Annotated in this window: 53 protein-coding genes (1 of these 53 cut by a window edge); 36 read left to right on the top strand and 17 right to left on the bottom strand. The window is 65.7% G+C overall.

Going from position 1 to position 56,350, the window contains the following annotated elements; genetic code table 11:
- Positions 1–5: 5 nt before the first annotated feature.
- The 5 genes from NG900_RS05640 to NG900_RS05660 all read left to right on the top strand — a co-directional run bounded on the left by NG900_RS05640 (position 6) and on the right by NG900_RS05660 (position 4,946).
- The gene (locus tag NG900_RS05640; protein WP_252677704.1) at positions 6–530 is read left to right on the top strand and encodes a 3-hydroxyanthranilate 3,4-dioxygenase; all 525 of its coding nucleotides are present in this window, start codon (positions 6–8) and stop codon (positions 528–530) included.
- A 37-nt stretch (positions 531–567) separates the two neighbouring features.
- Positions 568–1,578, top strand: coding sequence for an amidohydrolase family protein (locus tag NG900_RS05645; protein ID WP_252677706.1), 1,011 nt, complete (start codon positions 568–570; stop codon positions 1,576–1,578).
- A 41-nt stretch (positions 1,579–1,619) separates the two neighbouring features.
- Positions 1,620–2,858: a kynureninase gene (gene kynU / locus NG900_RS05650; protein ID WP_252677708.1), complete on the top strand. Its 1,239-nt coding sequence runs from the start codon at positions 1,620–1,622 to the stop codon at positions 2,856–2,858.
- Between the two features lie 90 nt (positions 2,859–2,948).
- Positions 2,949–4,346, top strand: coding sequence for an amino acid permease (locus NG900_RS05655; RefSeq protein ID WP_252677710.1), 1,398 nt, complete (start codon positions 2,949–2,951; stop codon positions 4,344–4,346).
- Between the two features lie 54 nt (positions 4,347–4,400).
- A complete protein-coding gene (locus NG900_RS05660; protein ID WP_252677712.1) occupies positions 4,401–4,946 on the top strand; it encodes an NADPH-dependent FMN reductase in 546 nt (181 codons plus the stop codon).
- Positions 4,947–4,964: 18 nt separating this feature from the next.
- Here NG900_RS05660 and NG900_RS05665 read toward each other — a convergent pair whose 3' ends face one another.
- Together NG900_RS05665 and NG900_RS05670 are read right to left on the bottom strand one after the other, a co-directional pair.
- Positions 4,965–6,194, bottom strand: coding sequence for a CynX/NimT family MFS transporter (locus NG900_RS05665; protein ID WP_252677714.1), 1,230 nt, complete (start codon positions 6,192–6,194; stop codon positions 4,965–4,967).
- A gap of 90 nt (positions 6,195–6,284) precedes the next feature.
- On the bottom strand, positions 6,285–7,166 hold the full coding sequence (locus NG900_RS05670; RefSeq protein WP_252677716.1) for a Rossmann-like and DUF2520 domain-containing protein: 882 nt from the start codon (positions 7,164–7,166) through the stop codon (positions 6,285–6,287).
- A gap of 171 nt (positions 7,167–7,337) precedes the next feature.
- Between NG900_RS05670 and yddG the strand changes: the two genes are divergently transcribed.
- From yddG to NG900_RS05700, 6 genes are all read left to right on the top strand, one after another.
- The gene (gene yddG, locus NG900_RS05675) at positions 7,338–8,270 is read left to right on the top strand and encodes an aromatic amino acid DMT transporter YddG (protein ID WP_252677723.1); all 933 of its coding nucleotides are present in this window, start codon (positions 7,338–7,340) and stop codon (positions 8,268–8,270) included.
- 163 nt (positions 8,271–8,433) lie between these two features.
- A complete protein-coding gene (locus NG900_RS05680; RefSeq protein WP_252677725.1) occupies positions 8,434–8,589 on the top strand; it encodes a DUF3309 family protein in 156 nt (51 codons plus the stop codon).
- A gap of 127 nt (positions 8,590–8,716) precedes the next feature.
- Positions 8,717–10,309 carry an efflux transporter outer membrane subunit gene (locus NG900_RS05685; protein ID WP_252677727.1) on the top strand — a complete coding sequence of 531 codons (1,593 nt, stop codon included), beginning with the start codon at positions 8,717–8,719 and terminating at the stop codon, positions 10,307–10,309.
- Positions 10,306–11,445 carry an efflux RND transporter periplasmic adaptor subunit gene (locus tag NG900_RS05690; RefSeq protein WP_252677729.1) on the top strand — a complete coding sequence of 380 codons (1,140 nt, stop codon included), beginning with the start codon at positions 10,306–10,308 and terminating at the stop codon, positions 11,443–11,445. Before NG900_RS05685 ends, NG900_RS05690 begins: the two co-directional genes overlap by 4 nt.
- The gene (locus NG900_RS05695) at positions 11,442–14,537 is read left to right on the top strand and encodes an efflux RND transporter permease subunit (RefSeq protein WP_252677731.1); all 3,096 of its coding nucleotides are present in this window, start codon (positions 11,442–11,444) and stop codon (positions 14,535–14,537) included. The genes NG900_RS05690 and NG900_RS05695 overlap by 4 nt, the downstream gene beginning before the upstream one ends.
- A gap of 63 nt (positions 14,538–14,600) precedes the next feature.
- Positions 14,601–15,386: a crotonase/enoyl-CoA hydratase family protein gene (locus NG900_RS05700; RefSeq protein WP_252677733.1), complete on the top strand. Its 786-nt coding sequence runs from the start codon at positions 14,601–14,603 to the stop codon at positions 15,384–15,386.
- Between the two features lie 66 nt (positions 15,387–15,452).
- Here the strand turns inward: NG900_RS05700 and metE are convergent, their stop codons facing one another.
- Positions 15,453–17,774 (bottom strand): 5-methyltetrahydropteroyltriglutamate--homocysteine S-methyltransferase, encoded by a 2,322-nt coding sequence (gene metE / locus NG900_RS05705; RefSeq protein ID WP_252677735.1) that lies wholly within the window; start codon positions 17,772–17,774, stop codon positions 15,453–15,455.
- 123 nt (positions 17,775–17,897) lie between these two features.
- Between metE and NG900_RS05710 the strand changes: the two genes are divergently transcribed.
- Positions 17,898–18,815 carry a LysR family transcriptional regulator gene (locus tag NG900_RS05710; RefSeq protein ID WP_252677737.1) on the top strand — a complete coding sequence of 306 codons (918 nt, stop codon included), beginning with the start codon at positions 17,898–17,900 and terminating at the stop codon, positions 18,813–18,815.
- On the opposite strand, the gene NG900_RS05715 is transcribed toward NG900_RS05710, so the two are convergent.
- On the bottom strand, positions 18,816–19,736 hold the full coding sequence (locus tag NG900_RS05715; protein ID WP_252677740.1) for a LysR family transcriptional regulator: 921 nt from the start codon (positions 19,734–19,736) through the stop codon (positions 18,816–18,818). It abuts the gene before it with no gap.
- A gap of 113 nt (positions 19,737–19,849) precedes the next feature.
- On the opposite strand from NG900_RS05715, the gene NG900_RS05720 reads away from it, so the two are divergent.
- Both NG900_RS05720 and NG900_RS05725 read left to right on the top strand, forming a co-directional pair.
- Positions 19,850–21,007 (top strand): acyl-CoA dehydrogenase family protein, encoded by a 1,158-nt coding sequence (locus tag NG900_RS05720; protein WP_252677741.1) that lies wholly within the window; start codon positions 19,850–19,852, stop codon positions 21,005–21,007.
- A 105-nt stretch (positions 21,008–21,112) separates the two neighbouring features.
- Positions 21,113–21,751: an FMN-binding negative transcriptional regulator gene (locus NG900_RS05725; protein WP_252677743.1), complete on the top strand. Its 639-nt coding sequence runs from the start codon at positions 21,113–21,115 to the stop codon at positions 21,749–21,751.
- A gap of 40 nt (positions 21,752–21,791) precedes the next feature.
- Here the strand turns inward: NG900_RS05725 and fahA are convergent, their stop codons facing one another.
- The 3 genes from fahA to NG900_RS05740 form a co-directional block, all read right to left on the bottom strand.
- The gene (gene fahA, locus NG900_RS05730; protein WP_252677745.1) at positions 21,792–23,063 is read right to left on the bottom strand and encodes a fumarylacetoacetase; all 1,272 of its coding nucleotides are present in this window, start codon (positions 23,061–23,063) and stop codon (positions 21,792–21,794) included.
- Positions 23,064–23,366: 303 nt separating this feature from the next.
- A complete protein-coding gene (gene hmgA, locus NG900_RS05735) occupies positions 23,367–24,713 on the bottom strand; it encodes a homogentisate 1,2-dioxygenase (protein ID WP_252677747.1) in 1,347 nt (448 codons plus the stop codon).
- A 63-nt stretch (positions 24,714–24,776) separates the two neighbouring features.
- Positions 24,777–26,156: an MFS transporter gene (locus NG900_RS05740; protein ID WP_252677749.1), complete on the bottom strand. Its 1,380-nt coding sequence runs from the start codon at positions 26,154–26,156 to the stop codon at positions 24,777–24,779.
- A gap of 147 nt (positions 26,157–26,303) precedes the next feature.
- Here NG900_RS05740 and NG900_RS05745 point away from each other — a divergent pair, with 147 nt between their 5' ends.
- A complete protein-coding gene (locus tag NG900_RS05745) occupies positions 26,304–27,221 on the top strand; it encodes a LysR family transcriptional regulator (RefSeq protein ID WP_252677751.1) in 918 nt (305 codons plus the stop codon).
- A 59-nt stretch (positions 27,222–27,280) separates the two neighbouring features.
- Here the strand turns inward: NG900_RS05745 and NG900_RS05750 are convergent, their stop codons facing one another.
- From NG900_RS05750 to NG900_RS05765, 4 genes are all read right to left on the bottom strand, one after another.
- On the bottom strand, positions 27,281–28,531 hold the full coding sequence (locus NG900_RS05750; RefSeq protein WP_252677753.1) for a glutamate carboxypeptidase: 1,251 nt from the start codon (positions 28,529–28,531) through the stop codon (positions 27,281–27,283).
- A 149-nt stretch (positions 28,532–28,680) separates the two neighbouring features.
- On the bottom strand, positions 28,681–28,887 hold the full coding sequence (locus NG900_RS05755; RefSeq protein WP_252677755.1) for a DUF2783 domain-containing protein: 207 nt from the start codon (positions 28,885–28,887) through the stop codon (positions 28,681–28,683).
- A gap of 5 nt (positions 28,888–28,892) precedes the next feature.
- Positions 28,893–30,572, bottom strand: coding sequence for an FAD-dependent oxidoreductase (locus NG900_RS05760; protein WP_252677757.1), 1,680 nt, complete (start codon positions 30,570–30,572; stop codon positions 28,893–28,895).
- 69 nt (positions 30,573–30,641) lie between these two features.
- Positions 30,642–31,601 carry an MBL fold metallo-hydrolase gene (locus tag NG900_RS05765; protein WP_252677759.1) on the bottom strand — a complete coding sequence of 320 codons (960 nt, stop codon included), beginning with the start codon at positions 31,599–31,601 and terminating at the stop codon, positions 30,642–30,644.
- A gap of 294 nt (positions 31,602–31,895) precedes the next feature.
- Between NG900_RS05765 and NG900_RS05770 the strand changes: the two genes are divergently transcribed.
- From NG900_RS05770 to NG900_RS05785, 4 genes are all read left to right on the top strand, one after another.
- Positions 31,896–32,780: an IclR family transcriptional regulator gene (locus NG900_RS05770; RefSeq protein WP_252677761.1), complete on the top strand. Its 885-nt coding sequence runs from the start codon at positions 31,896–31,898 to the stop codon at positions 32,778–32,780.
- Between the two features lie 105 nt (positions 32,781–32,885).
- Positions 32,886–33,938: a branched-chain amino acid ABC transporter permease gene (locus NG900_RS05775; RefSeq protein WP_252677763.1), complete on the top strand. Its 1,053-nt coding sequence runs from the start codon at positions 32,886–32,888 to the stop codon at positions 33,936–33,938.
- 4 nt (positions 33,939–33,942) lie between these two features.
- Positions 33,943–35,769, top strand: coding sequence for a branched-chain amino acid ABC transporter ATP-binding protein/permease (locus NG900_RS05780; protein WP_252677765.1), 1,827 nt, complete (start codon positions 33,943–33,945; stop codon positions 35,767–35,769).
- 11 nt (positions 35,770–35,780) lie between these two features.
- Entirely contained in the window at positions 35,781–36,524 is a 744-nt protein-coding gene (locus NG900_RS05785; protein ID WP_252677767.1) for an ABC transporter ATP-binding protein, read from the top strand.
- A 15-nt stretch (positions 36,525–36,539) separates the two neighbouring features.
- Here NG900_RS05785 and NG900_RS05790 read toward each other — a convergent pair whose 3' ends face one another.
- Together NG900_RS05790 and NG900_RS05795 are read right to left on the bottom strand one after the other, a co-directional pair.
- Entirely contained in the window at positions 36,540–36,887 is a 348-nt protein-coding gene (locus NG900_RS05790) for a hypothetical protein (RefSeq protein ID WP_252677769.1), read from the bottom strand.
- A 106-nt stretch (positions 36,888–36,993) separates the two neighbouring features.
- Complete coding sequence (locus tag NG900_RS05795) at positions 36,994–37,503, bottom strand: GNAT family N-acetyltransferase (protein ID WP_252677771.1); 510 nt, start codon at positions 37,501–37,503, stop codon at positions 36,994–36,996.
- A 166-nt stretch (positions 37,504–37,669) separates the two neighbouring features.
- Between NG900_RS05795 and NG900_RS05800 the strand changes: the two genes are divergently transcribed.
- Positions 37,670–38,542 (top strand): D-amino-acid transaminase, encoded by an 873-nt coding sequence (locus NG900_RS05800; RefSeq protein WP_252677773.1) that lies wholly within the window; start codon positions 37,670–37,672, stop codon positions 38,540–38,542.
- Between the two features lie 66 nt (positions 38,543–38,608).
- Entirely contained in the window at positions 38,609–39,136 is a 528-nt protein-coding gene (locus tag NG900_RS05805; protein WP_252677776.1) for a surface-adhesin E family protein, read from the top strand.
- Between the two features lie 42 nt (positions 39,137–39,178).
- Here NG900_RS05805 and NG900_RS05810 read toward each other — a convergent pair whose 3' ends face one another.
- Positions 39,179–39,391, bottom strand: a complete 213-nt coding sequence (locus NG900_RS05810; RefSeq protein ID WP_252677778.1) for a hypothetical protein — start codon at positions 39,389–39,391, stop codon at positions 39,179–39,181.
- A gap of 171 nt (positions 39,392–39,562) precedes the next feature.
- Positions 39,563–40,534: an alpha/beta fold hydrolase gene (locus NG900_RS05815; protein WP_252677780.1), complete on the bottom strand. Its 972-nt coding sequence runs from the start codon at positions 40,532–40,534 to the stop codon at positions 39,563–39,565.
- Positions 40,535–40,909: 375 nt separating this feature from the next.
- Between NG900_RS05815 and NG900_RS05820 the strand changes: the two genes are divergently transcribed.
- Genes NG900_RS05820 through NG900_RS05840 form a run of 5 tightly spaced genes read left to right on the top strand, consistent with a single transcriptional unit; the run spans position 40,910 to position 45,480 of the window.
- Positions 40,910–42,160, top strand: a complete 1,251-nt coding sequence (locus NG900_RS05820) for a cytochrome-c peroxidase (RefSeq protein ID WP_420804126.1) — start codon at positions 40,910–40,912, stop codon at positions 42,158–42,160.
- A gap of 37 nt (positions 42,161–42,197) precedes the next feature.
- Positions 42,198–43,574 (top strand): porin, encoded by a 1,377-nt coding sequence (locus NG900_RS05825; RefSeq protein WP_252677784.1) that lies wholly within the window; start codon positions 42,198–42,200, stop codon positions 43,572–43,574.
- Positions 43,575–43,615: 41 nt separating this feature from the next.
- Positions 43,616–44,176, top strand: coding sequence for an FMN-binding protein (locus NG900_RS05830; protein ID WP_252677786.1), 561 nt, complete (start codon positions 43,616–43,618; stop codon positions 44,174–44,176).
- A gap of 8 nt (positions 44,177–44,184) precedes the next feature.
- Positions 44,185–44,970 (top strand): FAD:protein FMN transferase, encoded by a 786-nt coding sequence (locus NG900_RS05835; RefSeq protein ID WP_252677788.1) that lies wholly within the window; start codon positions 44,185–44,187, stop codon positions 44,968–44,970.
- A gap of 30 nt (positions 44,971–45,000) precedes the next feature.
- On the top strand, positions 45,001–45,480 hold the full coding sequence (locus NG900_RS05840; protein ID WP_252677790.1) for a hypothetical protein: 480 nt from the start codon (positions 45,001–45,003) through the stop codon (positions 45,478–45,480).
- A 3-nt stretch (positions 45,481–45,483) separates the two neighbouring features.
- Here the strand turns inward: NG900_RS05840 and NG900_RS05845 are convergent, their stop codons facing one another.
- Positions 45,484–46,392, bottom strand: coding sequence for a LysR family transcriptional regulator (locus tag NG900_RS05845; protein WP_252677792.1), 909 nt, complete (start codon positions 46,390–46,392; stop codon positions 45,484–45,486).
- Positions 46,393–46,498: 106 nt separating this feature from the next.
- Here NG900_RS05845 and NG900_RS05850 point away from each other — a divergent pair, with 106 nt between their 5' ends.
- Together NG900_RS05850 and NG900_RS05855 are read left to right on the top strand one after the other, a co-directional pair.
- A complete protein-coding gene (locus NG900_RS05850; protein WP_252677794.1) occupies positions 46,499–46,750 on the top strand; it encodes a DUF2798 domain-containing protein in 252 nt (83 codons plus the stop codon).
- Between the two features lie 440 nt (positions 46,751–47,190).
- Positions 47,191–47,658 (top strand): GNAT family N-acetyltransferase, encoded by a 468-nt coding sequence (locus NG900_RS05855; protein WP_252677801.1) that lies wholly within the window; start codon positions 47,191–47,193, stop codon positions 47,656–47,658.
- Positions 47,659–47,673: 15 nt separating this feature from the next.
- Here the strand turns inward: NG900_RS05855 and NG900_RS05860 are convergent, their stop codons facing one another.
- Positions 47,674–49,212: a methyl-accepting chemotaxis protein gene (locus NG900_RS05860; RefSeq protein WP_252677803.1), complete on the bottom strand. Its 1,539-nt coding sequence runs from the start codon at positions 49,210–49,212 to the stop codon at positions 47,674–47,676.
- Positions 49,213–49,586: 374 nt separating this feature from the next.
- Between NG900_RS05860 and NG900_RS05865 the strand changes: the two genes are divergently transcribed.
- The 8 genes from NG900_RS05865 to NG900_RS05900 form a co-directional block, all read left to right on the top strand.
- On the top strand, positions 49,587–51,125 hold the full coding sequence (locus tag NG900_RS05865; RefSeq protein WP_252677805.1) for a methyl-accepting chemotaxis protein: 1,539 nt from the start codon (positions 49,587–49,589) through the stop codon (positions 51,123–51,125).
- Positions 51,126–51,323: 198 nt separating this feature from the next.
- Entirely contained in the window at positions 51,324–51,626 is a 303-nt protein-coding gene (locus NG900_RS05870) for a recombinase-like helix-turn-helix domain-containing protein (RefSeq protein ID WP_252677807.1), read from the top strand.
- A gap of 68 nt (positions 51,627–51,694) precedes the next feature.
- A complete protein-coding gene (locus NG900_RS05875; RefSeq protein ID WP_252677809.1) occupies positions 51,695–52,762 on the top strand; it encodes an aromatic ring-hydroxylating oxygenase subunit alpha in 1,068 nt (355 codons plus the stop codon).
- On the top strand, positions 52,755–53,528 hold the full coding sequence (locus NG900_RS05880; RefSeq protein ID WP_252677818.1) for an SDR family oxidoreductase: 774 nt from the start codon (positions 52,755–52,757) through the stop codon (positions 53,526–53,528). The genes NG900_RS05875 and NG900_RS05880 overlap by 8 nt, the downstream gene beginning before the upstream one ends.
- Positions 53,529–53,560: 32 nt before the next feature.
- On the top strand, positions 53,561–54,097 hold the full coding sequence (locus NG900_RS05885; protein WP_252677820.1) for a cupin domain-containing protein: 537 nt from the start codon (positions 53,561–53,563) through the stop codon (positions 54,095–54,097).
- 4 nt (positions 54,098–54,101) lie between these two features.
- On the top strand, positions 54,102–55,004 hold the full coding sequence (locus NG900_RS05890) for an alpha/beta fold hydrolase (protein ID WP_252677822.1): 903 nt from the start codon (positions 54,102–54,104) through the stop codon (positions 55,002–55,004).
- A gap of 12 nt (positions 55,005–55,016) precedes the next feature.
- On the top strand, positions 55,017–55,844 hold the full coding sequence (locus NG900_RS05895; RefSeq protein ID WP_252677825.1) for an IclR family transcriptional regulator: 828 nt from the start codon (positions 55,017–55,019) through the stop codon (positions 55,842–55,844).
- Between the two features lie 2 nt (positions 55,845–55,846).
- A protein-coding gene (locus tag NG900_RS05900) for an SDR family oxidoreductase (protein WP_252677827.1) crosses the window boundary here: on the top strand, positions 55,847–56,350 show its 5' portion. 300 nt of this gene lie beyond the right edge of the window; only the first 504 of its 804 coding nucleotides appear in the window; it begins with the start codon at positions 55,847–55,849; the stop codon falls past the right edge of the window.

A 56,350-nucleotide genomic window follows, 5' to 3' on the forward strand; every position in this document is an offset into this window, starting at 1 on the left:
GAGACATGTTGACCTACGGAAAACCGTTCAACTTCCAGAAGTGGATCGATGAGCACGCGCACCTGCTCAAGCCGCCGGTCGGCAATCAGCAGGTATGGCAGGACAGCGATTTCATCGTGACCGTGGTGGGTGGGCCGAACCACCGCACCGATTATCACGACGATCCGTTGGAAGAGTTTTTCTACCAGCTGCGCGGCAATGCGTATCTGAACCTGTGGATCGACGGCAAGCCGGATCGCGTGGACCTGAAGGAGGGCGACGTCTTTCTGCTGCCGCCGCACGTGCGGCACTCGCCGCAGCGGCCGGAGGCGGGCAGCGTCTGCCTGGTGATCGAGCGCCAGCGCCCGGCAGGGCTGCTCGACGGCTTCGAGTGGTACTGCGATGCGTGCGGCCATCTCGTGCACCGCGTCGAGGTTCAGCTCAAGAGCATCGTGCGTGACCTGCCGCCGCTGTTCGAGGCGTTCTACGCATCGGAAGACCAGCGCCGCTGCCCACAGTGTGGCCGCATCCACCCAGGCAAGGCAGCCTGACGGTCTGGCGTTCCCCCACAAGCAATTGCAATTGACGATGACACTTCGAATCGACATGCATTCGCACTTCTTCCCGCCCATCACGCGGGAGGAGGCGGCAAGCCTCGATGCAGAACAGGCCCCGTGGCTGCGCATCGACGCCGACGGCGAGCGCGGCATGATCATGGCCGGTGAGCGTGCGTTCCGCCCGGTCTACCGCGCGCTGTGGGATCCGGCAAAGCGCATTGAAGAGATGGATGCGCTCGGCGTGGATGTGCAGCTCGTCTGCGCCACACCCGTGATGTTTGGCTACGGTTACGACGGCGCCGCCGCGCATGATTGGGCAGCTCGCATGAACGATCGCGCGCTGGAGCTCTGTGCCCATGCGCCCAAGCGCCTGAAGGCGCTGGCGCAGGTGCCGCTGCAGGACATCGACCTGGCGTGCCGCGAGGCCACGCGTGCCCATCGCGCAGGCCACCACGGCGTGCAGATCGGCAACCACCTCGGGCCGCGCGATCTGGACGACGCGCACCTCGTCTCCTTCCTCACGCACTGCGCCAACGACGGCATTCCCGTGCTCGTGCACCCGTGGGACATGATGACCGACGGTCGCATGAAGAAATGGATGCTGCCGTGGCTGGTGGCCATGCCGGCGGAGACGCAGTTGAGCATGGTCTCGCTCATCCTGTCCGGCGCGTTCGAGCGGATTCCAAAGTCGCTCAAGCTTTGCTTTGCGCACGGCGGCGGCAGCTTCGCGTTCTTGCTCGGGCGCGTGCAGAACGCCTGGGAGCAGCGCGACATCGTGCGTGAAGACTGCCCGAACCCGCCCGTCTCGTACCTCGATCGTTTCTACGTGGACAGCGCCGTGTTCGACCCGCGCGCGCTGAGCCTGCTGGTCGACACCATGGGTGAAGACCGCGTGCTGCTCGGCTCGGATTATCCGTTTCCGCTGGGCGAGCAGAAGATCGGCGATCTGGTTGCCAGCCATGCGCAGCTGAGCGACACCGCCAAGGCCAAGATCCTGGGCGGCAACGCGGCGCGCTTCTTCGATCTTCCCGATGCGGCCTGAATGGCCCCGCCACGAACCTTTAAAACACACAGCAAGACACCATGACTTCGAAGATGACTCGGGACGACTGCGCCGCACTGGACGCGGCCGACACCCTGGCCCATTGCCGCTCGCGTTTCGACCTGCCCGCCGACACGATCTACCTCGACGGCAACTCGTTGGGCGCCATGCCCGCCAACGTGCCCGCACGCATGAAGCAGGCGCTGGAGCAGGAGTGGGCGCACGGCCTGATCCGCTCGTGGAACGATGCCGACTGGTATCCCGCACCGCAGCGCACCGGCGACAAGATCGCCAGGCTGATCGGCGCCGGGCCGGGCGAGGTGATCGTGGCCGATTCCACCTCGGTGAACCTGTTCAAGGTGCTGGTGGCTGCCACGCGCATGCAGCCCGGCCGCCGCGTGATCCTGGCCGAGCGCACGAACTTCCCGACCGACGTGTACATTGCCAGCAGCGCGGCTGAAATGACCGGCTGCGAACTGCGTTGCGTCGATCCAGGCGAGGTGTTGGCCGCGATTGACGAGTCCGTTGCCATCGTGTCGCTCACGCACGTGAATTACAAGACCGGCAAGCGTTACGACATGGAAGCCCTGACGCGCCGCGCGCACGAAGTCGGCGCACTGATCGTCTGGGACTTGTGCCACACGGCCGGCGCCATGCCGGTGCATCTCAATGCGTGCGAAGCCGATTTCGCCGTGGGCTGCGGCTATAAGTACCTGAACGGTGGCCCGGGTGCGCCGGCCTTTGTGTTCGTGGCGTCGCGCCACTTGGCTGCGGTGCGTCAACCGCTGACGGGTTGGCACGGTCACGCCAAGCCGTTCGAGTTCACGCACGACTACGCGCCGCATCCCGCCATCGACCGCATGCTGACGGGCACCGCGCCGCAGCTCGGCGTGATCGCGCTGGAGAGCGCGCTCGATGCGTTTGATGGCGTGGACCTCGACACGCTGCGCGAGAAGAGCGTCGCGCTGGGCAATCTGTTCATTGCGTTGGCCGATCAGGAGCTCGCAGGGCTTGGCTGCGGGCTGGCTTCGCCGCGCGATGCGGACCAGCGCGGCAGCCAGGTCTCGCTTACGCATGAAGAGGGCTACGCGATCATGCAGGCGCTGATCGACCGCAACGTGATCGGCGATTTCCGTGCGCCGGACATCCTGCGCTTCGGCTTCGCGCCGCTCTATGTCCGCTACGTCGACATCTGGGACACCATCGCCGCGCTCAAGGACATCATCGCGACCGGCGCGTGGAACACCCCGGAATTCCGTACGCGCAAATCCGTGACCTGACCGCCGGGTCCTGGATCTGGACTGTCGGCAATCCCATTACGAACAAGCGGCCGCACCCTCGCGGCGCCGGCCGCAGCAAGGAGACACACCGTGAGGCAACAACACGGATTTGACTCGATTGTCGAGCGGGAAAAGGGGCTGCAGCGTGGCCTGTCTACCGCGCAGCTTTCGATGATTGCCATTGGCGGTGCGATTGGCACGGGCCTGTTCCTGGGCAGCGGTTTCGCCATCGGCTTTGCCGGGCCCAGCGTGCTGGTGAGCTACGCGATCGGCGCGCTGATCGCCTTGCTGCTGATGGGCTGCCTGGCCGAGATGACGGTTGCCCACCCCACGTCCGGTTCGTTCGGCGCGTATGCCGAGCACTACATCGGACCGTGGGCCGGGTTTCTGGTGCGCTATGCGTATTGGTCGTCGATCGTGCTGGCGGTGGGCGCGGAGGTCACGGCCATCGCCGTCTACATGAAGTACTGGTTTCCGGCGGTGCCGGGGTGGTACTGGATCGTCGGCTTCTCAGCAGCGCTCGTTGGTGTGAACGTCGTGAGCGTGAAGGTGTTCGGCGCGGTGGAGTACGTGTTCTCGATGCTGAAGATCGCGGCCATCGTCGGCTTCATCCTGCTGGGTGCGTATGTGGTGTTCCGCGCGCCGGCCGGCTCGGGCATCGGCCTGGCGAACTACCAGGTGCAGGGCGGCTTCTTCCCGAAGGGCGCGTGGGGCACGTGGGTGGCGGTGATCGTGTCGATCTTCAGCTACCTGAGCATCGAGATGATTGCCGTGGCTGCCGGCGAGGCGCGTGACCCGCACAAGGCCATCACGCGCGCCTTTCGCGCCACGATGATCCGGCTGGTGGTCTTCTACCTGCTGACGCTCGCGCTGATGCTGGCCATCGTGCCGTGGACGTCCGCCGGTGCCAACGAGAGCCCGTTCGTCAAGGTGATGGCCGCCACGTCGCTGCCAGGCGCTGCCGGGGTGTTCAACTTCGTGATCCTGGTTGCCGCGCTCTCGGCCATGAACAGCCAGCTCTACATCACCACGCGCATGATGTTCAGCCTGTCGCGCGCCGGTTACGCACCCAAGGCGCTGGGTCGCCTGAATGCGAGCGGTGTGCCGACCGGGGCGCTGCTGCTCTCCGCGGTGGGCATTGCCGTGGCGACGGTGCTCAACGCGCTGTATCCGGAGAGCGCCTTCCTGCTGATGATGTCGGTGTCGATGTTCGGCGCGATGTTTACGTGGCTGATGATCTTCATTACGCATCTGTTCTTCCGCCGGCAGCACCGCGGTCAGGTGCTGGCATTCCGCATGTGGGGGTTCCCGGTGACGTCGCTGCTGGGCGCGGCACTGATGGCGGCGGCGCTGGCCACCACCTACTTCACGGCGGAGTTCCGCATGACGCTGCTGTGCGGCGTGCCGTTCATGATTGCGCTGTCGGCGGTGTACGGCCTGTGGTATCGCAACCAGACGCACACTGCCCGGGCTGTCACCTCTTCTTGATCGGCCAAATGTCCGTTATTCTCGCCAGTCCCAACATTGACGGAGTCGTTCTTCATGTCGCTGAATTTTCTCGGCATTGCCGGTAGCCTGCGCCGTAAATCCACCAACCAGGGCCTGCTGCGTGCGGCATCCACGCGCCTGCCGGCGGGCGTTGAAATGGACTTGGCCGATCTGACGGACATTCCGTTCTACAACGCTGACGTCACGGAAAAGCCGGCCTCGGTGCTGCGCGTGTTGCAGCAGATCGAGCGCGCCGACGCGCTGGTGCTGGCCTGCCCCGAGTACAACTACTCGCTGGCGCCAGCGCTGAAGAACATCCTCGACTGGGCTTCGCGTGAACCGAACAACGCGTTGCTGGCCGGCAAGCCGGTCGCGATCCTGGGGGCGGGCGGTGGCATGGGCACGTCGCGCGCGCAGTACCACCTGCGTCAGGTGTGCGTATATCTGGATCTGCATCCGCTGAACAAGCCGGAGGTGTTTGCGAATGCGTTTGCCGGCGGCTTCACCGCCGAGGGCGATCTGACGGACGAGCGCATCTCCGGTCTGGTCACCGAGCAGATGCAGGCGCTGGCCAACTGGACGAAGAAGCTCAAGGGCTGACAGACGCCCCTGTGTGATTCACTCGCCGGCGTGCAATGTGCGATTGCGCCCGGCGAGCATGCCCGCCACGATGGACGCCAGCGCAATCGCGCTGAACAGCCACCCCATCACCGCCCAACTGCCGGTCAGGTCGTGCAGCACGCCCATGAGATACGGCCCCGCAGCGGCCATCGTGTAACCGATGCCCTGCGTCATGGCGGACAGGCTGGCCGCCACACGCGCATCGGCCGAGCGCAGCACGATCAACGACAGCGCCACGCTGAAGTTGCCGCCCTGGCCCAGCCCCAGCAGCACCGCCCACCACCACAGCGTTGAGAGCGGCGCGTACAGGCAGCCAATCAGGCCGGCCCAGCACATCAGCATCATCAGCAGCACGGCGGGGCGTTGATCCCGGCCGAGGCGCGCCACGAACGGCCCGCCCAGCGCGGTGATGAGCTGAACCAGAATTGACACCGCCACCACCACGCCCGATTGCACGGCAGACAGCCCACGGTCTTGCAGGATCACGGGCAGCCAGCCGAACACGCAGTACGCCAGCGACGATTGCAGCCCCATGTAGAGCGTCACCTGCCAGGCGATCGGCTTGTTCCACAGCGACACGCGTTCCAGCCGCATCGCCGCGCCCTTGCCGTGTGCATGCCGCATGTGCGGCCACCAGCCGATGAAGGCCAGCAATGCGGGCAGGGCCCAGAACGCCAGTGCCGGCTGCCAGCCGCCCAGCCACGCCGAGAGCGGTGCGCTCGCGCCAGCCGCCACCGCCGCGCCAAAGCACAGCGCCATGGTGTAGACGCCGGTCATCAGGTCGGCCTGCCGGCCAAAGTCACGCTTGACGATGCCCGGTAGCAGGATGCCCGTCACGCCAATACAGGCGCCCGCCGCCAGCGTGCCGATGAAGAGCGGCGCGACGCCACCCGCGCTGCGCAGGGCAATGCCTGCTGCCAGCGCAATCAGCAAACCGCCCACTGCGCGCTCCGCGCCAAAGCGCCGGGCCAGCACCGCCGCCGCCGGGGCAAAGAGGCCCAGGCACAGCACCGGCAATGTCGTCAGCAGCCCCGCCGTGGCGCCCGACAACCCCGTGCCCGCCGCCACCTGCTTGAGTACGGGCGACAGGCTTGACAGTGCGGGCCGCAGGTTCACGCCCACCAGCACCAGCCCGACCACGAGCATGATCAGCGCGCCGGCCGAGCGGTTTCTGTCGGAGTGATGCGTAGGGGAAGGGGATTGCGGCGACAGCGGTGATTGGGACATGGCGGGGCACTTTGCGGGCAAGGCGCCGATTGTAGGGCGTGCGCCGGATTGGTGCATGCTCGCCGCCCAATCCCAATGATGGCGACGTCGTTATTGCGTCCGGTCGATTCGCGTCGCGAGGTCGGCCAGCACGTCGGCTGGCGGCGCGCCGCGTTCGGCGGCCAGGGCCAGTGCGCGCCGCGTGAGTGCGGTGTACAGCGCGGCGTGATCTGCACCGAGCGTATCGAGCGCGTGCAGATGCTTGTCGATCACGCCGCCGTCTCCGCGCGAGACCGGGCCTGCCAGCGCACCAGCCAGGCCCCGTGCTCGGGCGGCGGCCAGCGTGCCGTCGACCAGCGGCCACATGGCGGCGACAGCGGCATCACGATCGATGCCGGCGGCTTGCCACAGCGTGGCGGCCTCATGCAGCGCGCACAGCAGGAAGCTGGCGGCATAGTTGGCTCCGGCGTGGTACAGCGCGCGTTGTCCGGCACGCACCTTCAACGGCGTGCAGCCGAGGCGTTGCGCAAAGCTGGCAAGCGCTGCGTCGTGCGGCGCGTCGGCATCGATGGCGATGGATGCGCCGCCCAGCCGTTCGGCCTCGTCCGGCAAGCCGGCAAAGAGAAACAGCGGGTGGAAGCTGGCCGTGTCAGCACCGGCCTGGCGGGCAGCGTTCAGCAGGTCGCGTTCACTCGCGCCGCTGCAGTGGAGCACGAGCTGCCCCGGGCGCCAGCGCACGCGCTCGACCACGCTGGGGATGGCGTCATCCGGCACAGTCACGAATACCCAATCAGCGGCATCCGCCACGCCTTGCGCGTCGAGCGCGCGGGCGCCGGTGGCCCGCGCGAGCCACGCCGCGGGTTGCGGTGAACGGCTGGCCACAGCCACGGTGCGGATGCCCGCGTCATGTGCGCGCATGGCTACCGCTCGCGCAAGCCGCCCCGCACCAATCCAGCCTACCGACACCGGCGCTTCGATCGCAAAAGACGTCATACCGAACCCCTGTTCTGAATCGTCCGCATCTTATAGCGAAGCGTCGTTCGGAGAACGAGGTGCGAGGCCGTGGTGGCATGACCGGTACACTGCTCGCCTTCGCCCGGCAGCGTTGGAGCGGTCGCGGGCGAGTGGTTTCCTTAGGCAGACAGGTCAGTGCAGACAAGCGTTATGCAAAGCAAAAGCAGGGCAACACTCATCGGGCTCATCGCGGTGTTGTTGTGGAGTTCGATCGTGGGCCTCATCCGCGGCGTGAGCCAGAGCCTGGGCGCCGTGGGTGGTGCTGCCATGATCTATAGCGTTGCGTCGGTGCTGCTGCTGTTCTCGGTGGGTTTCGTCAATGTGAAGACGTTTCCGCGGCGCTACCTGGTATGGGGCAGCTTCCTGTTCGTGTCGTACGAGCTGTGCCTGTCTCTGTCGATCGGCTATGCCAACAGCGGCCGGCAGGCCATCGAGGTCGGCATGGTCAACTACCTGTGGCCGACGTTCACGATGCTCTCAGCTATCGCGTTCAACAAGCAGCGGGCGAATGCGCTGATCGTTCCGGGTGCGCTGATCTCCATCCTCGGGATCTGCCTGGTGCTCGGCGGTGACCAGGGGCTGGATCTCGCCGGCATGGCCGGCAACGTCAAGGACAACCCGCTCAGCTACGGACTTGCCTTCACGGGCGCGGTGATCTGGGCGGCGTATTGCACCGTCACCAACCGCATTGCCGAGGGTAAGAATGGCGTCACGCTGTTCTTCATGCTGACGGCGCTGACGTTGTGGATCAAGTTCCTCGCCACGGGCGGCGGCGCGATGCACTTCAGCTTCTCGGCGGTCATCTACCTGGTGCTGGCCGCTTCCGCGATGGGGTTTGGCTATGCGGCGTGGAACGTCGGCATTCTGCACGGCAACGTCACGGTGCTGGCCGGTGCGTCCTACTTCATCCCGGTGTTGTCTGCCGCCCTGGCGGCTGCGCTGCTGGATGCGCCGCTGTCCTTCGCGTTCTGGAAGGGCGCCTCGATGGTGGTTGCGGGGTCGATCCTGTGCTGGCTTGCCACGCGCGGGCAGCGGGCACGCGCCTCGTCGTTGCCCCAGCGTTCCAGGGTGCCGACCGACTAAAAGGCTTGGTGGCTACGGAGTGCGGATGCTATTTCGCAATTAACCGCCAAGTTTTCCGTGAAACCGTAGACCTAGCCAGCACGGGAACGGGGCGTGCTAGATGCCGGGTAAGCCGCTGCCCAGCCACGGGCAGCGGCATACCAACACGGAACCAGGAGGCATCATGTTGAGCACCATTCTCATCGTCGTTCTCATCCTGCTGCTGATCGGCGCGCTGCCGTCGTGGCCGTACAGCCGCAGTTGGGGCTATGGACCAACGGGCGGGCTCGGGTTGATCGTGGTGATCGTCGTCATTCTTGTGCTGCTGGGCTACATCTGATGCCGGTCCATGTCTCTGAGCATTGCCTGACCGGTGATCGCGCGGTGGCTTAGCACGCGAAGATGGCGGGTGTCTTGCGGACGCTTGACTGGGCATAATTCCAGCTGCGTTTTACAGGACACTTTCCATGAAGACAGGTCGACGCCCTGGCTGCGGTCGGGCGGGAGGCGGTCCTGCCCGATTTGCCCCGTTGGCGCTGGCGATGCTGCTGGCTGGCTGCGCGGTCGGGCCCGATTACCGCACGCCCCAGCTGACCGGCACCGAAGCACCGCAGGGCTGGCACGCCACGCTGCCTCACCATGGCAGCCGCATGGCGCTGGCTCGCTGGTGGGAGCAGTTTCAGGACCCCGTGCTGACAGAACTGGTGGAGCAGGCCGATGCCGGTAGCCCCACCATCGCGCAAGCCGTGGGTCGCCTGCGTGAGGCACGCGCCAGCGTTTCCAGCAGCCAGGCGGCACTGTTCCCGCAACTGAAGGGTTCCGGCTCGGCCACGCGGCAAGGCGGGTTTGGCAGCAGCGAATTGACCGGCGGCGGCCCGGGCCTGAGTGGCTTGCCTGCTGGCGGGCTCAGCCCGACGCTTGGGCTGGGCACCATCACCACCCTGGCCGCCCAGGCCGATGCCTCATGGGAGATCGACCTCTTCGGCGGCAAGCGCCGCAGCCTGGAGGGCGCCGACGCACGACTCGTCGCCAGCGAGGCCGATTGGCACGACGCCCGTGTCTCGCTCGCCGCCGAGGTCGCCAATACCTATCTGCAGCAGCGCGAATGCGAAGCGCTGGTCGACATCGGTGCGGCCACGCTGTCGTCCCGGCAAGAGACGCTGCAACTGACTGAACGCAAATTCCGCGCAGGCTTTGTCGCCCCGGCGGATTACGCGCAGGCACAGGCCACCGTTGGCGACGCCGTCAACGCGTTGGAAGCGCAGCGGGCGCAGTGCGCGCAGGGGATGGACAAGCTCGTCACGCTCACCGGCTTCGACCACGACGCGCTACAGGGTCTGCTGGTCAAGGCCACCGCCCAGATACCCGCGCCGCCCGATGCCGGCGTGCCCGATGTGCCGGCGCAGGTGCTGTCGCAGCGGCCCGACGTGTCATCCGCCGAGCGTGCGGTGGCCGCAGCCAGCGCCGACATTGGCGTGGCTGTGGCGAGCCGATTGCCGTCGATCACGCTGGCTGGGTCCATCGGCATCAACGTGTTCCGGCTTAGCGGGCAATCGTTTACGAGCAAGTCGTGGTCGTTCGGGCCATCGGTGTCGTTGCCGATCTTTGATGGCGGGGCGGGGGCGGCGCGCGTGGAAACGGCACGTGCGCGCTACGACCAGGCGCTGGCCAGCTACCGCGGCAAGGTCCGGCAGGCCGTGCAGGAAGTGGAAGACGCTCTGGTGCGCCTGGATGCGTCCGACCGCCGGCTCGATGCGGCCACGATGGCTGACGCGCAATACGCGAAGGTGTTGGAAGCGTCCAACGCGCGCTATCGCCTGGGTGCCGGCAGCCTGCTGCAGCTCGAAGACGTGCGGCGCACGGCGTTGCAGGCGTCGCAGTCGCTGGCGGCCGTCAAGCTCGAACGTGCGCAGGCGTGGGTGGCGCTGTACAAGGCCGTTGGCGGTGGCTGGCGCGATGACAGCGCCCATGCGCAATCCGACGCCTCCCTTCTGCATACCTACCCCAATACCAATGCCCCGGCCGAACAAGGCCGCGCGCGCACCGGAAACGCTTCATGACTGAACAACGTGTTTGGAAGACCGCGCTGGCGGTGATGCTGGCCGGCGCGCTCGCGGCGTGCGGCAAATCTGGGCCCGAGAACAAGAGCAAGGAACGGCCGCCCGCCAAGCCGGCGCTGGCTGTCAACGTTGCACATCTGGGGCAGCACGTCTGGCCGCGCATCGCCACGGCCAGCGGTGCCGTGCAGCCTTGGCAGGAGGCCAGCATTGGCGCCGAGGTGGGTGGGTTGAAGCTGGCGGAGGTGCTCGTCAACGTGGGCGATGTGGTCAAGCAGGGCCAATTGCTGGCGCGCATGTCGGATGAGACCGTGCGTGCCGATGTGGCCGCGCAGCGCGCCAGCCTGGCCGAAGCCGAAGCCTCCGCCGCACAGGCCTCCGGCGAAGCCCGCCGCGCGCATGAACTCGACAAGAGCGGTGCCATCAGCCAGCAGGATCTGATCCAGTACGACACGCAGGCCAAGACCGCCACCGCCAAGCTGGCCGCCGCACGCGCGCAGTTCGACAGCCAGCAGCTACGCCTGCGCTACACGCGCGTGGTGGCACCGGATGACGGTGTGATCAGCGCACGCACGGCAACCGTGGGCGCTGTGGTGTCGTCGGGCACCGAGCTGTTCAAGCTCATCCGCAAGAACCGCCTGGAATGGCGCGCGGAAATGCACGGCGACGTGCTGCCGCGCATCCTGCCCGGCCAGGCCGCACGCGTGCGCCGCATGGACGGCGGCGTGGTGAACGGCCGCGTGCGGCAGGTCGCGCCCACGGTCGATGCCAACACGCGCAACGGCCTCGTCTATGTCGACCTGCCGCCGGAAGCTGCCACGTCCGGCGTGAAGGCCGGCATGTATCTCTCCGGCGATGTGCTGCTGGGCGACACACCGGCCACAACGCTGCCCGAGACCGCCGTGTTCTCGCGCGATGGTTATGACTACGTGATGGTGCTCGACCAGCAAGGCCGCGTGCATCAGACCAAAGTCACGCTCGGACGCCGCCAGGATGGGCAGGTGGAAATCGTGCAGGGCATCGGCGCGAACGACGGGGTGGTTGCTGCTGGCGCCGCTTTCCTGAGCGATGGCGATGTGGTGCGCCTGGCGGCTGCCGGCGCAGCGTCGGCACCGGTTGCGGCGGGGGCCAAGCCATGAACTTTTCCGCGTGGGCGATCCGCAAGCCGATTCCGTCGATCCTGTTGTTCATCCTGATCACGGTGGCGGGGCTGGTGTCGTTCAAGATGCTGTCGATCCAGAACTTTCCGGACATCGACTTTCCTGCCGTCTCCGTGACCGCCAGCCTGCCGGGCGCGACGCCCACGCAGATGGAAACCGAGGTCACGCGCAAGATCGAAGACAGCATCGCCAGCATCGGTGCGATCAAGCACATCACTTCCACCATCAACGACGGCAGCTCGACCACGATGGTCGAATTCCAGCTCGAGAAGGATGTGCAGGAAGCCGTGAACGACGTGCGCGATTCAGTCAGCCGCATCCGCGCGCAGTTGCCGTCTGACGTGCAGGAGCCCGTCATCTCGCGCGTGACGTTCGCCAGCATGCCGGTGTTGACCTACGCCATCGAGGCGACCGACATGGACGCGGAGGACCTCTCCTGGTTCGTCGACAACACTGTCAACAAGCGGTTGCTGTCGGTGCACGGCGTGGCCAAGGTCACGCGCCAGGGAGGGGTGGACCGCGAGGTGCGCGTGCAGCTCGACCCCGTGCGCCTGCAGGCGCTGAACGTCACTGCCGCCGACATCAGCGCGCAGGTGCGCGGCATGCAGCAGGAGGCACCGGGCGGACGCGGCAACATCGGCGGGCAGGAGCAGGCGGTGCGCACGCTCGGCACGGTGAAGAGCGCGCGCGAGCTGGCACAGATGGACATCCCGCTCTCGGACGGACGCCGCATCCGCCTGTCGGACGTGGCTGACGTGCGCGACACCGCCGCCGAGCCGCGCCAGATGGCCTTGCTCGACGGCAAGCAGGTGGTGAGCTTCCAGGTGTTCCGCTCGCGCGGCGCGAGTGAAATCACCGTTGCCAAGGGCGTGCGCGAGGCGATTGCCAAGCTGCAGGCCGAGCGCCCGAACGTGCATGTGACCGAGGTCTACAACATGGTCAAGCCGGTGTCGGACGCGTACACCGCATCGATGCATGCGCTGTACGAGGGCGCCATCCTGGCCGTGCTGGTGGTGTGGCTGTTCCTGCGCGACTGGCGCGCGACGTTCGTGTCGGCGGTGGCGCTGCCGCTGTCGATCATCCCGACGTTCGCGGCCATGCAGCTGCTGGATTTCACGCTCAACGGCATCACGCTGCTGGCGCTCACGCTGGTGGTGGGGATTCTCGTTGACGATGCCATCGTCGAGGTGGAGAACATCGTGCGCCACCTGCGCAACGGCAAGAGGCCGCTGGAGGCCGCCATGGAGGCCGCACAGGAGATCGGCCTAGCGGTGGTGGCCACTTCGCTCACGCTGGTGGCGGTGTTCCTGCCGACGGCCTTCATGGGCGGCATCTCGGGCAAGTTCTTCAAGCAGTTCGGGTGGACGGCGTCGCTGGCGGTGCTGGCCTCGCTGCTGGTGGCGCGGCTGCTCACACCCATGATGGCGGCGTACATGCTCAAGCCCCAGGACAAGCCCAACCGCGATGGCTGGATCATGACGCGCTACCTGCAGGCCGCGCGCTGGTGCCTGATCCACCCGTGGAAGACGGGCGGCATGGCCGCGGCGTTCTTCGTTGTGTCGGTGGCCATCATCGGGCTGATTCCGGCGACGTTCCTGCCGCCCGAAGACTGGGCGCAATTGCAGATGACCGTCGAAAGCCCGCCCGGCAGCACCATCGCCCAGACGCGTGAGAACACCGAGCGCGTGCGCAGGATCGTGATGCAGCACAAAGAGGTGCGCCGCGTGTACACCGCCATCGGCTCTGGCGTGATGGCCGGTGTGCCGGGCTCCAGCGGCGGCGAGGTGCGCACCGGCACGCTCACGATCTCGCTCACGGGCCAGCACGACCGGCACATCAAACAGCAGGACGTGCAGCGCCAGTTGCGCGAGATGCTGGAAGGCGTGCCGGGCGTACGCATCTCCTTTGGCGCGGTCGGCTCGGGCGAGCAGTTGCAGGTTGTGCTGACGGGCGATGACCCTGCCACGCTGCAGCAGGCCGCGCGCGATGTGATGCGCGATCTGCGCACCGTGCCCGGGCTTGGGGCCGTCACATCATCGGCGAGCTTGCTGCGGCCGGAAATCGTCATCCGCCCGGACTTTGCACGCGCGGCACAGCAGGGCGTAACAGCAGCCGCCATCGGCCAGGCCGTGCGTGTGGCGACCGCGGGCGACTACGACGTCAACCTGCCCAAGCTGAACCTGCCCGAACGGCAGGTCTACATCCGCGTTGAACTGGACCCGAAGGCGCGTAACCAGATCGACACGATCCGCCAATTGCGCGTGCTGGGCCGCAATGGCGCGGTGCCACTGGAGAACATTGCCGACATCTCCATTGCCAGCGGCCCCGCGCAGATCGACCGCTACGACCGCAGCCGCAACGTCACCATCAGCGTGGGGCTGGAGGGCCGGGCGCTGGGCGAGACCAACATGGCGGTGGAGGCGCTGCCGTCCATCAAGAACCTGCCACAGGGCGTGCGCCGCATTGCCTCGGGCGATGTGGAGGGCATGCAGGAATTGTTCAGCAGCTTCTTCCTCGCCATGTTTGCCGGCGTGCTGTGCGTGTATGCGGTGCTGGTGCTGCTGTTCCACGACTTCACGCAGCCGGTGACGATCCTGGCGGCGCTGCCGCTGTCGGTGGGCGGTGCGTTCGGGCTGCTGGCGCTGTTCGGCTTCAGCCTGTCGCTGCCGGCGCTGATCGGCCTGCTGATGCTGATGGGCATCGTGACCAAGAACTCGATCCTGCTGGTGGAGTACGCCATCGTTGCGCGGCGCGATCTGGGCATGTCGCGCACCGAGGCCATCCTCGATGCCTGCCACAAGCGCGCCCGCCCCATCGTCATGACCACCGTGGCGATGACCGCCGGCATGGTGCCCATGGCGCTCGGCCTGGAGGGCGATGCGGGCTTCCGCGCGCCGATGGCCGTGGCGGTGATCGGCGGCCTGCTGACTTCCACCTTGCTGAGCCTGCTGGTGGTGCCTGTTGTGTTCGAGAAGGTGGACGACTTCAAGGAGTGGACGCTGCGCAAGTTGCGTGGCGCGCGCCATCACGGGCACAAGACGGAGCCGGCATCGGAACACGGCCCGCGCTAGGTGTAGCATCGGGCGGCCAGCCAGCCTGCCAGCGTGGAGCAAGCCAAACCACGGAGACCGCACATGTCCGATGCCGTGCTGTTCCAGACCGATGGCCCGGTCTGCACCATCCTGCTCAACCGGCCCGACTGCCGCAACGCGGTCGACGGGCCAACCGCCACCGCGCTGCTCGCCGCGTTCGAGCGCTTTGAAACGGACGACGCGCTACGCGTTGCCGTGCTCGGCGGCACCGGTGGCCACTTCTGCGCCGGCGCCGACCTGACGGCGGTGGGCGATCCGGCCCGACGCAATCACCTTGACCCCGATGGCGCAGCGCCTGGCCCGATGGGGCCGTCGCGCATGGCGTTGTCCAAGCCGCTTATCGCGGCGGTCAGAGGCTATGCGGTGGCGGGCGGCCTGGAGCTGGCGCTGCTCGCAGACCTGCGTGTGGTTGAGCGCGATGCCGTGTTCGGCGTGTTCTGCCGCCGCTGGGGTGTGCCGCTCATCGACGGTGGCACGGTGCGCCTGCCGCGCGTTGTCGGCATGGGGCGGGCGCTGGACATGATCCTGACCGGCCGCGCCGTGCCGGCAGACGAAGCCCTCGCCATGGGCCTGGCCAATCGTCTGGTGGAGTACGGCGAATCGCTTGTCGCAGCTCAGCAACTCGCGCGAGATATTGCTGCGTTTCCGCAGCAGTGCATGCTCGCCGACCGGGCATCGGCGTATGCGCAGTGGAGTCTGCCGTTGGCAGAGGCGTTGCAGCAGGAGGGTGCGCGTGGGACCCCCATGGTGTTTGCCGAAGGCGTGGCGGGTGCCGCGCGATTTGCCGACGGCGCCGGCCGGCATGGAAAGCCGGATACCGCTGACTGAGGCGCCAATGGAAAAACGCCAACCGGAAGCCAAGCCGGTTGGCGTTTTGCTCAGCTAAGGCAGAAGTTAAGCGATCGCACTTTCTGCGTGCGCAACCTTGCTGCCGGCGTGCTGCGCCTTGGCATGCTTGGCACGCAGGCGTCGCGTGGCTTCCACCATGCCTTGCAGTGCCGCTTCCACCTCGGGCCAGCCGCGCGTCTTCAGGCCGCAGTCCGGGTTCACCCACAGGCGCTGCACCGGCACCACCTGGGCGGCCTTGTCGAGCAACGCTTCCATCTCTTCCACGTGCGGCACGCGCGGCGAGTGGATGTCGTACACGCCCGGACCGATCTCGTTCGGGTAGGCAAATTCGCCAAACGCATCCAGCAGTTCCATGTTCGAGCGCGAGGTCTCGATGGTGATCACGTCGGCATCCATGGACGCGATGGCCGGCAGGATGTCGTTGAACTCCGAATAGCACATGTGCGTGTGGATCTGCGTGTCGTTACGCACGCCCGAGGCCGATACACGGAATGCGCGCGCGGCCCATTCCAGATAGCCCGGCACATCGGAAGCGCGCAGCGGCAGGCCTTCGCGGAAAGCCGGTTCGTCGATCTGAATGGCGGCAATGCCGGCCGCTTCCAGGTCGCACACCTCGTCGCGCAGTGCCAGGGCGATCTGCAGCGCTGTCTGCTCGCGCGGCTGGTCATCACGCACGAACGACCACTGCAGCATCGTCACCGGGCCGGTCAGCATGCCCTTCATTGGCTTGGTGGTCTGGCTTTGCGCGTACTTGGACCACTCGACCGTCATGGCTTCGGGGCGATACACATCACCGTAGATGACGGGCGGCTTCACGCAGCGCGAGCCGTAGCTCTGCACCCAGCCGTTGGCGGTGAATGCGTAACCCCACAGCAGCTCGCCGAAGTACTCGACCATGTCGTTGCGCTCGGCTTCGCCGTGCACGAGCATGTCAAGGCCCAGCGCCTCCTGGCGGCGCACGACGTCGGTGATTTCAGCGCGCATGCGTTGCAGGTAGTCCAGCGCAGGCAGCTCGCCGCGCTTGTGCTGGGCGCGCGCCTGGCGAATCTCCGCCGTCTGCGGGAACGAGCCGATGGTGGTGGTCGGCAGCAGCGGCAGGTTCAGGCGGGCCTGCTGTGCTTCGGCACGCGCTGGGTACGCCGCGGCGCGTTCGGCGTCTTCCGCGCGGATGGCCGCCACGCGCTTCTTCACGCCGGCGTTGTGCACGCGGCGCGATTCGGCGCGCGAGGCGATGGCGGCGCGGTTGTCGTCGAGCGCCCGTTGCACGGCGGCTGGGCCTTCAATGACTGCGCGCTTGAGCACGGCCAGCTCATCCAGCTTCTGACGAGCAAAGGCCAGCCAGCCCTTGAGTTCGTCATCGAGCTTGGTTTCGGCGGACAGATCTACCGGCACGTGCAACAGCGAGCAGCTCGGCGCAATCCAGAGGCGATCGCCGAGCGCCTTGGCCAGCGGCGTGACGCGCTCCAGCACACGGGCGAGATCCGAGCGCCAGATGTTGCGGCCATCGACCACACCCACCGACAGTACCTTGTCGGCCGGCCACGGCGCGAACGCGTCGAGCTGTTGCGGCGCGCGCACGAGGTCCAGGTGCACGCCGGCCACCGGCAGCGATTGGATGAGCGCTGCGTGGTGCGAAGCGGCTTCAAAGTACGTGGCCAGCAACAGCTTGGGGCCGTTGGCTGCGGCCAGTGCCTGATACGCGGGGCCGATTGCATCGACCCAGGCCTGCGGCAGGTCCAGCACCAGCGCCGGTTCGTCGATCTGCACCCATTCCACGTTGAGCGCGGCCAGACGCTGCAGCACGGCGGTGTACGCCTGCAGCACCTGCGGCAGCAGCGCGAGTTTGTCAGTCAGCCCGCCGCGTGCCTTGGCCAGATGCAGGAACGTGACCGGCCCGATGAGCGCAACCTTCACGCGGTACCCCGCGGTCTGTGCCTCGCGCACCTCGTCGAACAGCCATTCGGTGCCGGCGCCGAAGCGCGAGTCGGGCGTCAGTTCCGGCACGAGGTAGTGGTAGTTGGTGTCGAACCACTTGGTCATTTCCATGGCCGCGTGGTCGGCATTGCCGCGTGCGAGCACGAACGATTGGGCCAGGGTCAACTGCGCAGCGTCAAAGCCATAGCGCGTGGGGATGGCGCCGAGCAGCGCGGCCGTTTGCAGCACCTGGTCGTACCAGGCGAAATCGCCCACGGTCACAAAGTCGAGGCCGGCGTCACGCTGGGCCGCCCAGTGGCGCTCGCGCAATGCGCGGCCCGTGGCGCGCAGGTCGTCTTCCGAGGAAGCGCCTCTCCAGAACGATTCGAGGGCGAACTTGAGCTCGCGTTGCGCGCCGATGCGCGGATAGCCGAGGGTGTGGATGGTCGTCATTGTTCTTCGCAGGAGAGCGGATTCGTTTTCGAGTTCTGCGATGATCGGCGACCATCGATCATGAATCAAATGATATTATTTTTGATAACGTTGAATGATATTCATATATTGGAGCCCCGGCCGATGCTTGAAATCCGACATCTACGCACTTTGATCGCCCTGGCCGATGGCGGGTCGGTCTCGCGTGCCGCTGAACGGCTGCACCTGACGCAATCGGCGCTGTCGCACCAGTTGCGTGCGCTCGAATCGCACTATGGGTTGGCCGTCGTCCGCCGCAAGGGCCAGACGGTGGAGCTGACCGAAGCTGGCGAGCGCCTGCTCGAGCTTGCACAAAAGGTCGTCGCCGATATGCAGACCGCCGAGCGTGACTTGGAGCGCATCAAGGGCCGCGCTGCTGGCACGTTACGTATCGCGCTGGAATGCCACACCTGCTTCGACTGGCTGATGCCCGTGATGGACGCCTTCCGCCAGCGCTGGCCCGAGGTGGAGATGGACCTCGTCTCCGGCTTCCACACCGATCCGCTTGCGCTGCTCAAGGACGGCCGCGCCGACGTCATCATCGGCTCCGACGCCAAGATACGCCGGGGCGTGGTGTTTGCACCGCTGTTCCGTTTCGAAATCCTGGCCGTCCTGCCCGTGGACCATGCGCTGCGCAACAAGAAATGGCTGGAAGCGAAGGACTTTACCGACCAGACGCTCATCACGTACCCCGTGCCCGAAGAGCGCATCGACCTGATCCGGCAGGTGCTGACGCCCGCCGGCATTGCGTTCAATCGGCGCACGGCGGAACTGACCATCGCCGTACTGCAGCTCGTCGCCAGCCGCCGCGGGCTGGCCGCGCTGCCGAGCTGGGGCATCAAGAACTACGTCGACTACGAATACGTGGTGGCCAAGCGCGTCGGCAAGGAGGGCGTGTGGAGCGACCTCTACGCAGCCATGACGCGCGACTATGCGCAGGCACCGTTTGCGCAGGACTTTATCGAGACGGCCAAGTCGATCTGCTTTGCGCAGTTGCCGGGGTTGATGCCACTGGAGGCGTAATCAGGCGCGCTCTTTCTCTGGCAGGCGCGGCAGCTTGCCCTGCAACCCATCCTTCAGGAAATCCAGCAGGTGCCGCGTCGCCAGCGTCCGATACCGGCTCGGCATCGCCAGCATGTACAGGCGGCTGCCAAATACGCTGAACCGATAGCCCGGCAGCACGCGCTTGACGTGCCCATCGCTCAAATCTTCGGCTGCCGCGTAGTAGGGCAGGATGCCCAGCCCATTGCCGCCGCGCACCGCGGCTTGCAGGAACAGGTAGTTGTCGGAGGAGATGCCCGGGTCGAGCGTGACCGTCGTGCGCTCGTCGCCCATCTGCGCCGATAGCCGCAGCGGTTGCCCCACGGCCGGCGCGCTGACGATGGTGTGGTCGGCCAATGCATCGAGCGTTTTCGGCACACCGTGCGCTGCCAGGTAATCCGGAGCCGCGCACAGCACCCAGTCGACCTCGTCGATCAGTGTGGCGACGAGCGATTCCGGTGGGTTCGAGACGATGCGCAGCGCGACGTCCACATCCTCGCCGATGAGGTCGGACACGCGGTTATCGAATCGCACGTCGAGCCGGATATCCGGATAAGCACGCTTGAACGCCACCAGCAGCGGCGACACCAGCAGGTGCCCCAGCCCCGTCGGCACCGACAACCGCACGCTGCCCTGCAGCGATTTGCCGAGCGACGACACCAGCGCATCGGCGGCAGCCATCTCGCGCAGGATGCTGCGTCCGTGCTCGTAGATGCCGGCGCCCACCTCCGTGGGCTCCACGCGGCGGGTGGTGCGGCGCAGCAGTTGCACGCCGAGCGCGCGTTCGAACGCCTTGAGCCGGTGGCTCACGTTGGAGCGTGTGGTCTGCAGCCGCCGTGCGGCCGCCGAGAGGTTGCCGGCATCGACGATTTCCACGAACAGCTTGAGCGCATTCAGGTCCATGTTGACCGTCAGGATTGGTGAATCAGATTCGACATTCTGTTGATACAAGACCGGATTGTCAAAACCCGCCAACACGGTAACATCGTTCGCAACATCCCACAGGAGTAAGCGACATGGCGCTCGACGACGAATCCTTCGGTCTGCTGCAGCAATCGGTGCAGCGCTTCATCCAGGAACGGCTCGTGCCGGCGGAAAACATCCTCGAAGAAGAGGACGACGTGCCCGCCGACATCGTCGCCGACATGAAGGAGATGGGGCTGTTCGGCCTGTCGATTCCGGAGGAGCACGGCGGCATTGGCCTGTCGATGGCGCAGGAGTGCGAGGTGGGGTACGACCTCGGGCACACCGCGCTGGCGTTTCGCTCGGTATTCGGCACCAACGTCGGCATTGGCTCGCAGGGCATCCTGATGGATGGCACCGACGCGCAGAAGGCCGATTACCTGCCACGCATCGCCAGCGGCGAGCTGATCATCTCGTTTGCGCTGACCGAGCCGAACGCCGGTTCGGACGCAGCATCACTGCAGACGCGCGCCACGCTGGATGGCGACCACTACGTCATCAACGGCACCAAGCGCTTCATTACCAATGCGCCGCGCGCCGGGGCCTTTACGCTGATGGCGCGTACTGGCGGCGAGGGCGCCGGTGGCATCTCGGCCTTTATCGTGCCGGCCGACACGCCGGGCATCACCCTCGGCAAGCCGGACAAGAAGATGGGCCAGCGCGGCACCAAGACCTGCGACGTTGTGCTCGACAACGTGCGTGTGCCGGCTGCCAACATTATCGGCGGCGTGGCGGGGCAGGGCTTCAAGACGGCGATGAAGGTGCTGGATCGCGGCCGCCTGCACATCTCGTCCCTGGCGTGCGGCATGGCGCATCGGCTGATTACGGATGCGGTGGCCTACGCCAAGGAGCGCAAGCAGTTCGGCCAGCCCATCGCCGATTTCCAACTGATCCAGGCCATGCTGGCCGACAGCCAGGCCGAGCTGTACGCTGGTCTGTCGATGGTGCGCGACTGCGCCCGCCGCTACGACGCCAAGCCCGTCGGCAAACAGGACCACGAAGTCAGCATGCTGGCCTCGTGCACGAAGATGTTCTGCACCGAGATGGTCGGCCGGGTGGCGGACCGCGCGGTGCAGATCCACGGCGGCGCCGGCTACATTGCCGAGTACAAGGCCGAGCGCTTCTATCGCGATGTGCGTCTGCTGCGCCTGTATGAAGGCACCACGCAGATCCAGCAGCTGATCATCGCCAAACAGCTGTTGCGGGACTGAGCTGGCTCCAATAAACCGGTCAGATTTGGCTCTGTTTTGGAGCCACGTTCTGGTTCAGAATGGGCGTCCACCTATCTGATCGGCACCGTTGCTGCCATAGCTGCCATGTACGTTCCTGCTCATTTCGAAGAATCGCGGCTCGAGGCGCTGCACGACCTGATCGCGCAGAACCCGTTCGGCACGCTCGTCACGCATGGAGAGCATGGGCTGGACGCCAACCACATCCCCTTCTTACTGCTGCCGGAAGAGGGCAAGGTGGGCACGCTGCATGCCCACGTGGCGCGCGCCAACCCGGTCTGGCAGGACGTGGCTAACGGCGATGAAGTGCTGGTCATCTTTCGCGCGGGCGATGCGTACATTTCGCCGACGTGGTATCCGAGCAAGCACGAAGCTCACAGACAGGTGCCGACGTGGAACTACCGGGTGGCGCATGCTCACGGCCGCATCACTGTGCGCGACGACGAGCGTTTTGTGCGCGGCGTGGTGGGGCGCCTGACGCGCGCGCAGGAGGCAACGCAGCCTGCGCCGTGGAAGATGTCCGACGCGCCGGCCGACTACACCGACACGCTGCTCAAGATGATTGTCGGCATCGAGATCGAGATCACGCGCCTCGAAGGCAAGCTCAAGCTGAGCCAGAACAAGGAGAGGCGGGATATCGTTGGCGCTGGCGAGGCGCTCAAGGCCAACGGCGAGCGCGTGATCAGCGAGGCCATGCTGGCCTGCGCTGCCAGTAAGCCGGAATAAAAAGAGAGCGACGGACTGTGAATCCGTCGCTTAGGCGGCTTTACTTCGCGCCGCGCGCCGGCAGGATCTCGCCGCGCACTTCACCAAAGCCCACGCGATAGCCATCGCCCTGGCACCAGCCGGTCATGATGACTTCGTCGCCGTCTTCCAGGAACGCACGCTTGGCGCCGTTGCCAAGGTCGAGCGGCTGCTTGCCATTGACGGTCAGCTCCAGCAGGCTGCCATACGAATCGGGCGTGGTGCCGCTGATGGTGCCGGAGCCCATCAGGTCGCCCACGCGTACGTTGCAGCCGGACACGGTGTGGTGCGCCAGTTGCTGCGCCATCGTCCAGTACATCGCGCGGAAGTTCGTGCGGGCGATGGTGGCGCGCTTACCACCATGCGGGCGCAGTGCGGTTTCCAGTGCGATGTCGTAGGCGTTGGGGTGGTTCTGGCGCAGGTACTCCAGCGGCTCGGGCGATTGCGCCGGGTTGGCCACGCGGAACGGCTCCAGCGCTTCCATCGTCACGATCCACGGCGAGATCGAGGTGCCGAACCCCTTCGAGTTGAACGGGCCCAGCGGCACGTATTCCCATTGCTGGATGTCGCGTGCGCTCCAGTCGTTGAGCAGCACCACGCCGAACATGTGGTCCGGTGCGGCATCGACGGACACCGGTTCGCCCAGCGCGCTCGGCTTGCCGACCACGAAGGCCATCTCCAGTTCGTAATCCAGCTTGCGGCAGGCCGTGAAGATCGGGCGCGGCTGGTCGGGCAGCTTGATCTGGCCCATCGGGCGGTGCAGCGGCGTGCCGCTCACCACCACCGAGCTGGCGCGGCCGTTGTAGCCGATCGGGATTTCCAGCCAGTTGGGCAGCAGCGCGTTTTCCGGATCACGGAACATGCGGCCGACGTTGGTGGCGTGTTCCTTGGAGGAATAGAAATCCGTGTAGCCGGGGATGTCGATCGGCAGGTGCATCACGGCGTGGGATTGCGGCACCAGTGCGCGTGCATGCAGCGTGGCGTTGTCGCGCACGTGGGTATCGGCAACGCTGAAGAGTGCTTGCAGCTTCTTGCGGGTTTCGTGCCACACGGGCTTGCCGAGGGCGATGAAGGTGTTGAGTGTGCCGGTGCGGAAGGTACCGCGCGTGGAGGCGGGCAGCAGGCCAGCGTCATCCAGCACGCCGAGGTCGATCACCTGGTCGCCCAGGGCCACGCCGGCGCGCGGCGAGGGGTTGTCCTTGGTGGAGAAGATGCCGAAGGGCAGGTTCTCCAGCGGGAAGTGGGTGTCGGGGGTGTTGGCGGATTCCAGCCAGCTCAGTTGTCGTGTGGTCATGGTGGGGGCAGTTCGTTTGGGGCGGTTATTTCTTGACGCTGTTGGTGCGTCCGCTATTTCACCCCCTGCCGGGGGCGACTCACTTTCTTTGTCTTGCCAAAGAAAGTAAGCAAAGAAAGGCGCGCCCGAGATGGCGAAAGACTCCTTGAATTTATGTCGCAGAGAGGGGAAGGGGAAAACTCGCTTCGCTCAGACAGTTCCCCTTCCTTTTTCCTCTCTGCAACAAAAATTCAAGGCGCCATCTAGGGCAGAGTACGGCCACACCTTCTGGGTGCTTGCCTTGGCGCCAAGGCGAATTCGGTGTTAGCGCTTCGTCGGGTCGAAATGCTTTTTCAGGCCTTGCCAACATTCGAAGTACTTGGCTTGCAGTTGTGCCGATTCGGCTGCGAAGCGCGTGGGGCGGATCACCGCCGGCGTTTCGAACATGAAGGCCATCGTGGCGTCCACCTTGTGCGGCTTGCTGGTGTCGCCGTTGCTGGCTTTCTCGAACGTGTCGGCGTCGGGGCCGTGGCCGCTCATGCAGTTGTGCAGGCTGGCACCGCCGGGCACGAAACCTTCGGCCTTGGCGTCGTACACGCCTTGAATCAGGCCCATGAATTCGCTGGCGACGTTGCGGTGGAACCAGGGCGGGCGGAATGTGTTCTCGGCCGCCAGCCAGCGCGGCGGGAAGATCACGAAGTCGATGGTGTCCACGCCGGGCACGGCGGAGGGGCTCTGCAGCACCAGGAAGATCGACGGGTCCGGGTGGTCGTAGCTGATCGAGCCGATGGTGTTGAACAGGCGCAGGTCGTACTTGTACGGTGCGAGGTTGCCGTGCCAGGCCACCACGTCCAGCGGCGAGTGGCCGATCTTCGCGGTCCACAAGCTGCCCTGGAATTTGGCGACGAGTTCGAAATCGCCCTCGCGGTCTTCGTACCAGGCATGCGGCGTGAGGAAGTCGCGCGGGTTGGCCAGGCCGTTGGAGCCGATCACGCCCAGATCGGGCAGGCGGAAGAGCGCACCGAAGTTCTCGCAGATGTAGCCGCGGGCTTCACCGTCCGGCAATTCGACGCGGAAGCGCACGCCGCGCGGGATGACGGCAATCTCCAGCGGCTCGACATCGACCACGCCCATCTCGGTCAGCAGACGCAGGCGGCCTTGCTGCGGAACGATCAACAGCTCGCCGTCGGCGTTGTAGAAGAAGCGGTCGGTCATGTCCGCGTTCGCGGCGTACAGGTGGATGCCGCAGCCGGTTTGCGCGTCGGGGCCGCCATTGCCGGCAAAGGTGACGATGCCGTCGACGAAATCCGTGCCGGCGGCCGGAGCGGGCAGCGGGTCCCAGCGCAACTGGTTGGGCGAGGGCGGCACTTCGTTGAAGTTGCTGTGGAAGCGGCTCTGCCCGACGGCCTCGAACGGCAGGTGCACGGCGCCCGGGCGGATGCGGTAGAACCATGAGCGGCGGTTATGCGCGCGCGGTGCGGTGAAGGCCGTACCGGAGATTTGCTCGGCATACAGGCCATACGGCGCTTTTTGCGGCGAGTTCTGGCCGTGCGGCAGTGCGCCCGGCAGGGCTTCGGTGGCGAACTCGTTGCCGAAGCCGCTCTGGTAAGCGGGGCGGTCCAGCGACGCGGGGGTGAATGCGTTCTTGGCCGTCGGGGCGAGCATGTTCATGGTGAAGTCCTTGGAGAAAAAGTCGTGAGGTTCTTCAGGGAAAGCGTAGTCGTTAAAGCGCAATCAGGCCGGCTTGCGCGCCGCAAAGCGTGCGGCGTCCGCGCCACTGGCGGCCAGCGTGAGCATCAGCACCATGCCGAACGACACCAGCGCCGGCACCGCCGCCGCCTGGAACAGCGCCTGGCCCGTCCACTGCATGGCGATCAACTGTCCGCCGACCACGGGGCCGAGCACCGAGCCGATGCGGCCCACGCCCAGGCTCCAGCCGATGCCGGTGGCGCGCAGCGTGGTCGGGTAATACGTGGCGGCCAGCGCATTCACGGCCGGCTGCCCGCCGACGATGCAGAAGCCGGCGACAAACACCACTGCCACCAGCAGCGGCAGCGCCGCCGCCACATGGCCGATCAGCGCGACGGTGGCGCAGGCGATCAGGAAGCACACGGCCAGCACGCGCACAAAGCCAAGGCGATCAATCAACCGGCCCAGCGTGAGCGTGCCGACTACGCCGCCCACCTGCAGAGCGGTCGCCACCAGCACGGCGGTGTCCGTCGCGTAGCCCGCTTCGCGGATCAGCGTCGGCAGCCAGTTCGACAGGAAATACAGGTCGATCAGATTCATGAAATTGATGACCCACAGCACCAGCGTCACCTTGGCGCGGCCTTCGGTGAACAAGGCGGACACCGGCATGCCGCGTGCAGGCGCCTCGGGCACCACGAACTGCGTCTGCGCATTCACCTGCAGTTGCGGGGCCAGCTTGCCCAGCCAGCGCGCGAGGCGTTGATGGCGCGTTTGCGGATCACCTTTGAGAACCAGGTATTGCAGCGATTCGGGCAGCCACAGCACCATCATCACGCCAATGGCCAGCGGCACCAGGCCGCCCACCAGAAACACCGCCTGCCAGCCAAAGCGCGACAGTAGCGCCGCGCTCACAAAGCCGCCCAGTGCCGCGCCCACGGTAAAGCCGCACGACACCAGCATCATCCACGTCACGCGCGAGCGCGCCGGGCTGAACTCACCGGCCAGCGCCATCGCGTTGGGCATGATGCAGCCTAGCCCCAGGCCGGTGATAAAGCGCAGCACCAGCAGTGCTTGCACCGTCTGCACCTGTGTGGTGGCCAGCATGCAAGCCGCAAAGAAGAAGGTGGCGACAATCAGCACCGGCCGCCGCCCGAAGCGGTCGCCCAGCACGCCGAATACAAGTGCGCCGACCAGCATCCCGAAGAGCCCCGCGCCGAACACCGGCCCGAGGCTCGCTTTGGTGATGTTCCAGTCCTTGACGATGGCCGGCGCCACGTAGCCCATGGCTTGCACGTCAAAGCCGTCGATAATCAGGCACAGCCCGCAGATGGCGAGCAGCAGCATCTGGAAGGCGCCGACCTTGCCCTGGTCGATCAGGCGGGCGAGGTCAATGGACGCGGACGGTGCAGCGGGGGCAGGGCGCATGGATGGTCTCCGGTGATGGGCTGGCGGCATCGGTCGGCCGCTCTGTCGTTCTGGTTCGGGTCTGCCGTATTGTCCGGATCGGGTGAAAATTTGGAATATCAATGCGAGAATGCATGCTATTGATATTGTGAATATTGAGCCGACGCTATGCTGAACCTGCGGGATGTAGACCTGAACCTGCTAGTGGTTTTTCAGGAAATCCTGCGCGAGAAGCGCATTTCCGCCGTGGCGGAGCGCCTGGGCTTGTCGCAGCCGGCGGTGAGCAACGCGCTGGCACGGCTGCGTCAGACCTTCGACGACGAGTTGTTCGTGCGCACCCCGCGCGGCATGATGCCGACCGCACTTGCCGAGCAGTTGGCCGAGCCGGTGGCGATGGCGCTCGACACGCTGCAACGCGCCTTTGGCCAGCGCACGCACTTTGAGGCGGCCACTTCCGCGCGCACCTTCACCATCGCCATGAGCGACGTCGGCGAGGTGTATTTCATGCCGGTGCTCGCGCAGCTCTGCACGGAACAGGCACCCGGCGTGCGCATCGACACCATGCGTGCCGGCGGGTTCGACATGAAGGCGGAGATGGAGGCCGGCGCCATCGACCTCGCGATCGGCGCGTTCGATGACCTATCGGGCGAGAGCGTTTTCCAGCGCCGCCTGTTCCAGCAGGATTACGTGACGATGTTCCGGCGCGGCCATGCGCTGTCGGAAGGCGAGCTGACGCTGGAACGCTTTCGCGGTGCATCGCATCTGGTGGTGGCGAGCTCGGCCAGCCCGTACAACGCCATCGGGCCGCTGCTCGACAAGGCGGGGATCACGCAGTCGGCGCGTTTCTCGGTGCCGCACTTCGTGGCGGTGCCGTACATCGTCAGCACGACGGACTTAGTGGTGACGGTGCCGCGCAAGCTGGCCGAGCGCGCGGCGCCGCCGTTCGGGCTGCAGTTTGCGCCGCCGCCGCTCAAGCTGCCGGCGTTGCAGACCAACGTGTTCTGGCACCGGCGCTTTCATCAGGACGCCGGCAACCAGTGGCTGCGCAACCTGGTCGCGCAGCGGTTTGCCGAACTGCAGGGGTAAGGGCGATGGCGGTCACGCTGCCGGCGCGAGCGTGACCTGTTGCGCCAACCGGGCCTGCGTCAATCGTTGAGCTTGCCCTTGCCCATGGCTTCCATCATGCGCACCGTCAGATACAGGCGCGGCACGACGCTATCGAGGTCGGCCCATTCATCCGACGAGTGCAGCCGGTCGCCCACGATGCCCATGCCATCCAGCACGACGGGCTTGCCGGTATTGGGGTGATAAGCAAAGCCGGCATCGGTGCCGTAGCGCATGGCCACCGGCTTGATCGATTTGCCCAGCTCCTTGTAGATGCCGTCGGCCACGCCCGCCAGGCGGTCGCTGCTTGCGTTGCGGCTGAACGGCGGGCGGCGGTTCTCGACCTTCACCTTGACGTCGGTCTCAGGGATCAGCTTCTTCTGGATGATCTTGTCGGCATCGGCCTGCACGCGCTGCACTTCGGCCACGTCGGCCATGCGCATGTCAGCGGTGGCGGATGCGGCTTCCGGGATGATGTTGACGCGGTCGCCCGAGCGCACCACCGTCCAGTTGACCGTGGTGCCCTTGGCCGGGTCGCCCAGGTCTTTCAGCTGCAGGATCTGGTTGGACAGTTCGACTGCGGCATTGCGGCCGGCTTCCGGCGCCGAGCCCGCATGCGACGCGCGGCCCTTGACGTCCAGATGCACGTAGGCGATGCCGTTGGTGGCCACCGTGACCACGTCGGCCTCGGGCGGTTCGTACACGAGCACGTAGTCCTGGTCGGCCGACAGCTTGGTGATCAGCGTGCGGGAGCCGAGCGAGCTTTTCTCCTCATCGGGGTTGAAGAGCACGGTCAACGTCTTGTAGTCCTTGAAGCCGCGTTCGCGTGCGATTTCCAGCGCGTAGAGGATCAGCAGCGCGCCGCCCTTGGCATCCGCCACGCCGGGGCCGGTGGCCTTGTTGCCGGTGATCTTGAACGGGCGCTTGGCCGCTTCACCCACGCCGAAAACGGTGTCGTAGTGAATCATCAGCATGATGTTCTGCGTGCCGGTGCCGCGCAGCGTGCCCACCACGGCCTTGCCCGCAGCGGGCGGCGTAGCAACGATTTCCACGTTGGCGCCCAGCGCCTTCAGGCGTTGCGCGAGCACGGCTTCCACCTTGGCGAGGCCGTTGGCGTCGTCGGTGCCGGAGTCGATGTTGGTGAGCGTGGCCAAGTCCTTGACGAAGGCGTCCTTGCGCTGTTCTGCGGCACGGAGCAGCCCGCTGTCGGCCTGTGCAGGTTGTGCGAACGCGGTGACGGAGCTGGCGCAGGCAAGCGCTGCAGCCAATGACATCAGGTGCCGTTTTTTCATGAGTGGTCTTCTGGTTTTTGTGGGGATCAAACGATTGCGGGGAGGACCGCACCGCGATGGAGTCGCACACAATTATCGCGCGTGGCCCCCGGCGATGACGATTAGGGGAGACACGCGGTAGCGAGGCCGGGCGATGCCTGGCCTCGTTTTCAGGCGACGCTCGTGGGCAATGCCATGCGCGCCGCTGCCAGCGCCTCGCGCAGCACGGCCATGTCGCCGATGTGGTTGGCGAGCAGCAGGATCAACTGCGCGTTGAGCATGGCGCTGTGCTCGTCGCTGAGGTTGCGGTGCGCGTCGATCAGCGCCTCGTAGAAATCGTCCGGGCGTGGCAGGTTCGGTTGCGTGTTCAGCGGCATGGCAGTCAGGCGGTGGCGGCCGCAAGGGGCGACGGGGCGGTGGTGGGGTGCCCGCTGGCACGGAGTACGGCGGCGGCCAGCTTGGCGGCGTCGACCGTGCGCCAGCGTGCGCAGACGTGCTGGTCGGGGCGTATCAGATACAGCGTGCCGGCGCGGGCGTCATAGCGTTGGGCGACGAGGCCGTCGATGTCTTCCAGTGCGATGACGTTGGCCGAGACGGTGCCCATGCCGCCCGCCGGGAAGATCGCCAGTGTGGGCAACGGCAAGGCGTCGACGTGTTCTCCGGCGCCGCAGAAGCGCACGGCCGTGAAGCCGTCGTGCAAGTGGCTGAGCAGCCAATCGGCGCGGCCGTCGGCGGTGCGCACCGGTGCATCGAGCGCGACAGCACCTGGCACCAGCGCACACGCGAACGGCGCTTCATCGAGGGTCTGCAAGGGCGAGCCTTCGAGCACCGTCGGCATCGACAACCGCCCGCTGTTGACCAGTGTGCGTGCAAACGGATAGTGCTTGGCCAGCCGCAGCGTGGCATCGCGGAAGAGCCGGCTGACAGCGCTCTTGGGTGTGATGAAATCGGTCGAACGGGTGGAGTGGCGGATGTTGTCGTCCGCGGCGAATTCGCGCTCGCTCGCGTAGGTGTCGAGCAGGGCATCGGGCGCGTCGCCATTCAGGACCATGCGCAGCTTCCACGCGAGGTTTTCCGCGTCCTGCAAACCACTGTTGGCGCCGCGCGCGCCGAACGGCGACACACGGTGCGCGGCATCGCCGATGAACAGTACGCGGCCGTGGCGGAAACGGTCCATGCGCTCGCACGAAAACGTATAGACGCTGACCCATTCCAACTCGAAATCGACGCCTTCCCCCAGCAGTGCGCGCACACGCGGGATGACGCGCTCGGGTTGCTTCTCGGCCACCGGGTCGGCGTCCCAGCCGAGCTGGAAATCGATGCGCCAGACGTTGTCGGGCTGGTGATGCAACAGCACCGACTGATTCGGGTGAAACGGCGGATCGAACCAGAACCACCGCTCGCTCGGGAAGGGCGCGTCCATGCGCACGTCGGCGATCAGGAAGCGGTCTTTGAAGGTCTGGCCGTGGGCTTCGAGGCCCATCATCTGGCGCACCGGGCTGCGCGAGCCGTCGGCGGCCACCGCGTACTGCGCCCGCTGCGTATACGTGCCGTCGGGCGTCTCGATGGTGAGTGTTACGCCATCGGCATCCTGCGTGAGGCCCGTCACCTTGTTCTTCCAGCGCAGCTCGATGTTGGGCAGGGCCTGCGCGCGCTCCACGAGAAAGCCTTCCACGTAGTACTGCTGCAGGTTGATGAACGCCGGGCGGCGGTGGCCGGTTTCGGGCAGCAGGTCGAAGCTGTAGAGCAGTTCGTTCTTCAGGTAGACCTTGCCGACGTTCCAGCTCACACCTTTGTCGACCATGCAATCGCCGCAGCCGAGGCGGTCGAAGATCTCCAGCGAGCGCTTGGAGAAGCAGATCGCGCGCGAGCCACTGGACAGCGTGCAGTCGTCATCCACGACGACGACCGGCACGCCCTGCTGCGCCAGGTCGATGGCCGTCGCCAGGCCAACTGGTCCTGCGCCGACGATGACGACGGGCCGGGTTGCGGTTGCCGCGCCGGGCTGCTGTTCAGCGCACGGCGTGTAGGAGAAAACGCGGTTCTGGAAATCGGGGTTCATGTCTCGCTCGCACCTGCGGCGGTCTTGGCCGCCGCTTTGTTGGTGGATATCAGGTCATTGAAGAGAGAGTCAGCTTTGCAGCGCAGCCCACATTTCCTGGTCGCGCTGGGCCGTCCAGATGCGCGGGTGCTTGATGCCGCTGGCTTCGTCAAAGGCGCGCGTCACGTCAAACGGCAGGCAGTGTTCGTAGATGAAGACGTGGCCGAACTTCGGGTCCATCGCGGCGCGGGTGTGCGCCATGGCGGCCTTGAGGTCCATCTTTTGCGCGACGGCTTCCTTGCCGCGCTCCAGCAGCGTCGACACGAAATCGCGCGTGTACGCCAGGCCCTTGTCGACTTCGGCGGGGTTCAGCAGTGCGGGGCCGCGGCCGGGCACGAGCTTGTCGGCGCCCAGCGCGCGCAGTGCATCCAGCGTGGCCGGCCATTCTTCGAGCTGCGCATCACCGCAGTAGCAGGCGGCGTCGTATTCGACCAGGTCGCCGGAGAACAGCACCTTCTGCGACGGAATCCACACCACCGTGTCACCCTTCGTGTGGCCGGCGCCCAGGTGCAGGATCTTCACTTCCAGCTTGCCCAGGAACAGCGTGAGTTCGCGCTCGAACACCAGCGTCGGCCAGGTCAGGCCGGGCACGGTTTCGACACCCGCGAACAGGCGCGGGAAGCGTTCGATCTCGGACTTCATATCGGCCTCACCGCGCTCGACGATCATCTCGTACGTGCCGCGGCTGGCGATGATGTTCTGTGCGCCCTCGGCAAAGTACGCCGACGCGCCCAGCACGCGCACCGCGTGGTAGTGCGACAGCACCACATGCTTGATCGGCTTGTCGGTGATGGCGCGGATGCGCGCGATCAGGTCTTGCGCCATCGCCGGGGTGGCGGTGGTGTCGATGATCATCACCGAGTCGTCGCCGATGATGACGCCCGAATTGGGGTCGCCCTCGGCGGTGTAGGCATACGCGTTGGGGGAGAGCTGGGTAAAGGTGACTTGTTTGGCCTCGAGGTCAGCTTGCGAGGCGAAGGCTTTGGCCATTCTGTCACTCCTGGTGTAGTGAATTACGGTTGGGGGAATTATTCTTCGGTGATCATTGGCCGGAAAGCGTTGGGGGTGTGCAATAAGGAGCACGCTGAGATCAGGCCAAACCGAACGTTGGCAATCATAGACCGCGCGGTTTGGAGATGCGCCTAGGGTATACGAGAATTATTGTTAGAAGTATCGTTTATACAATGCATAAAAATAAAACACGGTCGCCCGATGAGCGCAGCGTGCTACGCTCGCAGCACTTTTACGGCCTGACCCTCAACCCAGCCAACGTGCCCCGCGGACATGGAGACCACTGAAGTCGAAGACGAACTGCCGGCCGATGGCGATGCCGATGATGCGCGTGCCAGCCGCGATCGCTCGGGCATCCAATCCATCGAAGTCGGCGCCCAGTTGCTGGTGGCGCTCACGCGGGCCATGCGGGCGATGGCGCTGGGCGATCTGGCGCGCGCGGCGGGCATGCACCCTTCCAAGGCGCACCGGTATCTGGTGAGCCTGCAGCGCGTGGGCGCGGTGTCACAAGACCCGCTCACCGGTCGCTATGAACTGGGCCCGTTCGCACTGCGTCTGGGGCTTGCCAGCCTCAACCGCACCGATGCCATCGTCCGCGTGCGGCCCTTGCTCGCGGATTTGCGCGACCAGACCGGCCACACCATCGGCATTGCCGTCTGGAGCGATCGCGGCCCGACCGTCGTCCACTGGGAGAAGGCGGGCGGCGCCCCCGGAGTGAACCTGCGCATCGGCGATGTCATGCCGATGCTCAATTCCGCCACCGGCCGCCTGTTCGGCGCCTATCAGCCGATGGAACAGACGCTGCCGCTGGTCGAACGCGAACTGCACGAGCGCGCCGACGACGATCTGCCCGGCCTGCCGCGCTCACTCACCGATTACTACCGTCTGTGTGAAGAGATCCGCGCCGAGGGTGCATCGTGGGTGTCGGGCAGCCTGTTGCCTGGCGTGAGCGCGTTGTCGCTACCGGTGTTCGGCGCACGGGGGCAACTCGCCCTGGTGCTGATCGCGTTGAACCTGCAGCCGCTGTTCCATGCCGAGCGCGGCGGCGAGTTGGAGGCCACATTGCGCGCCTTCGTGACGCGCCTGTCGGCGATGCTGCAGACGCCGGTGGCCGGTCCTGCCAAGACTGGCGCCCGGCGCGCAAAGACAACGCGTTAGGGTTGTCGCCAATTTCATCCTGTCGTAAGAAATTTACCATCTCGTAACTCGTGGCGCCCCGCGCGTTTCAACGCGACCCCCACGATTACAAGAACGAGGAGACTCATGGACTTGTCGATTGCCGCCATCCTGGCGCAAGACGGCGTGACATCGGGCGCGATCTACGCGCTGCTGGCACTGGCGCTGGTGCTGGTGTTTTCCGTCACGCGCGTGATCTTTATCCCGCAGGGCGAGTTCGTGGCGTATGGCGCGCTCACGCTGGCGGCCATCCAGGCCAACAAGGCGCCGCTGTCGGCCAGCCTGTTGGTTGCGCTGGGGGTGCTGACCTTCCTGGTCGAGATGGGGCGCACATTGCTGCAACCGGAGTTGCGCCTGCATGCGCTGCGCACCGGTGCCATCTACGCGGGCAAATACCTGGTCTTCCCGATTGCCGTGTATGCGGCGGCCAACGCGCTTGCGCCGATGACGCTGCCGATGGCCGCGCAGGTGGCGCTGACGCTGCTGATCGTCATTCCCATGGGCCCGATGATCTACCGCCTAGCCTATGAGCCGCTGGCCGAGGCGAGCACGCTGGTGCTGCTGATCGTCTCGGTGGGCGTGCACTTTGCGATGGTGGGGCTGGGCCTCGTGATGTTCGGCGCGGAAGGCTCGCGCACGGATGCGTTTTCCGATGCGCGCTTTGATCTGGGCGCGCTCTCGGTGTCGGGCCAGAGCCTGTGGGTGGTGGCCGTGTCGGTGCTGATGATCGTGGCGCTGTACTTTTACTTTGAGCGCACCGTGTCGGGCAAGGCGCTGCGCGCGACGGCCGTGAACCGGCTGGGTGCGCGGCTGGTCGGCATCGGCACCACGCAGGCGGGGCGGCTGGCCTTTACGCTGGCCGCGGCGCTGGGCGCGCTGTGCGGCATCCTGATCGCGCCGCTTACCACCGTGTATTACGAGTCGGGTTTCCTGATCGGCCTGAAGGGGTTCGTGGGCGCCATCGTAGGCGGGCTGGTCAGCTATCCGGTGGCGGCGCTGGGCGCGCTGCTGGTGGGGCTGCTGGAGTCGTATTCATCGTTCTGGGCGTCGGCGTTCAAGGAGGTGATCGTGTTCACGCTGATCATTCCCGTGCTGCTGTGGCGTTCGCTCACCACCAAGCATGTCGACGAAGAGGAGTAAGCCGATGAACACGCTGACCAAATCTTCCGACAACGCCGCGCAACGCGGCTGGTTCTCGCGCAACCGTGTGCTGACAGCGCTGTTCGTGATCGTGCTGGCGCTGATTCCGGTGGTGCCGACGCCCGAGTTCTGGATCACGCTGCTCAACTACATCGGGCTCTATAGCCTTGTCGCGCTGGGCCTCGTGCTGCTCACGGGCGTGGGCGGGCTGACCTCGTTCGGGCAGGCGGCGTTTGTCGGCCTGGGCGCCTACAGCACGGCGTATCTGACGACGCAGTACGGGCTGTCCCCCTGGCTTGGTCTGCTGGCAGGGCTGGTGATCACGATGGTGTGTGCCTATGTGATCGGCTTGATCACCATGCGCATGTCGGGCCACTACCTGCCGCTGGCGACGATCGCCTGGGGCCTGTCGCTGTTCTTCCTGTTCGGCAATCTGGAGTTTCTCGGCAAGTACGACGGGCTGAACGGCATTCCGGTGCTGAACGTGCTCGGCAAGCCGCTGAACACCGGGCGCGAGATGTTCTACCTGATCTGGGCCGTGGTGGTGGTGGCCGTGCTGGCGGTGCAGAACCTGCTGAATTCGCGCCCCGGCCGCGCCATCCGCGCGCTCAAGGGCGGCGGCACGATGGCCGAGGCGATGGGTGTGAACACGGCGTGGATGAAGGTGGTGATCTTCGTGTTTGCGGCGGTGCTGGCGTGCATCTCGGGCTTTCTGTATGCGCATCTGCAACGCGCGGTGAACCCGACGCCGTTCGGCCTGAACTACGGTATCGAATACCTGTTCATGGCGGTGGTCGGCGGCGTGGGCCACGTGTGGGGCGCGGTGCTTGGCGCGGGGCTGCTGACCATTCTGAAGGACAGCCTGCAGAGCATCCTGCCCAAGCTGCTGGGCTCCAACGGCAACTTCGAGATCATCGTGTTCGGCGTGTTGCTGGTGCTGTTGCTGCAATACGCGCGCGATGGGGTGTGGCCGTTCATCCGCAAGCTGTTTCCGTCCGCCCCGACGGCACGCGCGCCGGAAGATGCGCCTGCGCTCAAGCAGCGCGAAAAGCCGCAGGCCGGTGAACTGATCCTCGACGTACGTGCCGCGCGCAAGGAGTTCGGTGGACTTGTCGCTGTGAACGACGTCAGCTTCCAGGTCAAGGCCGGCGAGATCATCGGCCTGATCGGCCCGAACGGCGCCGGCAAGTCGACCACCTTCAACCTCGTCACGGGGGTGCTGCCCGTCACGCGCGGTGAGGTGCTGTACCGCGGCGAACAGATCAGCGGCAAGCCCTCGCGAGAGATCGTCAAACGCGGCATCGGCCGCACCTTCCAGCACGTGCAACTGCTGTCGGGCATGACGGTGCTCGAGAACGTGGCGCTCGGCGCCCACCTGCGCGGCGACTTTGCGGCGCAGGGCGGGGTGCTCGCCAGCGTGGTGCGCATGAACCAGGGAGAAGAGCAGAAGCTGCTGTTCGAGGCGCGCCGCCAACTGGAGCGCGTGGGTCTGGCCGATTGCATGTACCAGGAAGCGGGCAGCCTGGCGCTGGGCCAGCAGCGGATTCTGGAAATCGCCCGCGCGCTGTGCTGCGACCCCGCGCTGCTGCTGCTCGACGAGCCCGCCGCCGGCCTGCGCTACAAGGAGAAGCAGGCCCTGGCTGCGCTGCTCACCAAACTCAAGGCCGAAGGCATGAGTGTGCTGCTGGTCGAGCACGACATGGACTTCGTCATGAACCTCACCGATCGGCTGGTCGTGATGGAGTTCGGCACCAAGATCGCCGAGGGGCTGCCGCAGGAAGTGCAGCAAAACCCCGCAGTGCTGGAAGCCTATCTGGGCGGCGTTGAATAAGGAGAACGCGCATGTCAGTCATTCTCGAAGTGCGTGACCTGCACGTCCGCTACGGCAAGGTGGAAGCGTTGCACGGCGCCAACCTGAAGGTGGAGGCCGGGCAGATCGTCACCGTCATCGGCCCAAACGGTGCGGGCAAATCGACCATGCTGGGCGCCATCATGGGCGCGCTGCCGACCACCGGTTCGGCCAACGGCGTGGTCTCATATCTCGGTCATAACCTGACCGGTCTGCCGGTGGAGAAGCGTGTGGCGCGCGGCATGTGCCTCGTGCCAGAAAAGCGCGAGCTGTTTGCCACCATGAGCGTGGAAGACAACCTCGTGCTCGGCGCGTACCGCCGCAAGCGCGCTGGCGAGCGCAATTATCTGGATCAGATGGAGGTGGTCTACAGCCTCTTCCCGCGCCTGAAGGAACGGCGCGCGCAGGAAGCCGGCACGCTCTCCGGCGGCGAGCGCCAGATGCTGGCCGTGGGCCGTGCGCTGATGGCCAAGCCGCAACTGCTGATGCTGGACGAGCCGAGCCTCGGCCTCGCGCCGCTGATCGTGAAAGAGATCTTCCACATCATCAGCGACCTGCGCAAAACCGGCGTGGCCACGCTGCTGATCGAGCAGAATGCGCGCGCGGCCTTGCAAGTGGCCGATTACGGCTACGTGCTCGAAACCGGCGACATGACGCTCGAAGGCCCGGCGCAGGAGCTGGCCGTGAACCCGCGCGTGATCGAGACCTACCTGGGGCTGGCGAAAAAGGCCGCTTGACCGGCAGCCTGACGATCAATCGTCGTCATCGTCGTGACGGCGATGCTTCCAGTATTCGCGCTCGCGTTTGCGCTGTTCGCGCCATTGTTTCTCTTGCCACTTGCGCTCGCGCCAGTCATCGCCGTAGTAGCCGGGTGCAACAACCACGGGCTGCGGTTCGACATACACGGGTTGGGGTGCGTAAACCGGTGCGGGCGCGTAAACAGGCGCCGGCGCATATACCGGGGCCGGTTCCACATACACCGGCGCCACCGGAATGCCGATACCGACGTCCACGTTGACCCGGGCCAGTGCCGGCTGGGATGACAACGCTGCCAGTGCGGCGGTAGCGGCCAGCGCGCATAGCGCCAAAATTTTCTGCATGGTGAAGCTCCTCGACGGAGCTGCACTGTAGTGGACTGGCGCCTGCGCGGTCTTACAAAAAATATACGGGCGTTACGAGATGTAACGAAGTGGCGTCAGGGCGACGTCAGAGTGCCGTTCGTTCCATCAATTCGGCATCGTTGCCGTAGATGGCGTGCAGCGTCGTCCGGCGCTCCCTGTCCAGGGCAACGGGCTGATAGCCGAGGCGGCGCCAGAACATATCGGCACCCTGTACGGCCACGAGGCGCGATTGATTCAGGCCCTGCGCCACGGCCGCAGCGTGCGCGGCGGCATACAGTCGCTCGCCCAAGCGCTGGGTGCGGCCGGCCGGGGCGATGGCCATGTCGTGCACGAACCAGAGCACATCGACCGCATCGGCAGCGGGCAACGGCACGTGCAACTTGGGCGGGGTCCATGCATGCCATGCATGCGAGAGCAGGTAGCCGACCACCTCTGCGCCCCGCGCGGCGACCAGGCACATCGCCGGACTGCGGGCCCAGCGGCTGGCCAGCGCGTCGCCCGGTTCCAAGAACCCATCGCCGTAACACGCCTGTTGCACGGCCAGGATGCCGGGCAGGTCCTCTGCAACGATGGGGCGGATGGTCAGCTCGGACATGAAATCGCAGTGGGCGGAAAACCGGCGAGTTTACCGGACGCCTGTTGGTCATCATGCCGATTGCGCATAACGTGGGCGCACCTCGGTATTCGCCGCGCGGCGCACGTATCCTTGAGATTCGTTGGCAGGGCAGTCCCGCCCGTACCTTGAATCTTCCAATTCCAGCATGTCCCGAATCGTCTTCCTGAACGGCCAATACGTGCCCGCTGCCGAGGCCACCGTCTCCATCATGGACCGCGGCTTCACCTTTGCCGATGGCATTTACGAAGTGACCGCTGTGGCGCGCGGCAAGCTCGTCGACAACGACGCGCACCTTGCCCGCCTGACGCGCTCGCTGTCCGAGATCGGCATCGACAACCCGTACACCGAGGCCGAGTGGACACGCGTGTGCGAAGAGCTGGTGGCGCGCAACGGGCTGGAAGAGGGCGTGGTCTACATGCAGGTCACGCGCGGCGTGGCCGAGCGCGACTTCGGCATCCCGGCCGAGATCACGCCGACGGCCGTGGCGTTCACCCAGGTCAAGACCATCGTTGACAGCCCGCTGGCAAAGAAGGGCGCGACCGTGGTGACGGTGCCCGACCTGCGCTGGAAGCGTTGCGACATCAAGAGCGTTGGCCTGCTGCCGCAGGTGATGGCCAAGCAGATTGCCGCCCGCGCCGGTGCCCACGAAGCCTGGATGACCGACGGCGATCGCGTGACCGAAGGCGCGTCGTCCACCGCCTTCATCATCACTGCCGACAAGCGCCTGATTACGCGCCCGCTGTCGAATGCCGTGCTGCCGGGCATCACCCGCGTGTCGATCATGGCGCTGGCCCGCGAGCACGGCCTGACGCTGGAGGAGCGCACCTTCACCGTGCAGGAAGCCCAGCAGGCCGCCGAGGCCTTCTATACCAGCGCATCGACGTTCGTGATGCCGGTGGCGTCCATCGACGGCGTGAAGATCGGCAACGGTCAGCCGGGCCCGCTCACGCAGGCGCTGCGCGCGCTGTATCTGCGTTTTGCGGGCGTGGACGCCGCCGAATCCGCCGATCAGATGTGACGAAAGCGGTTTCGCCGGCGCGGTAGAATCGCCCGCTCAGTTTTTGCAGCAAGGCGAGATATCCCCATGAAGACAGGAGGCTGGCGCCGGCAAGGCGCCATTGCGGCGACCGCGCTGGTCGTCGCGCCATGGGCAGCGATGCCCGCGATTGCGCAAACCGTGGCCCCGTCGGCGACCATGCCAGCGGTGTCTGCGCAACTCACGTCCGAATCCGCGGGCACCGATGCACGCTGGCGCCGGTTCGAGGGCGTCAACGGCATCGTGTCCTATATCGATCGGCAGTCGGTCAAGTCGCAGCCAAACGCTGAGGCGGATGCGCACACCGTGCACTTCCGCCTGTTGCGCAACGTGCTGCCCGATTTCACGATCAAGACGGCAGACGGCCAGCCGATCCGTTCGTCGGTCAAGCAGGTCATGCTCGATTGCGCGCGACATACCTACACGGTGATTGCGCAAACGCTCTACGGTGCGCGCAATGCAAGCGGCAAGCCGCTCTATCAGATCCGCTACGGCGATGAGGCGCAAAGCCGCTCGCTGCGCGAAGGCAGCGTGTTCGCGTGGATTGCCAGCCGGTTCTGCGGCGCGGGTCAGTAACGTCCCGCCGGGCCTGGGCGGCGCCTGGGCCGCCCCGCCTGTTCAGATCGACGCTTCTTCCCGGTTGTCGTTGTCTTCGCGGCTTCGTGCGTAAGGCTGCCGCTCCCGCTCAAGCTCCGGATATCGGCGCGAGGCAAAGCCGATGGCGGCTTCATACGAGCCGAACTGGTTGGATTCGGCGGCCACGCCGTCATTGACCAGGATTGCGTACCACTTCCCGTAGAGCGGGCCGTACACCACGACCTTGCTTTTCATTGTCTTGTCCCTGTTTCTTGTATCGATGGCTGCGATGCGGTTTGCGCAAGGCAGCGGCTCGGGCTGTCCGGGCACCAGGTCGTGGCGCGCCGTCAGCGTTGTAGGCGGACGATGATTGCAGTGTGTTACACGCGCGTCAACGTTTGCGTTGGGTGCAATGTTCTAGTGGCGTCAATCCGGTGCCAGCGTGCCAGCCACGCGGGCTTGCCGCAGTTCGGCGGGCTCATGGCCTGATTCCACGTAGTCTGCAAAGCGGCGGATGCAGTCCGCCACCCAGTCGGGGCGGCGCAGCGGCAGCCAGTGGCCGGCGTCGACCTCGTGGCGCCAGTAGTGCGGGACCCACGCTTCAACGGCGCGTGTGACGGCGGGGCTCACGTAGCGATCTCGCGTCGGCACGATCAACTGCACGGGGGCATGCGGCTCGCGTGCTTGGGGACGGGCCAGGCGCTCCCGGAAGTTCGCGCGGTACATCCGCACGCCGTTACGCGCATCGCGCATGAGCGAAGGCCGCGGGGCATCGACGCGGACGCCCTCTGTCTTGTGCAGCCACCACGGCCACATACGCGCCATCCACCATCGCCACGACCATTCCGGCACCACCGGCAGGTGGAAGACGCCCACGTACCACGACTGCAGCCGCTGCTTCCACAGCGCGCGCCTGGCGGCCCACGTGCCGGCGTCGCGCTGCGCGCGCATCCAGTGGCCGACGTGATCGAGGCACGGGCCCGAAATCGAGGTGTATGAGGCAATGCGCCCGCGCAGCCGGTCCGTCGTCACCGATTCCCAACTGTGGATGGAGCCCCAGTCGTGCCCGACCAGGTGAAACCGCTCGCCTGGCAGCAGCGTGTCGGCCACGGCGGCAAGGTCGTCGGCGAAGTGGGCGATGCGGTAGGCGGTGGTGTCCGCGGGGGCGTCCGAGAGGCCGGCGCCTCGCACATCAAAGGTGAGCACGCGACGCTGACCGGCCAGCACATCCCGCACACCGTGCCAGACCGTGCTGTCGTCCGGATAGCCATGCACGAGAACGATTGCGGGGCGCTGTTGTGTCGACGGATCAGCCGGCTGCGTCAGGCGGGCGTGCAACCGGACGTTGCCCGATCGCACCACGTGGGAGGACTGGCGGAGGGCAGCGGGTGCAGACATCGAGGGGCTCCATGTCGATCAAAAATGACATCGATCGATGGCATGGTAGGCGTCCGCATCGCCATTTGACAATGCGTAACGTTCACAACGTTGTGACGGCGCGCCGCAATAAATTTCGTGCGTTCCAGGAGGAACTTCCATAGAATGCGAACGCGAATTGTTCCTATTACCATTATTTGAGCCGGCCGAGCCGGCCGTAGAGCCGCCGGCATCAGGGAAATGCAAGAAAAACAGCAGAGAGGAGACGGCGTGCGTGCGTCGATGCGTGCGGTGTGGCTCGTGGTTTCAGCCGCGCTGGTCGCGGCGTGCGGCGGCGGGGATGGCGGCAGCGGCACATCGTCGACGGCTTCTGCGTCGGCCGACACACTTTCGCCGATGGCGCAGGTAGGCAAGCAGATCTTTTTCGATCAGACGCTCTCCGCCTCGGGCAAGCAATCTTGCGCGTCGTGCCATGACCCGGCGCGCGGGTTCACCGATCCGAACAACCTGGCCGTGTCGATCGGCGGGCCGAATTCCGATCTGCCGGGCCTGCGCAATGCGCCGTCGCTGAACTACGCGTCGTACACGCCCAACTTCAAGATCGACGGCACCGGTACGGCGTCGGGCGGCTTTTTCCGCGATGGCCGCTCGCCATCGCTGGCTGACCAAGCCCAACAGCCGTTCACCAACCCGTTCGAGATGGCCAACGCCTCGGCCGATGACGTCTTCAAGACGCTGCTGACGCGCCCGTACATCGACCAGTTCACGGCCGTGTTTACCAAGGCAGGCATCCAGGACAGCGCGACCGCCATGCAGAGCATCGGCCGCGCGCTGGCGGCGTTCCAGAGTGAAGACCCAGGTTTCCACACGTTTGACAGCAAGTACGACGCGTATCTGGCGGGCAAGGTCACGCTGACAGACTCGGAGACGCGCGGCCTGCTGCTGTTCAACAACCCGACCAAGGGCAACTGCACCGCATGCCACGTGTCGTCGGGCACGGGCAGCACGCCGGCGCTGTTCACGGACTTCACGTACGACAACGTCGGCATTCCGCGCAACTGGGGCATCGCCGCCAACCAGGAGGGCACGACGCTGCCCTACGTGCCGAAGAACGGCCTGGCGCTGGGCGCCCCGAACTACAGCTACTACGACCTCGGCATCTGCGGTCCGCTGCGCACCGACTATCGCGTGGGCGGCCCGACGTGCGGCCAGTTCAAGGTGCCGACACTGCGCAACATCGCGCTAACCGGCCCGTACTTTCACAACGGCGTGTTCCAGACGCTCGACCAAGTGGTGGCGTGGTACGTCACGCGCGATACCGATCCGGGCCGCTGGTACGTCAAGGCCGACGGCACATCCGATGTGCCCTACAACGATCTGCCGGTCGCCTTCGATGCCAACGTGAACGTGGCGGAAGTTCCGTACAACCCGGCCAAGGCGCCGTCGATGACAAACCAGGAGATGAGCGATCTCGTGCATTTCCTGTGCACGCTCACCGATGGATTTGATCCGGCCAATCCGTCGGCCTATCGCGTGCCGGCGCAATGTGGCTCCACTGCAGCCAGCGTGGGCGCCGCCCGTATCCAAGCTGTTTCTGCCGGCGGGGCCACGCCGGGCAAGACCGTCCAAACGGTCGCCAGCAAATAAACCGATTCAAGATTCAAAGACCAGGGAGCGTCACAGCATGAAACGAACCGCCTTGTCGGTGGCCGCCGCCATCGCGCTGATGGGGGCCGGCGCGGCCAATGCCGCCACCACCGCGCAACTCGAACAGAAACTCGACGCCATGGCCGCGCAGATCGAAGCGCTCAAGGCCGAGCTGAAGGAAGTGAAGTCGCAGAACGCGACGCTCGCCACGCAGCAGCAGACGCAGGCCAAGGCCCAGGCGCAGCAGACCGCCGCACTACAGGACGTGCAGCAGACCGTGCAGACGGCGCAACTCGCCTCCACCAAGCCGTCGCCGCTGGACAACCTCACGCTGTGGGGCTACGGCGAGGTCAACTACAGCCGCCCGACGCGCCGCTCCGAAGACACCAAGATGGACCTCGCGCGCGCGGTGTTCGGCATCGGCTACCAGTTCAATGACAAGACGCGCTTCAACTCGGAGTTCGAGATCGAACATGCCATCGCCTCGTCGTCTGACTCGGGCGAATTCGAGGTCGAGCAGTTCTACATCGACCACAAGCTGACCGACAAGATCGGCCTGAACGCGGGCTTGTTCCTGATCCCGACCGGCTTCATCAACCGCAACCACGAGCCGACCAACTACTACGGCGTGCATCGCAACTTTGTCGAGACGCTGATCATTCCGAGCACGTGGCGCGAGGGTGGTCTCTCGCTGTACGGCGATACCGATTTCGGCCTGAACTGGAACGTGGGCCTGACCACCGGCCTGAACCTGGCCAAATGGAACTTCAACCCGGAAAACCCGCTGTTCAGCTCCGCGCTGGAGATGCAGAACAACGGCGCAGGTCCGCTGCAGCAGACGCACCAGGAACTGGGGCTGGCGAGTGCGAAGAACCTGTCGCAGTACGTGGCGCTCAACTACTCGGGCATTCCGGGCGTGACGCTGGGCGGCTCGGTGTTTACCGGCAAGAGCAGCCGCTCGAGCACCGACGCACCGCTGCCGGAACAGCGCGCCACGCTGTATGAAGCGCACGCGCGCTGGACGCCGGGCAAGTGGGATCTGTCGGCGCTGTATGCGCGCGGCACGCTCAGTCACGCCGACGTGGCCAACCAAATGAACCCGGGCGCGGCCAACCCGATGCCGTCGGCCTTCTACGGATGGTTCGTGCAGGCGGCGTACAACATCTGGCAGAAGGGCGACTATCGTGTCGCACCGTTCATCCGTTACGAGCGCTACAACATGGCTGAGAAGGTCGAAGGCCTGGCGCCGGGCTTCGCATCGCCGTCCGGCTGGCCGCTGTTGGCGGATACGGTGTACACCATCGGCGCAAACTTCTACCTGAACCCGAACGTGGTCTTCAAGATCGACTACCAGCGCTTCAAGCAGAACCGCGATTTCTCGCGTGTCGATCTGGGCCTGGGCGTGTCGTTCTAAGCCCCATCGATCCCTCTGAAGAACCGAAGGAGGCGCAAGCCATGCGTTACCAGCCAGTGCCCATCGTTCTCGTGTGTGCCGCCGCAGTGGGTGCACCGGGCGTTGTCATCACCCAGGCTTTTGCAGCGGACTACATGACCGCTGCCGAGGCCCAGAAGGCAATGTTTCCTGAGGCCACCAGCTTCGAGCCGGTGCCGCTTGCGCTGTCGGCCGACCAGCTCAAGCAATTGGCCGATCGTGCCGGCGGCCCGGCCAAACCGGGCGCCTGGCGCGCATGGCAAGCCAAGCAGGGCGGCAAGACGCTCGGCTACTTCGTCACTGATGCCGTCATCGGCAAGTTCGAGCTGATCAACTACGCGGTTGGCCTGAGCGCCGCGGGCGAGATCAACGGCGTCGAAATCCTCACCTACCGCGAAAGCCACGGCTATGAAGTGCGCAACAAGCCGTGGCGCGCGCAGTTCCTGGGCAAGTCGGCCAAGTCGGCGCTGCGCATTGGGGACGACATCAACAACATCAGCGGCGCAACGCTATCGTGCACGCACCTGACCGACGGCATCCGCCGCATTGCGGTGATGGCGCAGCTGGCGCTCGTCAAGGGCTGAGGCGCGCGGTGGAGGCGGCTGTCTGCCGGCGCGCGCGTCCGCTGCTCGGCACGCTTGTCGACGTGCAAGCCGAAGGCCCGGATGCGGACGCGGCCGTGGCGGCGGCGTTCGACGAGATTGCCGCCGTGCATGCGCTGCTCAGCTTTCATGCGCACGACAGCGAGTTGCAAGCGATCAATCGCGCGACGCCCGGCACGCGGCTGCAGGTCGATCCACGAACGCTGGCTGTGCTGCGGCTTGCGGCGATGTTGTATGCCGGATCGGCACGGGCGTTCGATTGCCGTGTCGGTTCGCCGCAAGCGTTGTTGGCCGACGCGCGTTTTCCTGTGGGGTTCGATGGCGACATCGTCATCAAGCAGACCCATGCATCGATGGACCTCGGCGGCATCGCCAAGGGGCATGCCGTGGATTGCGCGATCGAGGTGCTGCGCGGGTTCGCCACCGAACGCGCTGTCGTGAATGCCGGTGGGGACCTTCGCCACCATGGCGCCCGGCCGATGACGGTGCAGGTGCGTGATCCACGCAATGCGGCGCGCGTTGCGGCGTCGGTGGTGCTCGACAACGCGGCGCTTGCGAGTTCGACTGCCGGTGGTTTGGGCGCGCGTATGGAGAGCGCTTCGCGCATTCATGATGCCGAGAGGGCGCCTGTTCCGGCGCTGGCTGGCGCAACCGTGCACGCACCCACCTGCATGCTGGCCGATGCGTTGACCAAGGTCGTGCTGGCCACGGGTGATGTTGCGCATCCGCTGCTGGCGCGGTACGGCGCGGCGGTGGCCCTATACTCGCCAACTTAGCTCGCCGCGTTAACCGGTTGTCCGCACGTCATGTCCGCTCCTCCCCGTTTTTCCCACCATCTGCGTGAAAGCGCGTTTCGCCTCAGCCGCCGCCGGCGATGGGCGGTGTATGGCGTATTTACCGTGCTGCTGGTGACGGGCCTCGTCTGGCTGGCGCTGCATTTTCTGGACGATGGCAGCGAGGGCGGCATGCTGGCGCTGGCGTGGAGCATGAAGCTGCACGGCGCAGCCGCCATGGCCGCGTTGTATCTGCTGGGTATGCTGTGGGGCCCGCATATCCGCAACGCGTGGGTGCGTCGACGTAACCGTGCGGCCGGCACCGTGTTCGGCACGCTGACAGCCGTGCTGGTGGCGACGGGCTATGCGCTGTACTACGTCAACGGCGAGCTGCCGCGCCAGGGGGCGGAAATCCTGCACTGGGTGGCGGGCGGCATCGTGTGCATTGCCCTGTGGGTGCACATCGTGATCGGGCGCCGCAAGCGCAAGGCGGGGCCGGCGTTCCAGATGTGAGTGTCAGGCGGGCTGCTCAGACCCGCCCTGCAGCAGCGGCGTGGCAGCCGCGAATTCGGCCAGATGCTCCAGCAGCGTGCGCACCTTGCGCGGCAACTGCTGCTGCGGCCAGACCGCATAGATTTGCCGCTGGGGCGTACGCCATTCCGGCAGCAGACGTACGAGCCGGCCCGCCTCCAGCGCCTGATGGCAGAGCGTGAGCGGGCAATACAGCAAGCCGAGGCCGTTTTCCGCCAGCGTGACACCCAGTTCAATGTCGTTCAGGTCGCATCGGCCCCGAGGTTGCATCTCCACGGTTTCCTTGCCATCGGCCGAGGTGAACCGCCAAGTGGACAGCGGCGACGACACCAGCAACCGATGCGTTGCCAACTCACGCGGATGTGCGGGTGCACCGTGTTCGGCAAGGTAGGCGGGCGATGCCACCAACACCATCTCGATCACGCCGAGCCGCCGCTGCCGCAACTTCGGGTCGTCCTGCGGGCCGACGCGGATGGCGAGATCGGCGCCATGCCGCCACACGTCTTCGTTGCGGTTGCTCAGTGACAGCTCCAGCCGAATCTCGGGCCATGCGGCCAGGAAGCTGGCATACGCGGGGGCGAGCAGCCCGCGCGACAGGTTGACCGGCGCCAGCACGCGCAGGGTGCCCTTGACCTGGTTGAGATCGTCGTCGAGCGTGGCGGTGGTCTGCGCGAGCGCGGTCAACAGCGGCCGGCATTGCTCGTAGTACTGCAGGCCTTCGGGCGTCGGCTTCAGGCTGCGCGCGCTGCGCAGCAGGAGCTGGCAGCCGAGCAGGCCCTCCAGCTTCTGCAGGCGCCGCGTGAGCGTGGCGGGCGGCAGATTGGCGTGCCGGGCCGCTGCCTGCAGGCTGCCGTGGTCCACGATGGAAACGAAGAGGGCCAAGTCGTCTAGCATGATTCCATTTTCGGAATTTAAGTTTCAATAAACGTCTATGGTTTCTTGAAACGCGGTTGTCTAGCATACCGTCAATCACATTTGACGGCTTGCAAGGAGAACCGCCATGTCGATCCCCGTTTCTACGCCCACCCGCCTTCGTGTCACCTTTGCCTGGTTGATGTCCGGCCTCATGTCGCTCTTGATGACCGGCTGGATCGGTTGGATCAACGCCGGGATGAGCTCGGACTTCCTCGCCCGCTGGGCACATGCATTCGTGCTGGCCTGGCCGGCCGCTTTCACGATCGTGCTGATTGCCGCGCCCACGGTGCAGCGTCTGACGCAGCGTCTTGTGACAGCCGACGCAATGCAGCCCTGAAAAAGAAATCGGCCCACCGGGAGGACGGTGAGCCGAAAGTTGACAGCAGGAAAGACCGATGAAATCGGTAAGACACCGGGCTGGCAGCATGCGGATTTCCCAATCGCAACATCCCCAGCCCTTTCCGCGCAAGACGGCGCCGGCGCGGCAATCCGACGATCCGGCCCGAAGCGCGGATTTCCCCATCGCGCTCCCAGCCGATCCTTGCCGCGGCATTGCCGCCTGACACGTCCACCTGACACCCGACCGCCTCCGACTTGCACACCGGCGGAGGTCATCGCCAAGCAGTGATCGCACTGTATTGCTCGCCGGCTTTCGTCAAACTTTCGGAACGCCCTGGGATTTACCCGCATGCGCCCATCACCGCGTCTACGTCAGGCCTAAGAAATCGTGCAGATTGGGCAGGCAGAATGGCGGCTCGACCACAAAGACTGCCCACCATGCCCGCACCCGCTGATCTGCTCGTCCGCCCCATCCGCCAAGACGACTACGCCGCCTGGAAACCCCTCTGGGATGGCTATAACGCGTTCTACGGACGCGCAGGCGAAACCGCCTTGCCCGATATCGTCACGCAGACGACATGGCAGCGCTTCCTCGATGCGCAGGAACCCGTCCATGCCATGGTCGCCGAGCGCGAAGGCGTGTTGCTGGGCATCGTGCATTTCCTTTTCCACCGCAGCACGACGCAGGTGCAGCTGACGTGCTATCTGCAGGATCTGTTCACCACCGAGGCGGCGCGCGGGCAGGGCGTCGGTCGGGCGTTGATCGAGGCGGTGTATCGGCGCGCGGCTGAGGCCGGCTTGCCCCGCGTCTACTGGCAGACGCACGAAACCAACGCGACAGCGATGACGCTGTACGACGCCATCGCCGAGAAATCCGGCTTCGTGGTCTACCGCAAGTTCCTGTAGCGCGGGCGTCAGGCGTCAGCCGGCGACGCGGAACACGCTCACCGCGCGCGTCAGTTCCTGCGCCTGCTCTTCCAGGGATTCAGCTGCGGCGGCGGCCTGCTCGACCAGCGCGGCGTTCTGCTGTGTGACCTGGTCCATCTGCGTCACCGCCTGGTTGACCTGCTCAATGCCGCTGCTCTGCTCGGCAGAGGCGGCGCTGATCTCGTCCATGATCTGCGTGACGCGGGCGATGGCTTGCACGATGCGCTCCATCGTCGTACCCGCTTCGCCCACCAGCGTGGAGCCTGTCGCCACACGCTCGGCCGACTCGCTAATCAACGCCTTGATCTCCTTGGCGGCCGCGGCGGAGCGCTGCGCCAGCGTGCGGACTTCGCCCGCCACCACGGCAAAGCCACGACCCTGCTCGCCCGCACGTGCTGCCTCCACTGCAGCGTTGAGCGCCAGGATGTTGGTCTGGAAGGCAATCCCTTCGATCACGCCGATGATGTCGACGATCTTGCGGCTGCTGTCGCTGATCGCATCCATGGTGGAAACCACGCGCGATACCACCTCGCCGCCCTGGCTGGCGGTGGCCGACGCATCGCCGGCCAGGGTGCTGGCATGACGGGCGTTGTCGGCGTTCTGCCGCACGATGCCGGTCAGCTGTTCCATGCTCGATGCGGTTTCTTCCAACGACGACGCCTGCTCTTCCGTGCGCTGCGACAGATCGGCATTGCCCGCCGCGATCTGCTTGGAAGCGACATTGATCTGCTCGATGCCCGACTGGATGCGCGCCACCGTACCGGTGAGCGTGGATTGCATCGTGTGCATGGCGTGCAGCAGGCTTGAGCGATCGTTCGTACGCAGCGCCACCGGCGCGGTCAGGTCGCCCTCGGCGATCTGCGTGCAGACAGCGGCGGCATAGCCAGGTTCACCGCCCAGGCTGTGCTTGATATTGCGGATCAGCGCGAGCATCAGCACCGTCAGCAGTAGGCCGATGCCCAGCACGATGCCCGTGCCCTTGAGCGCGTTGTCGTGCAGCACGGCGTCGATGTCGTCGATATAGGCGCCGGTATAGACATGCCAATCCCACTCGGGGAGGTACTGGGCATAGGTGAGCTTGGGGACGGGTTTTTCGGTGCCCGGGCGTGGAAACTCGTATTGGATGAAACCGGTGCCGACCCCGATGATGCGCTTGACCGCCTGCACACCGGCAGGATCGTTGAGGCTGTCGACGTGCTGGTTCTCCGACGTGGGCTTGACCGGCAGCAGCAGGATGATCTGGCCCGACGTCATCACGCCGATGTAGCCGGCCTTGCCGAAGCGGATAGGCCGCAACGCTTCCAGTGCGGCACGCTTGGCGTCTTCCGCAGGCATGGCCTGTTTGGCGGCGCGCTCCTGATAGGACTTGATGATGGCGGTGGCGCTCTCGATCTGGTGCTGCAGGTCCAGGCGCTTCTCATCCATCATGGTCGCGCGGTTGGCCAGCAGGCCGATCGCCAGCAGCGCGATCAGGCATACCCACAGCAGCGCGAGCGTCGCGTACAGCTTGGCGTTCAAGGTCAGTTGTCTCATGTTGTCGTTTTGGTCTGATGTAGAGCTGCGTCGCGCTCGGACCGGTGCAATGCCGGTCGCCTCCTTTGCGTGCGACGCATAGACATACGGCAACCAGTTGCATATCTGAAGGGTGTTTCCGGACGGGGCACCGATCGCCCGCGGTGAAGGTGCGCTGCGATCGCAATACGAGGCGAGGCGCCGACCGATTGTGTTCATGTCGCCCAGCGGCTTCTGAGATGGCTGCGGCCGTTGAGGTCCGCCTAATCTTTTTGCGAAGGTGGCCGTTAGTTAACCATATACGGCACAGGGTTTTATATATGAAACATCTGGGCCCATTCAGATGGATGCGCGGACGCTCCGCGCGTCGTGACACGCACCTGGATTTTTCCGACATGAATAAGTTGAGCATCAATGCGCGCATCGCGATCACCACGGGCTTCCTTGGTGTGTTGTTGATCGCATCAGGGGTATTTGGGGTGCTGGGCATGGCCCGCAGCAACCGGACCCAGCACGAAGCCTATGCCGTGCATTTCGCTTCCGTTGTGGCGCTGGGCAAGTCCGGCACGGCCATGTCGCGGGCGCGTTTTGGCCTGGACTGGGCCATGAGCAACCCCAATTCACCGCAGTTGCTGCCGCAGCTCGATCGCGCCCGCGTATTGCTGGATGAGTCCGACCAATGGTGGGAGCGCTTTCGCCAACTGCCTAAGACGCCGGAACTGCGTCGTCTGACCGACGATCTTGGCACCAAGCGCACGGCCGTGCTGCGCGAGGGCATTGGGCAATTGATGCAGGCCATTCGTGCAGGCGATACCGCTTGGATGACCGAGGCACGCGCCAGTCACCTGATTGGTCTCTACACCGCCATGAACAACAGCCAGGGCACGCTCGAGCAGTACCTGAGCGCCGCCGCCAAAGAGGCGACCGACCATTCCGAGGCGCTCTTCCGCATGCTGTTGATTGGCAGCGCGATCAGCATCGCCCTGGGGCTGCTGGTCGCCTTCTATAGCTGGTGGAGCTTGCGGCGCGCCATCATGGCGCCGCTCAACGCGGCCCTCACACAGTTTGACGCGATCGCCGCGGGCGAGCTGACCACGCGTAGCACGATCCGCTCTGACGACGAGATGGGCATGCTGCTGCGTGGGCTGGCGAAGATGCAGGACAAGCTCGGCGCCACCGTCACTACGGTCAGGTCCGGCGCCCATTCCATTGCGTCTTCCACGGAGCAGATTGCTGCCGGCAACATGGATCTGTCTGCGCGCACGGAGCGCCAGGCGGCTTCGCTGGAAGAGACCGCCTCAGCCATGGAGCAACTCACCTCCACCGTGCAATTGAATGCGGAGAACGCGCAGCAGGCGAGTGACCTGGCGGCAAGCGCCGCCTCCATGACGGCGCGCGGCCGCGAGGCCGTCGACAGCATGGTAGGCACCATGCGGACCATTCATGCCGGCTCGGCCAAGATGATCGGCATCATTTCCACCATCGAGGGGATCGCGTTCCAGACCAACATCCTGGCGCTCAATGCGGCGGTGGAAGCTGCGCGTGCGGGTGAGGAGGGTCGTGGATTCGCCGTGGTCGCGGGGGAAGTCCGGAATCTGGCGCAGCGGTCAGCGGCGGCGGCCAAGGAGATCGGCGCGCTGATCGCCGAATCCACCTCGCAGGTACAGCGCGCGGCAGGCACCGCCGACGGCGCCGGCAGCACGATGAGCGAGATTGAGGCGGCCATCGGCAAGGTGGCGCATATCGCCGGCGAGATCGCGATTGCCTCGCGCGAGCAAAGCGATGGCATCCGCCAGGCGAGCGTGGCGGTCTCACAGATGGATGAGGTCACGCAGCAGAATGCCGCGCTGGTAGAAGAGGGCGCGGCTGCAGCCGCTTCGTTGGCGGAGCAGGCTCAGCGTCTGAGCGCCGTAACGGCAGGGTTCAAGGTCTAACGGCCCCCTTCTCGCAAATCACCCGAGACAGGGCCACGTGCATGCGCGACCTTTGGTCCGCGCGATCCTCAAAAACGACGAATAAGGGTAATCCCGCATCTCCGATTTCGAAGACGCGGACTATAGTTGCACCTGTGTTCCAGATATTAACAGACGTTTCATAGGTAAAACAAGCGAAACGTGATGGAGTCGACAAAAATGCAGCCGCAATTCAATCCCGACCTCGCTCCGTGGGAGCCGATTTCTCCGAACAACGTCGCTGGCAAGGGTCGCATCGAGCGCCCGGGCCACGTCGCCAATCTGGTCTGGCAGACGCGCGCTGCCGAGCCGACCGCCTATGAGAACCAGCTCGGCGATTCGCTGGAAGCGGCGTTCCTGGGTGGCGCGCAGACGCCGGCCGACATCGTTGCCGTGCTGAACGAGCGCGGCCCGCGTAACGCCGCCGGCGACGCCTGGACGGAAGAGGCGTTCCTGGCCGAGATGCGCCGCCTGGGCGCCTGATCACTACAGATTCGACGCCGTATTGCCCACTGAGGCGGCCGGCGCAACCCCATCAAGCGAGGCAAGCAATGGAAGGCAACAAGGAAGCGCAGAAGGAAGCGCGCATCAACACCGGTCTGCGCAACTACTGGTATCCGGTGGCGGCGTCGTGGAACGTGAAGAACGCCCCGGTGGGCATCACGCGCCTGAGCCAGAACATCGTGCTGTGGCGCGATACCGCAGGCCAGGTGCATGCGCTGGAAGACCGCTGCCCGCACCGCGGCGCACGCCTGTCGATGGGCTGGAACCTGGGCGACCACGTGGCCTGCTGGTACCACGGCGTTGAAGTGAACGGCCAAGGCACGGTCACGAGCGTGCCGGCAGTCGACAGCTGCCCGATGGAAGGCAAGACCTGCGTGCGCAGCTACCCGGTGCAGGAACGCGCCGGCGCCATCTTCCTGTGGTTTGGCGACAAGGCGCCGTCTGAGTACGACGATGCCGTCGGCACGCTGCGCCTGCCCGAAGAGCTGACCAGCGACGAGCACAGCCACTTCCTCTGCTACGCGCACTGGAACGTCAACTACCGCTATGCCATCGACAACGTCATGGACCCGATGCACGGCGCGTACCTGCACGCCGTGTCGCACTCGATGGCCAGCGGCGAGAAGAAGGCCGTGATGGAAGTGGTCGAGACCGACCACGGGATCATGTTCCAGAAGACCGGCCAGCGCGGCGTGAACTTCGATTGGACCGAGTTTGGCGAGACCGGCACGATGTGGCTGCGCCTGTCGATTCCGTATCAGCCGAAGGTTGGCCCCGGCGGCCCGTTCACCATCGTCGGCATCGCCACGCCGGTGGACGAACAGCATTGCATCGTCTACTTCTGGCGCACGCGCCACGTGCAAGGCTGGGAGCGCGACGTGTGGCGCTTCCTGTATCGCAACCGACTGGAAGGCCTGCACTGGGATGTGCTCGAGCAGGACCGCGTGGTGCTCGAATCGATGGCGCCCGAAGCGCGCGACCACGAAACGCTGTACCAGCACGACATCGGCATCACGCGTATCCGCCGCATCCTGGCCCGCCGTGCTGCAGCCGAGCTGGCTGACGCGCCGGTCGCCATGCTCAAGCCCATTGCTTCGGAAGCCCAACATGCCTGAGCGCAATCCAGCCACCGGGCTGCTGGCCGGCCGCAAGGTGCTCGTCACGGGCGCCGCGCGCGGGCTGGGCCTGGCGTTTGCCAAGTCCATCGCCGAAGCGGGCGGCGCGGTTGCGCTGGCCGACATCCTGGGCGAGCGCGTGCAGGAAGAGGCTGCAGCGCTGCGTGCGGCTGGCTTCGAGGCCCATGGCTTCACGCTGGACCTCGGTGATCCTGCGTCCATCCAGGCTTGCGCTGCTGCGGCTGCGCAGGCTCTGGGCGGGTTGGATGGCCTGGTCAACAACGCGGCGATCACCAACTCCGGCGGGCGCGACGCATCGTCCATCGACGTCGACACGTGGGACCGCGTGATGAACGTCAACGTGCGCGGCACCTGGCTGATGACGACGGCATGCCTGTCGGCGCTCAAGGCATCGGGCCGCGGCGCCATCGTGAACCTGTCGTCGGACACGCCGCTGTGGGGCGCGCCGAACCTGCTGGCCTATGTGGCGAGCAAGAGCGCTGTCATCGGCATGACGAAGTCGCTGGCGCGTGAATGCGGCGCCGACGGCATTACCGTCAACGCCATCGCGCCGGGGCTGACGCTGGTGGAGGCCACCGAATACGTGCCGGCGCACCGGCATGCGCTGTACCGCGACCAGCGCGCGATCTCGCGCGACCAGGTGCCCGACGACGTATGCGGCGCCGTGCTGTTCGCACTGTCCGATCTTTCCCGATTCGTGACGGGCCAGACGCTGGCCGTCAACGGCGGTTTTGTCATGCAGTAACGCAACCCATATCACTGAGAAGAGGTATTTCGATGAGCGATCTCTCCGAACAACAGCAAGTGCAACGCACGTGGGACCGCCCCGAGGGCGCGTCGTTTGAAGACTGGATGAACAGCCGCGTGGCGCGTTTCTCCACCCGCCGTTACGACTGGGACGCCCTCAAGTTCCAGGCCGACTTCGACCCGAAGTACCGCCGTGCGCAAATGCGCTACGTGGGCACGGGCGGCACGGGCGTCGCGGCAGACGCCAACACGGTGCCGTCGGAGCACTTCACGTTCTCGACCATGGTCATTCCGGCCGGTCACGAAGGCCCGTCGCACCTGCACACCGATGTGGAAGAGGTGTTCTTCGTCATCCGCGGCAAGCTCAAGCTGGTGCTGGAGAAGGACGGCGAGCGCTTTGAGACCATCCTGACCGACCGTGATCTCGTCTCGGTACCCCCCGGCGTGTACCGCGAAGAAATCAACATCGGCGACGAAGACGCGCTGATGTGCGTGATGCTGGGCTCCAAGAAGCCGATCACGCCGACGTATCCGCCCGAGCACCCGCTCACCAAGATCAAGCGTTGATGCCATGAGCGCGCAGGCTGTCATGTCCTCCCACCCGTTCCGCGTAGCCGATGCACTTGCCGTGCTGGGCGCCGAGTTTGCCGAGCGCACTGTCGCGATCGACAACAAGGGCAATCAGATCGGCTACCGGCAATGGGGCGAGCGCGGTCCGGTGGTGGTGCTGTTGCACGGCATCAGCTCCAGCGCCGCGTCGTGGCTGCCTTGCGCGCAGATCCTTTCGCAAACCATGCGCGTGTTCGCATGGGATGCGCCGGGCTACGGCAATTCCACGCCGCTGGAACAGGCCGCGCCGCGCGCTGCCGACTATGCGCTGCGTCTGCGCGCATGGCTCGACGCGCTGCATGTGACGCCCGACGTGATCGTCGGACATTCGCTGGGCGCGCTGATGGCCTCGGCGTATGTGGCTGAAGCCCCGGCAACGATGCAGCCGACATGCCTGTTGCTCCTGAACCCCGCGCAGGGCTACGGCCAGCCGGGCCAGGAAGACAAGTCCCGCGCGGTGCAGGCACAGCGTCTGGCAACGCTCGACCAGCTCGGTATCGACGGCATGGCGGAATCGCGGCACGCACATCTGCTGCGCCCGAACGCCACCGCTGAAGAACGCGCCTGGGTGCGCTGGAACATGTTGCGCCTGAACGATGGCGGTTACCGCCAGGCGGTGGCCATGCTCAGCGGCGACGACATCGGTGCCTACCTGCGCAAGCGTCCGGCATCGACGCCGGCCCGCGTGGCCTGTGGCGATGTCGACGGCATCACGCCGCCGCAAGGCTGTCAAGCGCTGGCCGAGACGTTCGGTCTGCCGTTTGCAAGCGTGCCGGCTGCCGGGCATGCGTCCTATATCGATGCGCCAGCCGCAGTTGCGGGCTGCATCGAACAAGCCGTTCTCCCCAATTCTCGAAACGCCTAGGCGCCAAGACCTATGAGCAACGACCTCATCCCAGAAGACGTGCAGGAAAAGTACATCGTGCCCGGGCTCGAACGCGGCCTGCGCCTGCTGTGCGAGTTCAGCCACAAAGACCGCGTGCTCTCCGCACCGGAGTTGGCGCGCCGGCTGAAGGTGCCGCGCTCGACGGTATTCCGCCTGCTGACCACGCTCGAAGTGATGGGCTTCATTGAACGTGTCGATGGCGGTCGTGATTTCCGTCTCGGCATGGCCGTGCTGCGCCTGGGCTTTGAATACCTCGCCTCGCTGGAACTGACCGAGCTGGGCCGTCCGCTGCTCGATCGCCTGCGCGACGAAATCCATTACCCCTGCAACCTCGTCGTGCGCGACGGCCGCTCGATCGTCTACGTGGCGAAGTCGGTGGCGCCCACGCCGTTCACGAGTTCGGTCAACGTCGGCACGCGCCTGCCCGCGCATGCCACGGTGCTCGGTCGCGTGCTGCTGGCCGATCTGTCGCTGGCCGAACTGCGCCAACTGTATCCGGAGCCGCAGCTGGAAGTGTTCTCGCACAACACGCCGCGTACGGTGGAAGCGCTGTTCGAGATGGTCCAGCGTGACCGCGAACACGGCTACGTGCTGCAAGAGGGCTTCTTCGAAGCCAACATCTCGACCATCGCTGCGCCGGTGCTGGATCGCGCAGGCAAGGTGGTCGCCGCGCTCGGCACGACGATCCCGTCGCCGCGCATCGAGCCCGGCCAGCTGGATGTGATGATCGACAAGGTGCGTGCTGCCGCAGGCGAGCTGTCATATCTGCTCGACTACCGCCCGGCCAGCAACAAGGTCGTCAACCTGTTCCGGGAATGACCATGTCGATGATCAATCTGACCGGCAAGACGGCTGTGGTGACCGGAGGCTCCTCCGGCATCGGTCTGGCCACCGTTGAACTGCTGCTGGAAGCCGGCGCCGCCGTGGCGCTGTGCGGCCGCAATGCAGAACGGCTGGCAGCGGCCGAAGAGAAACTGCGCAGCCGATTCCCCGAGGCGAAGCTGTTTGCCGCCACCTGCGACGTGCTCGACGCCGCGCAGATGACCGCGTTTGCCGATGCGGTGGAGCAGGCGCTCGGCCCCGTCGACATGCTGATCAACAACGCCGGTCAGGGCCGCGTCTCGAAGTTTGCCGATACCGACGATGCTGCCTGGACGCAGGAGCTGCATCTCAAGTTCTTCTCCGTGATCCACCCCACGCGTGCGTTCCTGCCGCAACTGGAGCGCTCGGAGCACGGTGCCATCGTCTGCGTGAACTCGCTGCTCGCACAGCAGCCGGAGCCGCACATGGTGGCCACCTCGGCCGCGCGTGCCGGCGTGCTCAAC

The organism is Ralstonia soli, from assembly GCF_023955655.1.
Classification (GTDB): Bacteria; Pseudomonadota; Gammaproteobacteria; order Burkholderiales; family Burkholderiaceae; genus Ralstonia; species Ralstonia soli.

Excerpts from the sequence above, each read along its gene's own strand:
- NG900_RS05865 (WP_252677805.1), top strand. The coding sequence starts at position 49,587 with ATGAATAAGTTGAGCATCAATGCGCGCATCGCGATCACCACGGGCTTC.
- NG900_RS05645 (WP_252677706.1), top strand. The coding sequence starts at position 568 with ATGACACTTCGAATCGACATGCATTCGCACTTCTTCCCGCCCATCACG.
- NG900_RS05820 (WP_420804126.1), top strand. The coding sequence starts at position 40,910 with ATGGCGCAGGTAGGCAAGCAGATCTTTTTCGATCAGACGCTCTCCGCC.
- NG900_RS05700 (WP_252677733.1), top strand. The coding sequence starts at position 14,601 with ATGTCCGATGCCGTGCTGTTCCAGACCGATGGCCCGGTCTGCACCATC.
- NG900_RS05860 (WP_252677803.1), bottom strand. The coding sequence starts at position 49,212 with ATGAGACAACTGACCTTGAACGCCAAGCTGTACGCGACGCTCGCGCTG.
- NG900_RS05725 (WP_252677743.1), top strand. The coding sequence starts at position 21,113 with ATGTACGTTCCTGCTCATTTCGAAGAATCGCGGCTCGAGGCGCTGCAC.
- NG900_RS05805 (WP_252677776.1), top strand. The coding sequence starts at position 38,609 with ATGAAGACAGGAGGCTGGCGCCGGCAAGGCGCCATTGCGGCGACCGCG.
- yddG (WP_252677723.1), top strand. The coding sequence starts at position 7,338 with ATGCAAAGCAAAAGCAGGGCAACACTCATCGGGCTCATCGCGGTGTTG.
- NG900_RS05815 (WP_252677780.1), bottom strand. The coding sequence starts at position 40,534 with ATGTCTGCACCCGCTGCCCTCCGCCAGTCCTCCCACGTGGTGCGATCG.
- NG900_RS05775 (WP_252677763.1), top strand. The coding sequence starts at position 32,886 with ATGGACTTGTCGATTGCCGCCATCCTGGCGCAAGACGGCGTGACATCG.
- NG900_RS05790 (WP_252677769.1), bottom strand. The coding sequence starts at position 36,887 with ATGCAGAAAATTTTGGCGCTATGCGCGCTGGCCGCTACCGCCGCACTG.
- NG900_RS05780 (WP_252677765.1), top strand. The coding sequence starts at position 33,943 with ATGAACACGCTGACCAAATCTTCCGACAACGCCGCGCAACGCGGCTGG.
- NG900_RS05770 (WP_252677761.1), top strand. The coding sequence starts at position 31,896 with ATGGAGACCACTGAAGTCGAAGACGAACTGCCGGCCGATGGCGATGCC.
- NG900_RS05800 (WP_252677773.1), top strand. The coding sequence starts at position 37,670 with ATGTCCCGAATCGTCTTCCTGAACGGCCAATACGTGCCCGCTGCCGAG.
- NG900_RS05795 (WP_252677771.1), bottom strand. The coding sequence starts at position 37,503 with ATGTCCGAGCTGACCATCCGCCCCATCGTTGCAGAGGACCTGCCCGGC.
- NG900_RS05665 (WP_252677714.1), bottom strand. The coding sequence starts at position 6,194 with ATGTCCCAATCACCGCTGTCGCCGCAATCCCCTTCCCCTACGCATCAC.
- hmgA (WP_252677747.1), bottom strand. The coding sequence starts at position 24,713 with ATGAACATGCTCGCCCCGACGGCCAAGAACGCATTCACCCCCGCGTCG.
- NG900_RS05855 (WP_252677801.1), top strand. The coding sequence starts at position 47,191 with ATGCCCGCACCCGCTGATCTGCTCGTCCGCCCCATCCGCCAAGACGAC.
- fahA (WP_252677745.1), bottom strand. The coding sequence starts at position 23,063 with ATGACCACACGACAACTGAGCTGGCTGGAATCCGCCAACACCCCCGAC.
- NG900_RS05760 (WP_252677757.1), bottom strand. The coding sequence starts at position 30,572 with ATGAACCCCGATTTCCAGAACCGCGTTTTCTCCTACACGCCGTGCGCT.
- NG900_RS05875 (WP_252677809.1), top strand. The coding sequence starts at position 51,695 with ATGGAAGGCAACAAGGAAGCGCAGAAGGAAGCGCGCATCAACACCGGT.
- kynU (WP_252677708.1), top strand. The coding sequence starts at position 1,620 with ATGACTTCGAAGATGACTCGGGACGACTGCGCCGCACTGGACGCGGCC.
- NG900_RS05890 (WP_252677822.1), top strand. The coding sequence starts at position 54,102 with ATGAGCGCGCAGGCTGTCATGTCCTCCCACCCGTTCCGCGTAGCCGAT.
- NG900_RS05670 (WP_252677716.1), bottom strand. The coding sequence starts at position 7,166 with ATGACGTCTTTTGCGATCGAAGCGCCGGTGTCGGTAGGCTGGATTGGT.
- metE (WP_252677735.1), bottom strand. The coding sequence starts at position 17,774 with ATGACGACCATCCACACCCTCGGCTATCCGCGCATCGGCGCGCAACGC.
- NG900_RS05640 (WP_252677704.1), top strand. The coding sequence starts at position 6 with ATGTTGACCTACGGAAAACCGTTCAACTTCCAGAAGTGGATCGATGAG.
- NG900_RS05660 (WP_252677712.1), top strand. The coding sequence starts at position 4,401 with ATGTCGCTGAATTTTCTCGGCATTGCCGGTAGCCTGCGCCGTAAATCC.
- NG900_RS05740 (WP_252677749.1), bottom strand. The coding sequence starts at position 26,156 with ATGCGCCCTGCCCCCGCTGCACCGTCCGCGTCCATTGACCTCGCCCGC.
- NG900_RS05825 (WP_252677784.1), top strand. The coding sequence starts at position 42,198 with ATGAAACGAACCGCCTTGTCGGTGGCCGCCGCCATCGCGCTGATGGGG.
- NG900_RS05755 (WP_252677755.1), bottom strand. The coding sequence starts at position 28,887 with ATGCCGCTGAACACGCAACCGAACCTGCCACGCCCGGACGATTTCTAC.
- NG900_RS05695 (WP_252677731.1), top strand. The coding sequence starts at position 11,442 with ATGAACTTTTCCGCGTGGGCGATCCGCAAGCCGATTCCGTCGATCCTG.
- NG900_RS05750 (WP_252677753.1), bottom strand. The coding sequence starts at position 28,531 with ATGAAAAAACGGCACCTGATGTCATTGGCTGCAGCGCTTGCCTGCGCC.
- NG900_RS05845 (WP_252677792.1), bottom strand. The coding sequence starts at position 46,392 with ATGCTAGACGACTTGGCCCTCTTCGTTTCCATCGTGGACCACGGCAGC.
- NG900_RS05810 (WP_252677778.1), bottom strand. The coding sequence starts at position 39,391 with ATGAAAAGCAAGGTCGTGGTGTACGGCCCGCTCTACGGGAAGTGGTAC.
- NG900_RS05685 (WP_252677727.1), top strand. The coding sequence starts at position 8,717 with ATGAAGACAGGTCGACGCCCTGGCTGCGGTCGGGCGGGAGGCGGTCCT.
- NG900_RS05870 (WP_252677807.1), top strand. The coding sequence starts at position 51,324 with ATGCAGCCGCAATTCAATCCCGACCTCGCTCCGTGGGAGCCGATTTCT.
- NG900_RS05850 (WP_252677794.1), top strand. The coding sequence starts at position 46,499 with ATGTCGATCCCCGTTTCTACGCCCACCCGCCTTCGTGTCACCTTTGCC.
- NG900_RS05690 (WP_252677729.1), top strand. The coding sequence starts at position 10,306 with ATGACTGAACAACGTGTTTGGAAGACCGCGCTGGCGGTGATGCTGGCC.
- NG900_RS05885 (WP_252677820.1), top strand. The coding sequence starts at position 53,561 with ATGAGCGATCTCTCCGAACAACAGCAAGTGCAACGCACGTGGGACCGC.
- NG900_RS05710 (WP_252677737.1), top strand. The coding sequence starts at position 17,898 with ATGCTTGAAATCCGACATCTACGCACTTTGATCGCCCTGGCCGATGGC.
- NG900_RS05840 (WP_252677790.1), top strand. The coding sequence starts at position 45,001 with ATGTCCGCTCCTCCCCGTTTTTCCCACCATCTGCGTGAAAGCGCGTTT.
- NG900_RS05720 (WP_252677741.1), top strand. The coding sequence starts at position 19,850 with ATGGCGCTCGACGACGAATCCTTCGGTCTGCTGCAGCAATCGGTGCAG.
- NG900_RS05765 (WP_252677759.1), bottom strand. The coding sequence starts at position 31,601 with ATGGCCAAAGCCTTCGCCTCGCAAGCTGACCTCGAGGCCAAACAAGTC.
- NG900_RS05785 (WP_252677767.1), top strand. The coding sequence starts at position 35,781 with ATGTCAGTCATTCTCGAAGTGCGTGACCTGCACGTCCGCTACGGCAAG.
- NG900_RS05880 (WP_252677818.1), top strand. The coding sequence starts at position 52,755 with ATGCCTGAGCGCAATCCAGCCACCGGGCTGCTGGCCGGCCGCAAGGTG.
- NG900_RS05680 (WP_252677725.1), top strand. The coding sequence starts at position 8,434 with ATGTTGAGCACCATTCTCATCGTCGTTCTCATCCTGCTGCTGATCGGC.
- NG900_RS05715 (WP_252677740.1), bottom strand. The coding sequence starts at position 19,736 with ATGGACCTGAATGCGCTCAAGCTGTTCGTGGAAATCGTCGATGCCGGC.
- NG900_RS05745 (WP_252677751.1), top strand. The coding sequence starts at position 26,304 with ATGCTGAACCTGCGGGATGTAGACCTGAACCTGCTAGTGGTTTTTCAG.
- NG900_RS05895 (WP_252677825.1), top strand. The coding sequence starts at position 55,017 with ATGAGCAACGACCTCATCCCAGAAGACGTGCAGGAAAAGTACATCGTG.
- NG900_RS05830 (WP_252677786.1), top strand. The coding sequence starts at position 43,616 with ATGCGTTACCAGCCAGTGCCCATCGTTCTCGTGTGTGCCGCCGCAGTG.